At 70.7% G+C, this 56,694-nt stretch carries 44 protein-coding genes and 22 pseudogenes (1 of these 66 cut by a window edge); 29 read left to right on the plus strand and 37 right to left on the minus strand.

Annotated elements, in window-relative coordinates:
• The 8 genes from aqpZ to KAE78_RS11475 form a co-directional block, all read right to left on the minus strand.
• Positions 1-19, minus strand: the 5' end (the start) of a protein-coding gene (gene aqpZ / locus KAE78_RS11445; protein WP_223170922.1) for an aquaporin Z. Its footprint begins 743 nt before the window's first position; only the first 19 of its 762 coding nucleotides appear in the window; its start codon is at positions 17-19; the stop codon falls past the left edge of the window.
• A 183-nt stretch (positions 20-202) separates the two neighbouring features.
• Positions 203-1,699, minus strand: a complete 1,497-nt coding sequence (locus KAE78_RS11450; protein ID WP_223170923.1) for a catalase — start codon at positions 1,697-1,699, stop codon at positions 203-205.
• Positions 1,692-2,123, minus strand: a complete 432-nt coding sequence (locus tag KAE78_RS11455; protein ID WP_223170924.1) for a Fur family transcriptional regulator — start codon at positions 2,121-2,123, stop codon at positions 1,692-1,694. The genes KAE78_RS11450 and KAE78_RS11455 overlap by 8 nt, the downstream gene beginning before the upstream one ends.
• Positions 2,124-2,266: 143 nt before the next feature.
• The gene (locus KAE78_RS18820) at positions 2,267-2,722 is read right to left on the minus strand and encodes a hypothetical protein (protein WP_317451770.1); all 456 of its coding nucleotides are present in this window, start codon (positions 2,720-2,722) and stop codon (positions 2,267-2,269) included.
• A complete protein-coding gene (locus KAE78_RS11460; protein ID WP_317451771.1) occupies positions 2,662-3,639 on the minus strand; it encodes a DUF58 domain-containing protein in 978 nt (325 codons plus the stop codon). The genes KAE78_RS18820 and KAE78_RS11460 overlap by 61 nt, the downstream gene beginning before the upstream one ends.
• A complete protein-coding gene (locus KAE78_RS11465; RefSeq protein WP_223172475.1) occupies positions 3,640-4,563 on the minus strand; it encodes an AAA family ATPase in 924 nt (307 codons plus the stop codon).
• Between the two features lie 22 nt (positions 4,564-4,585).
• Entirely contained in the window at positions 4,586-5,701 is a 1,116-nt protein-coding gene (locus tag KAE78_RS11470; RefSeq protein WP_223170925.1) for a DUF4350 domain-containing protein, read from the minus strand.
• 94 nt (positions 5,702-5,795) lie between these two features.
• Positions 5,796-6,434, minus strand: a complete 639-nt coding sequence (locus KAE78_RS11475) for a DUF4129 domain-containing protein (protein WP_223170926.1) — start codon at positions 6,432-6,434, stop codon at positions 5,796-5,798.
• Between the two features lie 322 nt (positions 6,435-6,756).
• Between KAE78_RS11475 and KAE78_RS11480 the strand changes: the two genes are divergently transcribed.
• From KAE78_RS11480 to hpf, 8 genes and pseudogenes are all read left to right on the plus strand, one after another.
• Positions 6,757-7,854: a hypothetical protein gene (locus tag KAE78_RS11480; protein ID WP_223170927.1), complete on the plus strand. Its 1,098-nt coding sequence runs from the start codon at positions 6,757-6,759 to the stop codon at positions 7,852-7,854.
• A 76-nt stretch (positions 7,855-7,930) separates the two neighbouring features.
• A pseudogene (gene mtrA / locus KAE78_RS11485) lies at positions 7,931-8,610 on the plus strand (MtrAB system response regulator MtrA).
• A gap of 7 nt (positions 8,611-8,617) precedes the next feature.
• Positions 8,618-10,295, plus strand: a pseudogene (mtrB, locus tag KAE78_RS11490) (MtrAB system histidine kinase MtrB).
• Positions 10,292-10,933: a hypothetical protein gene (locus KAE78_RS11495; RefSeq protein WP_223170928.1), complete on the plus strand. Its 642-nt coding sequence runs from the start codon at positions 10,292-10,294 to the stop codon at positions 10,931-10,933. The pseudogene mtrB and the gene KAE78_RS11495 overlap by 4 nt, the downstream one beginning before the upstream one ends.
• A pseudogene (locus tag KAE78_RS19820) lies at positions 10,819-11,118 on the plus strand (hypothetical protein); the annotation flags it as partial. The gene KAE78_RS11495 and the pseudogene KAE78_RS19820, both read left to right, overlap by 115 nt.
• Positions 11,119-11,447: 329 nt before the next feature.
• A complete protein-coding gene (locus tag KAE78_RS11505; protein ID WP_262927863.1) occupies positions 11,448-12,086 on the plus strand; it encodes an LpqB family beta-propeller domain-containing protein in 639 nt (212 codons plus the stop codon).
• Positions 12,083-12,715, plus strand: a complete 633-nt coding sequence (locus KAE78_RS11510) for a ComF family protein (RefSeq protein WP_223170929.1) — start codon at positions 12,083-12,085, stop codon at positions 12,713-12,715. Before KAE78_RS11505 ends, KAE78_RS11510 begins: the two co-directional genes overlap by 4 nt.
• A 130-nt stretch (positions 12,716-12,845) precedes the next feature.
• Entirely contained in the window at positions 12,846-13,502 is a 657-nt protein-coding gene (gene hpf / locus KAE78_RS11515; RefSeq protein WP_223170930.1) for a ribosome hibernation-promoting factor, HPF/YfiA family, read from the plus strand.
• Here the strand turns inward: hpf and KAE78_RS11520 are convergent.
• Both KAE78_RS11520 and KAE78_RS11525 read right to left on the minus strand, forming a co-directional pair.
• Positions 13,445-14,866 (minus strand): hypothetical protein, encoded by a 1,422-nt coding sequence (locus KAE78_RS11520; RefSeq protein WP_317451772.1) that lies wholly within the window; start codon positions 14,864-14,866, stop codon positions 13,445-13,447. The two genes, hpf and KAE78_RS11520, sit on opposite strands and share 58 nt — an antisense overlap.
• An 80-nt stretch (positions 14,867-14,946) precedes the next feature.
• A pseudogene (locus KAE78_RS11525) lies at positions 14,947-15,547 on the minus strand (PadR family transcriptional regulator).
• A 207-nt stretch (positions 15,548-15,754) separates the two neighbouring features.
• On the opposite strand from KAE78_RS11525, the pseudogene secA reads away from it, so the two are divergent.
• Both secA and KAE78_RS11535 read left to right on the plus strand, forming a co-directional pair.
• Positions 15,755-18,570: pseudogene (gene secA, locus KAE78_RS11530) on the plus strand (preprotein translocase subunit SecA).
• Between the two features lie 55 nt (positions 18,571-18,625).
• Positions 18,626-19,857 (plus strand): annotated as a pseudogene (locus KAE78_RS11535) (pyridoxal phosphate-dependent aminotransferase).
• Positions 19,858-19,861: 4 nt separating this feature from the next.
• On the opposite strand, the gene KAE78_RS11540 reads toward KAE78_RS11535, so the two are convergent.
• Genes KAE78_RS11540 through KAE78_RS11550 form a run of 3 tightly spaced genes read right to left on the minus strand, consistent with a single transcriptional unit; the run spans position 19,862 to position 21,679 of the window.
• Positions 19,862-20,875 (minus strand): CpaE family protein, encoded by a 1,014-nt coding sequence (locus KAE78_RS11540; RefSeq protein WP_223170931.1) that lies wholly within the window; start codon positions 20,873-20,875, stop codon positions 19,862-19,864.
• Positions 20,850-21,062: a hypothetical protein gene (locus tag KAE78_RS11545; protein WP_223170932.1), complete on the minus strand. Its 213-nt coding sequence runs from the start codon at positions 21,060-21,062 to the stop codon at positions 20,850-20,852. Before KAE78_RS11545 ends, KAE78_RS11540 begins: the two co-directional genes overlap by 26 nt.
• Positions 21,059-21,679 carry an SAF domain-containing protein gene (locus tag KAE78_RS11550; protein WP_223170933.1) on the minus strand — a complete coding sequence of 207 codons (621 nt, stop codon included), beginning with the start codon at positions 21,677-21,679 and terminating at the stop codon, positions 21,059-21,061. The genes KAE78_RS11545 and KAE78_RS11550 overlap by 4 nt, the downstream gene beginning before the upstream one ends.
• Before the next feature lie 98 nt (positions 21,680-21,777).
• On the opposite strand from KAE78_RS11550, the gene KAE78_RS11555 reads away from it, so the two are divergent.
• On the plus strand, positions 21,778-22,056 hold the full coding sequence (locus KAE78_RS11555) for a helix-turn-helix domain-containing protein (protein WP_223170934.1): 279 nt from the start codon (positions 21,778-21,780) through the stop codon (positions 22,054-22,056).
• A gap of 9 nt (positions 22,057-22,065) precedes the next feature.
• On the opposite strand, the gene KAE78_RS11560 is transcribed toward KAE78_RS11555, so the two are convergent.
• Positions 22,066-22,398, minus strand: a complete 333-nt coding sequence (locus KAE78_RS11560; protein WP_223170935.1) for a hypothetical protein — start codon at positions 22,396-22,398, stop codon at positions 22,066-22,068.
• A 380-nt stretch (positions 22,399-22,778) separates the two neighbouring features.
• On the opposite strand from KAE78_RS11560, the gene KAE78_RS11565 reads away from it, so the two are divergent.
• Positions 22,779-23,165, plus strand: a complete 387-nt coding sequence (locus tag KAE78_RS11565) for an Rv3235 family protein (RefSeq protein ID WP_223172477.1) — start codon at positions 22,779-22,781, stop codon at positions 23,163-23,165.
• 25 nt (positions 23,166-23,190) lie between these two features.
• Positions 23,191-24,677 (plus strand): annotated as a pseudogene (locus KAE78_RS11570) (sensor histidine kinase).
• A gap of 63 nt (positions 24,678-24,740) precedes the next feature.
• Here KAE78_RS11570 and KAE78_RS11575 read toward each other — a convergent pair.
• From KAE78_RS11575 to aroA, 5 genes and pseudogenes are all read right to left on the minus strand, one after another.
• Complete coding sequence (locus tag KAE78_RS11575) at positions 24,741-24,989, minus strand: WhiB family transcriptional regulator (RefSeq protein WP_223170936.1); 249 nt, start codon at positions 24,987-24,989, stop codon at positions 24,741-24,743.
• A 200-nt stretch (positions 24,990-25,189) separates the two neighbouring features.
• Positions 25,190-25,438: a hypothetical protein gene (locus tag KAE78_RS11580; RefSeq protein WP_223170937.1), complete on the minus strand. Its 249-nt coding sequence runs from the start codon at positions 25,436-25,438 to the stop codon at positions 25,190-25,192.
• Positions 25,439-25,621: 183 nt separating this feature from the next.
• Positions 25,622-26,098: a thioredoxin-dependent thiol peroxidase gene (bcp, locus tag KAE78_RS11585; protein ID WP_223170938.1), complete on the minus strand. Its 477-nt coding sequence runs from the start codon at positions 26,096-26,098 to the stop codon at positions 25,622-25,624.
• 28 nt (positions 26,099-26,126) lie between these two features.
• The gene (gene rsgA, locus KAE78_RS11590; protein ID WP_223170939.1) at positions 26,127-27,179 is read right to left on the minus strand and encodes a ribosome small subunit-dependent GTPase A; all 1,053 of its coding nucleotides are present in this window, start codon (positions 27,177-27,179) and stop codon (positions 26,127-26,129) included.
• Positions 27,176-28,505, minus strand: a pseudogene (gene aroA, locus KAE78_RS11595) (3-phosphoshikimate 1-carboxyvinyltransferase). Before aroA ends, rsgA begins: the two are co-directional and overlap by 4 nt.
• Positions 28,506-28,556: 51 nt before the next feature.
• Here aroA and KAE78_RS11600 point away from each other — a divergent pair.
• The 4 genes from KAE78_RS11600 to KAE78_RS11615 are packed head-to-tail and all read left to right on the plus strand — an operon-like array spanning position 28,557 to position 30,789.
• Positions 28,557-29,222 carry a sigma-70 family RNA polymerase sigma factor gene (locus KAE78_RS11600; RefSeq protein ID WP_411155940.1) on the plus strand — a complete coding sequence of 222 codons (666 nt, stop codon included), beginning with the start codon at positions 28,557-28,559 and terminating at the stop codon, positions 29,220-29,222.
• A complete protein-coding gene (locus tag KAE78_RS11605; protein WP_223170940.1) occupies positions 29,219-29,464 on the plus strand; it encodes a zf-HC2 domain-containing protein in 246 nt (81 codons plus the stop codon). Before KAE78_RS11600 ends, KAE78_RS11605 begins: the two co-directional genes overlap by 4 nt.
• A 27-nt stretch (positions 29,465-29,491) precedes the next feature.
• Positions 29,492-30,151 carry a GNAT family N-acetyltransferase gene (locus KAE78_RS11610; protein ID WP_223170941.1) on the plus strand — a complete coding sequence of 220 codons (660 nt, stop codon included), beginning with the start codon at positions 29,492-29,494 and terminating at the stop codon, positions 30,149-30,151.
• Positions 30,148-30,789, plus strand: coding sequence for a sterol carrier protein domain-containing protein (locus KAE78_RS11615; protein ID WP_223170942.1), 642 nt, complete (start codon positions 30,148-30,150; stop codon positions 30,787-30,789). The genes KAE78_RS11610 and KAE78_RS11615 overlap by 4 nt, the downstream gene beginning before the upstream one ends.
• Here the strand turns inward: KAE78_RS11615 and KAE78_RS11620 are convergent, their stop codons facing one another.
• The 6 genes and pseudogenes from KAE78_RS11620 to KAE78_RS19840 all read right to left on the minus strand — a co-directional run bounded on the left by KAE78_RS11620 (position 30,790) and on the right by KAE78_RS19840 (position 35,431).
• Entirely contained in the window at positions 30,790-31,458 is a 669-nt protein-coding gene (locus tag KAE78_RS11620) for a diacylglycerol kinase family protein (RefSeq protein ID WP_411155941.1), read from the minus strand.
• Positions 31,443-31,697 (minus strand): diacylglycerol kinase family protein, encoded by a 255-nt coding sequence (locus KAE78_RS11625; protein WP_411155942.1) that lies wholly within the window; start codon positions 31,695-31,697, stop codon positions 31,443-31,445. Before KAE78_RS11625 ends, KAE78_RS11620 begins: the two co-directional genes overlap by 16 nt.
• 47 nt (positions 31,698-31,744) lie before the next feature.
• Complete coding sequence (locus KAE78_RS19825; RefSeq protein ID WP_411156025.1) at positions 31,745-32,200, minus strand: hypothetical protein; 456 nt, start codon at positions 32,198-32,200, stop codon at positions 31,745-31,747.
• Between the two features lie 51 nt (positions 32,201-32,251).
• A pseudogene (locus tag KAE78_RS19830) lies at positions 32,252-33,546 on the minus strand (thiamine pyrophosphate-dependent enzyme); the annotation flags it as partial.
• Positions 33,547-34,427: 881 nt separating this feature from the next.
• Positions 34,428-34,490: pseudogene (locus tag KAE78_RS19835) on the minus strand (hypothetical protein); the annotation flags it as partial.
• Positions 34,487-35,431, minus strand: coding sequence for a 2-oxo acid dehydrogenase subunit E2 (locus tag KAE78_RS19840; RefSeq protein WP_411155943.1), 945 nt, complete (start codon positions 35,429-35,431; stop codon positions 34,487-34,489). The gene KAE78_RS19840 and the pseudogene KAE78_RS19835, both read right to left, overlap by 4 nt.
• Before the next feature lie 171 nt (positions 35,432-35,602).
• On the opposite strand from KAE78_RS19840, the pseudogene KAE78_RS11635 reads away from it, so the two are divergent.
• From KAE78_RS11635 to KAE78_RS11645, 3 genes and pseudogenes are all read left to right on the plus strand, one after another.
• Positions 35,603-37,055 (plus strand): annotated as a pseudogene (locus KAE78_RS11635) (GuaB1 family IMP dehydrogenase-related protein).
• A 137-nt stretch (positions 37,056-37,192) separates the two neighbouring features.
• A pseudogene (locus KAE78_RS11640) lies at positions 37,193-38,508 on the plus strand (hemolysin family protein).
• A gap of 4 nt (positions 38,509-38,512) precedes the next feature.
• Entirely contained in the window at positions 38,513-39,589 is a 1,077-nt protein-coding gene (locus tag KAE78_RS11645) for a hemolysin family protein (RefSeq protein WP_223170943.1), read from the plus strand.
• Positions 39,590-39,747: 158 nt separating this feature from the next.
• Here the strand turns inward: KAE78_RS11645 and KAE78_RS17825 are convergent, their stop codons facing one another.
• Positions 39,748-40,413 carry a tRNA-dihydrouridine synthase gene (locus KAE78_RS17825; protein ID WP_262927648.1) on the minus strand — a complete coding sequence of 222 codons (666 nt, stop codon included), beginning with the start codon at positions 40,411-40,413 and terminating at the stop codon, positions 39,748-39,750.
• Positions 40,395-40,811, minus strand: coding sequence for a hypothetical protein (locus KAE78_RS17830; protein WP_262927649.1), 417 nt, complete (start codon positions 40,809-40,811; stop codon positions 40,395-40,397). The genes KAE78_RS17825 and KAE78_RS17830 overlap by 19 nt, the downstream gene beginning before the upstream one ends.
• Here KAE78_RS17830 and KAE78_RS17835 point away from each other — a divergent pair.
• From KAE78_RS17835 to KAE78_RS11670, 5 genes and pseudogenes are all read left to right on the plus strand, one after another.
• Positions 40,696-41,217 (plus strand): annotated as a pseudogene (locus KAE78_RS17835) (NAD(P)H-hydrate dehydratase); the annotation flags it as partial. The gene KAE78_RS17830 and the pseudogene KAE78_RS17835 overlap by 116 nt on opposite strands.
• Before the next feature lie 55 nt (positions 41,218-41,272).
• Positions 41,273-41,461: pseudogene (locus KAE78_RS17840) on the plus strand (hypothetical protein); the annotation flags it as partial.
• A gap of 244 nt (positions 41,462-41,705) precedes the next feature.
• On the plus strand, positions 41,706-42,929 hold the full coding sequence (locus tag KAE78_RS11660; RefSeq protein ID WP_223170944.1) for a hypothetical protein: 1,224 nt from the start codon (positions 41,706-41,708) through the stop codon (positions 42,927-42,929).
• Positions 42,930-42,955: 26 nt separating this feature from the next.
• Positions 42,956-43,250 (plus strand): annotated as a pseudogene (locus KAE78_RS11665) (MTH1187 family thiamine-binding protein); the annotation flags it as partial.
• A gap of 215 nt (positions 43,251-43,465) precedes the next feature.
• Entirely contained in the window at positions 43,466-44,092 is a 627-nt protein-coding gene (locus KAE78_RS11670) for an NUDIX domain-containing protein (RefSeq protein WP_223170945.1), read from the plus strand.
• On the opposite strand, the pseudogene KAE78_RS19845 reads toward KAE78_RS11670, so the two are convergent.
• From KAE78_RS19845 to KAE78_RS11695, 4 genes and pseudogenes are all read right to left on the minus strand, one after another.
• Positions 43,986-45,243: pseudogene (locus KAE78_RS19845) on the minus strand (homoserine O-acetyltransferase). The gene KAE78_RS11670 and the pseudogene KAE78_RS19845 overlap by 107 nt on opposite strands.
• Positions 45,244-45,285: 42 nt before the next feature.
• Positions 45,286-46,116 carry a DUF2332 domain-containing protein gene (locus KAE78_RS11690; protein WP_262927651.1) on the minus strand — a complete coding sequence of 277 codons (831 nt, stop codon included), beginning with the start codon at positions 46,114-46,116 and terminating at the stop codon, positions 45,286-45,288.
• Positions 46,068-46,301 (minus strand): DUF2332 family protein, encoded by a 234-nt coding sequence (locus KAE78_RS17845; RefSeq protein ID WP_262927652.1) that lies wholly within the window; start codon positions 46,299-46,301, stop codon positions 46,068-46,070. The genes KAE78_RS11690 and KAE78_RS17845 overlap by 49 nt, the downstream gene beginning before the upstream one ends.
• Positions 46,302-46,500: 199 nt before the next feature.
• Positions 46,501-47,821 (minus strand): annotated as a pseudogene (locus KAE78_RS11695) (bifunctional o-acetylhomoserine/o-acetylserine sulfhydrylase).
• Between the two features lie 182 nt (positions 47,822-48,003).
• On the opposite strand from KAE78_RS11695, the pseudogene KAE78_RS11700 reads away from it, so the two are divergent.
• From KAE78_RS11700 to KAE78_RS11710, 3 genes and pseudogenes are all read left to right on the plus strand, one after another.
• Positions 48,004-48,785: pseudogene (locus tag KAE78_RS11700) on the plus strand (SDR family oxidoreductase).
• Positions 48,786-48,788: 3 nt separating this feature from the next.
• Positions 48,789-49,500 (plus strand): annotated as a pseudogene (locus tag KAE78_RS11705) (uracil-DNA glycosylase).
• A gap of 4 nt (positions 49,501-49,504) precedes the next feature.
• Positions 49,505-50,110, plus strand: coding sequence for a GNAT family N-acetyltransferase (locus tag KAE78_RS11710; RefSeq protein WP_223170947.1), 606 nt, complete (start codon positions 49,505-49,507; stop codon positions 50,108-50,110).
• Between the two features lie 64 nt (positions 50,111-50,174).
• On the opposite strand, the gene KAE78_RS11715 is transcribed toward KAE78_RS11710, so the two are convergent.
• The 6 genes and pseudogenes from KAE78_RS11715 to KAE78_RS11740 form a co-directional block, all read right to left on the minus strand.
• On the minus strand, positions 50,175-50,969 hold the full coding sequence (locus KAE78_RS11715; protein WP_223172481.1) for an ABC transporter ATP-binding protein: 795 nt from the start codon (positions 50,967-50,969) through the stop codon (positions 50,175-50,177).
• Positions 50,966-51,753, minus strand: a pseudogene (locus KAE78_RS11720) (ABC transporter ATP-binding protein). The gene KAE78_RS11715 and the pseudogene KAE78_RS11720 overlap by 4 nt, the downstream one beginning before the upstream one ends.
• 16 nt (positions 51,754-51,769) lie before the next feature.
• Positions 51,770-52,623 (minus strand): annotated as a pseudogene (locus tag KAE78_RS11725) (ABC transporter permease); the annotation flags it as partial.
• A pseudogene (locus KAE78_RS11730) lies at positions 52,620-53,568 on the minus strand (ABC transporter permease). The pseudogenes KAE78_RS11725 and KAE78_RS11730, both read right to left, overlap by 4 nt.
• Entirely contained in the window at positions 53,565-55,079 is a 1,515-nt protein-coding gene (locus KAE78_RS11735; protein ID WP_223170948.1) for an ABC transporter substrate-binding protein, read from the minus strand. The pseudogene KAE78_RS11730 and the gene KAE78_RS11735 overlap by 4 nt, the downstream one beginning before the upstream one ends.
• A 68-nt stretch (positions 55,080-55,147) precedes the next feature.
• Complete coding sequence (locus KAE78_RS11740) at positions 55,148-56,053, minus strand: alpha/beta fold hydrolase (RefSeq protein ID WP_223170949.1); 906 nt, start codon at positions 56,051-56,053, stop codon at positions 55,148-55,150.
• Between the two features lie 167 nt (positions 56,054-56,220).
• On the opposite strand from KAE78_RS11740, the gene KAE78_RS11745 reads away from it, so the two are divergent.
• Positions 56,221-56,694, plus strand: a complete 474-nt coding sequence (locus KAE78_RS11745) for a carboxymuconolactone decarboxylase family protein (protein WP_223170950.1) — start codon at positions 56,221-56,223, stop codon at positions 56,692-56,694.

Genomic DNA, 56,694 nt, shown 5'->3' on the forward strand with positions numbered 1-56,694 from the left:
TGCCGTTCGATGGACTCATGTTCATTCCCTTCGTAGGTATCCGCAGCGCAGGCGGAATCACCACACATCATCCCGTTGCGCGCCGGTGGGGGGAAGAGGCGCGCCGGAGAAGATCTCGGGGCACACTCAGGCGCCCGCGGGAGAAGGGCACGAAGAAGGGGTCGGATGCGCTGCATCCGACCCCTTCCGGGAACTCAAGCGATCACTCGCCGACGCCCACCGGCTCCGCCTGGCCGACCGGCAGGCCCACGCGGGCGCGGATCGCCTCGACGAGGGACTGGTCGACCTGACCCCAGTACCAGAAGAAGCGCTCCTGGATCGCGGGGACGGTCAGGGCGTTGTACTGACCGGTGAGGGTCTCGATGAAGCGCTCGCGCTCCTCGTCGGAGAAGACCTCGCGGTACAGGGTGCCCGCCTGGCCGAAGTCGTCGTCCTCGGAGTGCAGCGTCTGGGCGGTGCGGATCAGCTCGCCGTCGGACTCCCAGCTCGCCTCGACGCCACGCGCCGGGTCTGCCTCGGGGCCGCCGGCGGCACCGTAGGAGTTCGGCGTGTAGACGCGGTGCTCGGGTCCGTTGAAGTGGTACTGCATGTTGCCCTCATGCATGTAGTTGTTCACCTCGGCGGCGTGCGGCTGGTTCACCGGCAGCTGGTTGAAGTTCGTGCCGATGCGGTGGCGGTGCGCGTCGTTGTAGGCGAACACGCGGGCCATCAGCATGCGGTCGGGCGAGATGCCGGTGCCGGGGACCTGGTTGCCCGGCGAGAAGGCGGCCTGCTCGATCTCGGCGAAGAAGTTGCGCGGGTTGCGGTTGAGGGTGAAGGTGCCGACCTTGATGCGCGGGTAGTCCGCCTTCGGCCAGACCTTGGTCATGTCGAAGGGGTTGAAGCGGTAGGTCTTGGCGTCCTCGTAGGGCATGACCTGCACGTAGACGTCCCACGAGGGGTGCTCGCCGCGCTCGATCGCCTCGTAGAGGTCGCGACGGTAGTAGTCGGCGTCCTCGCCGGCGATGCGCTCGGCCTCGTCGGCGAACATCGGCTCGACGCCCTGGTTCGACAGGAAGTGGTACTGCACCCAGAAGCGCTCGCCCGCGGCGTTGACCCACTGGTAGGTGTGCGAGCCGTAGCCGTTGACGTGGCGCCAGGAGCGCGAGAGGCCGCGGTCGCCCATGAGGTAGGTGACCTGGTGGGCCGACTCGGGCGAGAGGGTCCAGAAGTCCCACTGCATGTCGGCGTCGCGCAGGCCCGAGCCGCCCAGACGCTTCTGCGAGTGGATGAAGTCGGGGAACTTGATCGCATCGCGCAGGAAGAACACCGGGGTGTTGTTGCCGACGATGTCGAGGTTGCCCTCGGTCGTGTAGAAGCGCAGCGCGAAGCCGCGCACGTCGCGCCAGGTGTCGGGGGAGCCCTGCTCGCCGGCGACCGACGAGAAGCGCAGCAGCGTCTCGCTCTTGGCGCCGGGCTGGAACACGGCCGCGCGAGTGTACTGCGAGACGTCTTCGGTGACGACGAACTCGCCGAAGGCGCCGCCGCCCTTGGCGTGCGGGTTGCGCTCCGGCACGCGCTCGCGGTTGAACGAGGCGAGCTTCTCGACCAGGTACCGGTCGTGGAGGGCGGTGATGCCGTCGGCCCCGACGGTCAGCGAGTGCTCGTCGCTGGCGACCGGCGTACCGGTCTGAGTGGTGGTGGTGGGCTTGTCAGACATTCCCATTCCTTTCGCATTGCTGGCAGATGGCTCGGTAGGTGACGGAGGCTTCGATGACCCGCATGCCGTGATCGTGCGACGGATGCAGGCACGGGGCCGCTCCGACGGCGCAGGGCACGTCTTCGACGCGGCCGCAGGAGACGCACTGGACATGGTGGTGGTTGTCGTCGGCTTCGATCTCGTAGAGGGCGCGGCCGACGTCGGGCAGACTCACGCGGCGGACGATGCCGGCGGCGGTGAGGTCGTTGACGATCCCGTGGACGGTGGGGAGGGCGATGCCGGGGACGCGCTCGCGGAGGCCGGCGTGCAGCGCCTCAGCGGGGGCGTGCGGCTGCCGGGCGAGGGCGTCGAGCACGGCGACGCGCTGCGCCGTGACGCGCAGGCCCGCGCTGCGAAGGCGCTCCTCGTGCGTCACCATGCTCATGCATCGATCATCCCATAATCCTGAATGATTCGCAATAACGATGTGCTCGCTTTAGGTTGCGGCCTCTTTCGGCGGTCTCACTAGATGTGACCTCGCGCAGCATCCGCTCGCAACTTCTGAGACCGGCCGTTTCGGCAGTCTCACTAGTGGTGACTCGCGACGAGTGCAGGCCGCAACAACTGAGACCGCCGAGGAGTGGCGCCGCGGCTACAGCAGACCCGCCGCCTTGAGCTCCAGATAGCGGTCGGCGATGCGCGGGGCAGCAGCTCGGGATCGGCGGAGATCGCCTCGCCGCCGGCGCGGCGGATGGCGTCGGCGACGGTCTCGGCCTCGCGGAGGGTGCGCTCGGCGGCCGCGGCCAGGTAGATGTCCTCCCGGGAGCCGCGCTCGCGCGCCAGGCGCCCGATCGCGTCGTCGGTCACCGACCCCACGAGGAAGGTCGTGGCGCGGGTCGCCGCGGGGAAGGAACCGAGGAAGCTGCGCGCCGTCTCGGGCGAGTCCTGCGCGGTGAGCACCACCACGAGCGACGGCCGCGTCGTCACCGAGCGGATCGCGGTGAACGCCCCCAGCCAGTCGGTGTCGAGAAGTCGCGGGTGCACGGGGCCATGGCATCCGTCATCGCGGGCAGCAGACCCGCGCCGTCGACGCCCGTCACCCGCGCCCGCACCACCCGGTCGTACAGCAGCACATGCACGTGGTCGCCGGCCCGGTTCGCCAGTGCCGCGAGCAGCAGCGCGGCCTCGAAGGAGGCGTCGAGCCGGGTGCCGTCGCCGACTCGCGCCGCAGCTGTCCGCCCGGTGTCGATGAGGATGACCACCTGCCGGTCCCTCTCGGGTCGCCACGTGCGCAGCATCGTCGTGCCGGCGCGGGCCGTGGCCCGCCAATCGATCGAACGCACGTCGTCGCCGCGCACGTACTCGCGCAGCGAGTCGAACTCGGTGCCCTGCCCGCGCACCTGGATCGAGGTGTTGCCGTCGAGCTCGCGCAGCCGCGCGAGCCGTGAGGGCAGGTGCTTGCGCGAGGCGAACGCCGGCAGCACGCGGATCGCTCCGCGCACGTCATGGCGCGCCTGGCGCCCGGCCAGGCCCAGCGGACCGGTGGCCCGCAGCATCATGAACTCGCTCGAGAGCTCGCCGCGCCGCCGCGGCAGCAGCGGGATCTCGGCGCGTCGCCGCTCCCCGGGCGGGACCTCCAGCGCCACGCGCCCTCCGTGAGCGGCTCCCGCCGTCGGCTGCCAGGCGTCGCGCAGGCGCACCCGCAGCATCCGACCGCCGCGGTTGTGCACCGCCACGCTCACCGGTACCGCCTCGCCCAGGCGTGTGCGCGCCGGCAGCCGCCGGGAGACCGTGACGGAGCGGACGGATGCCGCCAGCACCACATCCAGCACGACCAGCAGGACGCACAGCACGAGCCATCCGCCCAGCACCGGCCACGCGGGCACGCCGAGCACACCGAGGGCGACCAGGGGGATGACCCCTGCGCCCACGACGAGTGCGAAACGGCCGGTGAAGAACACTTAGATCGGAACCCTCGTCTGCTGCACGACGGAGGTGAGCACGGCATCGGCCGACACGCCCTCCATCTCTGCGTCGGGGCGCAGCTGCAGGCGGTGCCGCCATACGGGCACGAGCATGGTCTGCACATGATCGGGGGTCACCGCGGTCGAGCCGTTGAGCCAGGCCCAGGCCTTCGCCGCGGCGAGCAGCGCGGTCGAGGCGCGCGGGCTCGCGCCCAGCTGCACCGAGGGAGCCTGCCGGCTCGCCCGTGCGAGGTCGACGACGTAGCCGAGGACGTCGTCGGTGACCTCGACCTTCGCCGCGGCATCCTGCGCCGCCCGGATCTCCTCAGCCGTCACGACCGGCTCGACTCCGGTGAGCCCGCGCGGCGAGAAGCCCTCGGCGTGCAGGCGCAGCACCGACACCTCGGCGTCGCGCTCGGGCATGCCCACCACGAGCTTCATGAGGAAGCGGTCCAGCTGCGCCTCGGGAAGCGAGTAGGTGCCCTCGTGCTCGATCGGGTTCTGCGTGGCCGCGACGAGGAAGGGATCGGGAAGCGGACGGCTGGTGCCGTCGGCGGACACCTGGCGCTCTTCCATGGCCTCCAGGAGGGCGGCCTGCGTCTTGGGGGGCGTGCGGTTGATCTCGTCGGCGAGCAGGATGTTCGTGAACACCGGGCCGTTGCGGAACTCGAACTCGCCCGTGCGCGCGTCGTAGACGAGCGAGCCGGTGACATCGCCCGGCATGAGGTCGGGCGTGAACTGCACGCGCTTGGTGGCCAGGCCCAGGGCCCGGGCGAAGGAGCGCACCACGAGGGTCTTCGCGACCCCGGGCACGCCTTCGAGCAGCACGTGCCCGCGCGCGAGGAGCGAGACGAGCAGGCCCGTCACGGTGCCGGCCTGCCCGATCACCGCCTTGTCGACCTCGAGGCGGACGCGGTGCATCGCCTCGCGGAGGGCGGCGTCGTCAGGAGCAGGGGTGTTCTCGGTGCTCACGGGGTGTTCCTTTCGGTGTGCACGGCGGCCTCGACGGCCCCTCGAGTTCGTCGAGCTGACGGGCGAAGCCGATCAGCTCGGGGTCGGTCTGCGGGAGCGGCCCCCGCAGCAGGTCGTGGAGGGAGGAACGGGGGATGCGCAGCCGGTCGGCGGCGGCGTCGGCGACGTCGGATGCCGGAACCCGCTCGCCGAGGCCGAGCCGCCGTGCGAGGCGGCCCAGCGTGCCGATGCGCAGTGCGTCTGCGGCATGCGCGGCATCCGCCGCCTTCGCCGTCAGCTGCGCCCGCCCGTGCATCGTCTCGGAGGCGCGCACGGTCACCGGCAGCGTCTCCGCCACGAGCGGACCGAAGCGGCGTCCGCGCCAGAGGGCCACCGCGAGCCCGGTCAGGAGCAGCAGCACGATCGCCGGCGTCACCCATTCCGGGGTGAGCGAGGCGAGCGTGTCGGGCTCGGTCCACTCCAGGTCGCTGTCGGCGATCGAGGGGACGTACCAGACGACCTCGCCCCGCTGCCCGAGGAGGGCGAGGGCAAGGGCGGCGTTGCCGTTCTCGGCGAGGTACTCGTTCGTGAACAGCGTCGAGGCATGCACGAGCGCGAGAGTGCGGTCGCCGCGCGTGTCGATCAGCACGGCCGCGTTGCCCTCGGTGTCGGTGAAGCACCCGGTCACGCCGTCGGCGGGGGCGAAGAACCGATCGGGCACGATCTCGCCGACCCGCGCGAACGCCGGCTGGTCGCAGGAGGCGGTCACGGCATCCGACGCTCCCCGGGCGTCCTCGCCCAGGTCGAGCACGCGCAGGATCCTCGCGCTGGCACTGACGATCACCGTGTTGTCGGATGCCGCCACGAGCTCCTCGACCGCCTCATCCGACAGCGCCGGCGGCTGGGCGAACGCGAGCGTCGTGTCGGGGCCGAGCGCGGCCATCGCCTCGACGCGCGACGCCGTGGCGGTGACCTCGACGCCCTGTGCGCGCAGGATCTCGGCGAGAGCCATGGTGCCGCTCGAGCCGCGGCCCTCGGGGTCGAAGGCGGCGTGCGGATCGGGGATCTGCGCCGCGATCCGGATGCCGAGGAGGGCGATGCCCAGCACGAGCAGCGCGATGGCGGCCCAGCCGAGGACATTGCGGCGACGCCCCGGGGCGGGGGAGCGGCCGTCGACGGACTCGCGTCCCGGGCGGGGGCGGTCATGTCGTCACCAGCTCGGGCGTGTGCGTGCGGATCCGCTCGTCGAGGTCGGCGACGAGCCGGTAGCGTTCTTCGGTTCCCGGGTGCGCGAGGTAGCGCACGTCATCGAAGAGGACGGCGGCCTCGGTGAGCGGTGCGGCCTCGTTCGTGAACACCGCGGCGGCCTCGCGCGCGATCGCCTGCGCGGTCGCGCCCGGGGCGGGGTCGATGAGGTCGCGTTCGAGCAGGCCGCGGGCGAGCGCCCGGTAGCGGAGGATCGTGGCCTCCGCCCAGTCGCCGCCGCGGGCGCTGCGCTCGGCGTCGGCCCGCAGCTGTGCGGCGGAGCGATCGTCGCGCGAACCCAGGAGATCGAGTGCGCCGCGGCGCACCGCCCGGGAGCGGCGCGGCACACCCCAGACGAGCAGCGCCGTCACGAGGGCTGCCACGATGATGAGCGCCACGACGACGACCGCCCACGGCCCCAGCTGTCCGCCGCCCTCGGGGGTGAAGAGATCGGCGAGGAACTGCGCGACGTCGCGCGCCCACAGGTCGAACGCCGTCGGCTTCGCATCGGCGTAGATGGGCCGGGAGAGCTCCTCCTCGGCCCAGCGTTGCGCCTCGTCGCCGTCGGGGACGAAGACCGTTCCCGACGCCGTCATCGCGCGTCGGACCCCGGTGCGGTCCAGGTGGGGGTCTCGGGCCCCGGCTCACCGGGAGGAGCCGGGGGCGCGGGGACGGTGGCGACGGGGGCACCGGAGCGGCGTACGGCGGTGCGGGCGGCGGAGGGGCCGTCGCGCCCGCGGGAGGCGGCGGGTACATTCCCCCAGCGGCATACGGCTGCGGAGGGGCGTAGTATCCGGGTGCCGGAGCGGCGGCGTAACCGGGTGCCGGGGCGTAGACGGGCGCCACCGGCGGCGTCTTCGAGACGGCCCGCGACGGGTCGACGGCGAAAGGGTCGCCGAGCTGTTCGGCGCTCGCGCCGTGATCGCGGCGCTCCAGATACGACAGGAGCGTCTGGTCGAGTCCCTCGTACCGCATCCGGCAGTCGATGTAGACGAGCACCGAACCGGTGCACTGGACCACGACGGTCACCGCCTGAAGGACGAGCACGAGGATCTGCGGGAGGATCAGGGCGAAGACCAGGCCGACGGTGGCACTCGCGTCGTTCGCACCGGTCGGCGACACCACCGCTCCCAGCATCCCCGAGAGGAACGCGCCGGGGATGCTGACGACCTGCGCGGCGGCGCCCATGATGACCGAGATCAGGGCGATGACGCCGAAGGCGACCCAGAAGCGGCCGCGGGTCAGCCGCCAGGAGCGCACGAGAGCCTGACCGAAGGTCGCGCGCTCCAGCACGAGCGTCGAGGGGACCAGAAGCAGCTTCGTGCCCAACCAGATCGCGAGCGGGATCGCCGCGAGCCCGGCCAGCACCGCCGCGAGAATCGCGAGTCCGACCAGGTTCGGATCGATCGCGATCAGACCTGCGGCCAGGCCGAAGCCGAGACCGAAGATGACTCCGATCAGCACGAAGCCGAAGAGGATCGAGAGTGCGGCGAAGCCGAACAGCCGCCAGATCGCCGGCCGCATCCGACGCCACAGCTGCCCGAGCGTGGCCTTCTCGCCGACCGCGGCGAAGCCGACGTCGGCGGCGACCACGCCCTGCACGAGCGCGATGAACGCGGTCGAGGCGAGCCCGACGAGGAAGGCGACGACGATGTTCCAGGCGACCGCGCCGGCCAGCAGCGGCTCGAAGTCCGGAGAGGAGGGCGACACCGTCTCCAGGCGGGAGAAGGTCGCGAACAGCGTGAACGCGATCGCCGCCGTCGCGGCGATCATCACGAGCAGCTGCACCACGACGGCGAAGCCGAAGAGGACCTTCGGGTTGTGCCGGAGCGCGGCGAAGGCGCGCCCGAGGATCGTCCCGAAGGTCATCGGGTGCAGGGGAACGATGCCCCGCTTGGGAGCAGGGGTCCAGGTCTGTCCGCTCACAGCTATCCCTCCGGTGATGCGCCTGACCATCGTGTCATACATCCGCCGACTCGCCATGGACGCGGACACAGGCGCGGATCAGACGTGTGAAGTACGCTGGGACGAGCCCGGACCGCGTTCGCGCGTGCCTGGGCCTGCAACATGGAGAGAGAGTCGGACGGGGACCATGACCTCACGCATCCTTGTGGTCGATGACGACACCGCGCTGGCGGAGATGATCGGCATCGTGCTGCGCACGGAAGGCTTCGAGCCGGTCTTCTGCGCGGACGGCGCACTCGCCGTCGACGAGTGGCGCGTGCAGCGCCCCGACCTCGTCCTCCTGGACCTCATGCTCCCGGGCATGGACGGCATCGAGATATGCACGCGCATCCGCGAGGAGTCGGGGGTGCCGATCATCATGCTCACCGCTCGCAGCGACACCGCCGACGTCGTGCGCGGCCTCGAGGTCGGTGCCGACGACTACATCATCAAGCCCTTCAACCCGAAGGAGCTCGTCGCCCGCATCCGGACCCGCCTGCGCCCGGCGCCGCAGTCCAGCGCCGGCGTCCTCCGGGTCGGCGACCTCGTCCTCGATGTCGACGCGCACGAGGTGCGCCGAGGAGACGACGTGATCCCGCTGACGCCGCTGGAGTTCCAGCTCCTGGCGGCGCTGGCCGCCAAGCCGCAGCAGGTCTTCTCGCGCGAGGCCCTCCTGGAGCAGGTGTGGGCTATCACTACAAGGCCGACACGCGCCTGGTGAACGTGCACGTCCAGCGTCTGCGCGCCAAGGTCGAGCTCGACCCCGACAACCCGAAGATCGTGATGACCGTCCGCGGTGTCGGCTACCGCGCCGGGAGCACGAGCTAGGAACCCCATGTCCAAGGCGAGCGTCGCGCCACCGCCGGTTTCGCTGTGGCGCGACTGGCGCGGATGGCCGGAGGCGATGCGTCGCGCCTGGCGGAGCTCGCTCGGCTTCCGCACGCTGTCGCTCACGCTGCTGCTGACCTCGTTGGCCATCCTCATCGCCCTCGTGGCCATGGCGCTGTTCATCCAGAACGACCTGTTCGACTCGCGCAAGGACCAGGTGCTCGAAGACGCTCAGCGCGCGGGCGCCGCGGCGCAGCGCACGCTCGAGGCGGCCGAGGTGCAGGGGGAGCGCGGTGCGCTCCGTTCGCTCATGAGCAGCGTGCACGGCCAGATCGGCCAGATCTCCACCTCTGATCGCATCGCGGTCTTCCGCATCGACTCCGAGCCGGACCCTCTGGCGCCGCAGGACCTGTACTCCGGAGGGCTCACCGTCGATCTGCTCAGCGACGGGCTGCGCTCGCGCGTGGCGGAGTTCCCCGAGACCCAGTGGTGGCAGTCGCTGGCGCTCCAGGACGCCACGGGGCCGAGATCCCGGGCATCGTCGTCGGACAGCAGCTCGATGTGCCCCATGTCGGGCCTATGCCCTCTACATCGCCTACGACCTCGCCGATCCCGAGCAGACGCTCATCTTCGTGCAGCGGACGCTGTGGCTGGCCGGCATCCTGCTCCTGGGGATCATCGGCGGCATCGCCTGGTTCGTCGTGCGCAGCGTCTCGGTGCCGATCGTCGAGGCGGCCGAGACGAGTGCACGGCTGGCGTCGGGCGACCTCGAGGTGCGACTGACCGTGCACGGCGAGGACGAACTGGCCGTGCTCGGCCGCTCGTTCAACGCGATGGCCGACAGCATCGAGCGGCAGATCAAGGAGCTGGGAGAGCTGTCCATGGTGCAGCAGAGGTTCGTGTCGGATGTCTCGCACGAGCTGCGCACGCCGCTGACGACGATCCGGCTGGCCGCCGACATGATCAACGATCAGCGCGACACCTTCGACCCCACGACGGCCCGCACCGCCGAGCTCCTGCACACCCAGGTCGAGCGTTTCGAGCAGCTGTTGAGCGATCTGCTGGAGATCAGCCGCTACGACGCCGGATCGGTGCAGCTCGAGCGGGAGCCGACGGGCCTCGCCCAGCTCGCCGAAGACGTCATCGAGCAGCTCCGCCCGCTCGCCGATGAGCGGGGCAGCGAGCTGCGGCTCGTCGCGCCGGGCGGGTACTCGCCCGTGGAGATGGACCCGCGCCGCGTGCGACGGATCCTCCGCAACCTCATCGGCAACGCGATCGAGCACGGCGAGGGCCGGCCCGTCGTGATCACCGTCGACAGCAACCAGCATGCCGTCGCTGCGGGCGTGCGCGACTACGGGCTTGGGCTCGCTCCCGAGGAGGCCGAGCGCGTCTTCGACCGGTTCTGGCGCGCCGATCCCTCCCGGCAGCGCACGATCGGCGGCACGGGGCTGGGGCTGTCGATCTCGCTCGGTGACGCGCACCTGCACGGAGGGACGCTCACCGTGTGGTCGGAGAAGGGCGCCGGCACGCACTTCGTGCTGACGCTGCCTCGGGGCGCCCAGCCGCTGGAGGGGAACTCGCCGGTCCCGCTGGAGCCCGAAGACGCCCGTGCCGAGCTCGGCAGCGCGACGCAGCCGATCCAGCTCACAGAGCTGTGGCGCGAGTTGGAAGGAGGAGGATCATGAGGCTCCGTCGTGCGCTCCGTGCTGCGGTCATCGGCGTCCTCGCGCTCGCCGTGACCGCCTGCGCCGGCCTTCCCACCAACGGATCGATCAACGCCGGCCTCGAAGTCGGCATCGACACCAGTCTCGATCTGACTTTCGTCCCCGACGGACCGACGCCCGGCGCCAGCCCCGAGGACATCGTCGACGGCTTTCTCGAGGCGGGGACGAGCCCCGCCGGGGAGTGGGCGATCGCCCGGCAGTTCCTGGCGCCGGAGCTCGCCGAGACCTGGCATCCGGAGGCGGCCGTGACGATCGACCGCTGGGTGACGCGCTCGGTCACGAGCGAGATCCAGCCCTCCGACGAGGAGGCCGCCGTGCAGGTGAGCCTGACCCCGGTCGCGAGCGTCGACGCGGCCGGTGCTTACACGGAATCGTCGGGGCGGTCCTCCGAAACGCCGTTCGAGCTCGCGCGCAATGACGAGGGGAGTGGCGCATCACCTCCGCGCTCGACGGGATCGTCCTCGACGAGGAGGACTTCCCCAAGGTGTTCCGGCGCTACTCCCTGCAGTTCTTCGATGTCGGCTGGCAGCACCTCGTTCCCGATCCACGCTGGTTCCCCCGGCGCGGGACGATCGCGACGACGATCACGCAAGCGGTGATCGCCGGCGCTCCCAGCGCGTGGCTCGCCGACTCCGTGCGCACGGCCTTCCCCGATGAGGTCTCCCTCGCGCTCGGAGCCGTGCCGGTCAGCGCCGAAGACCAGGTCGCGGATGTCGCTCTCACCGCTTCCGCGCTCTCCCTCGATCCGACGACGCTCGGACGTATGCGGCTCCAGCTCGAACGCAGCCTCGCGGCGGCGGGGGTGAGCGGGGTGCGCTTCACCGTCGACGGACGTGAGCTCGACGCGGAGCTGGCGGAGGTCGTCTCCAACCGCATCGACCCGAACACGATCGTGCTCACCGAGGACGCCTTCGGAGTGAGCGTCGGCGACGAGGTCAGGGTGCTCCCGGGCGTCAGCGCGGCGATCCTGGGGATCGACGCTCCCATCGCGGCGATCGATGTGAGCGGAGACAACCTCAGCGCCGCGGTGCTGGTCGATGGGGGAGCGGTCTACCGCGTCGCGGAGGGCGGTTCGAACCGCTGGATGCCCGCGACGGCCTCATCGCTCCGGCGCTGGACGCCCGCGGCTACACCTGGTCGGTTCCGCGCGATCAGCCGCAGGAGCTTCTCGCCTGGTCGCCCGACGGTGTCGAACACCCGGTGTCGGCGTCCTGGCCGGACGCCTCCGAGATCTCGCACCTTCGACTGTCGCCCGACGGCGTGCGCATCGCCGCGCTCGTGAATGTGGGCGCGCAGGAGTGGGTGACGCTGTCGGCGATCATCCGCGACGACGCGGGCGTGCCCATCGCCCTCGGGCCGATCGAAAGGGTGAGTCTTCTGCCCGGCGACGGGCGGGGCCTGGCGTGGCTCGGCGACGACGTCCTCGGCGTGCTGACCATGGACGGCGAGGTGCAGCAGCTCATAGAGCTCCAGGTCGGCGGCCCGGGCGTGCCCTCGATCGTTCCCCCGACACGGTGGCGATCGCTGGCGTCAACAACGTCTCCGGTACGAGGCTGCTCAGCAGCGAGGGTGTCGTGTCGACCAAGCGCGGCACGAGCTGGCAGGAGGCGATCTCGGGGGTCCTCGTCCTGGCGACGCAGTCGGGCAGGTAGACGACCTCTTCTGCACAGGCGTCGGATGCCGGCGAGTTGTTCAGGATCGTCCGGGCGGGCGGTTGCGGCATCCGCCTCCGTGCCAGGCTCGGGAGCGTGACTTCCGGACTGTTCGCCCGCACCGCCGACGAGGTCGCCGCCTTCCTCCTGGCGGCGACCTGCGCGGGCTGCGACCGGCCCGGAACGCTCCTGTGCGCGTCGTGCCGCGACGCCCTCGCGCCGCGACCCGTGCGACGGGAGAGCCCGTCGGGGCTCCCGCTCGTGGCGGCGCTGCCCTTCGAGGGCGTGCCCGCCCGCGTCATCCGGCGCCTCAAGGAGGAGGGCGAGACCTCGCTCGCCCGTCCGCTCGGGGTCGCGCTGCGCAGCGTGCTGCGCGACGTCGGAGCCGACGCCGCGCTCGTGCCGATCCCGACGAGCCGCGCCGCCTTCCGCCGTCGCGGCTACCGCGTGCCCGAACTCCTCCTCCGGCGCGCGGGGTACCGTCCCCGACGACTGCTCCTGCCGGCCCGCGCAGCCGGCGACCAGCGCGAGCTGGGCAGGGTGGAGCGCGCCCGGAACGTGCGCGGGAGCATGCGCGTGGCCGCCGCGACACGCCCGACCCGGGTCGTGATCGTCGATGACGTCACCACGAGCGGGGCCACCTTCGACGAGGCGGCGCGGGTGCTCGCGGCATCCGGGATCCACGTCGTGGCAGGCGTCGCGGCGGCGTCCACACCGATGCGGAGCTGAGGCACGACAGACTCATCGCAGACTCATTGCAGAAAGAGGATGACACGTGCCGTTTACCCGACTACGGTAGGGGTCACAAGGCGACCACGGGTCCGCCCTTGGCCGGGCGGACCGGAGCAAGGAGGCAAGGATGGATACGAGCATCGTCGGCGTTGGAGTGGGAATCACCGATCGCTTCCGAACCGTTGTCGAGGAGAAGACCGCCCGGATCGAAACGCTCGCCGCTCGCGCGCAGCGCCTTGACGTGAAGGTCACTCACCGGGCGTATCACAACGGCCGGGTGCCGGATGAGACCGTCGAGCTCACGCTCCTGGGCAAGGGCCCGGTCATCCGGGCGGAGGCGACCGATCCCGACAAGTTCGCCGCACTCGACCTCGCCCTGGACAAGATGACCGAACAGCTGCGTCGCGCCAAGCGCAAGCGGGTCGATGCGCGCACCGACGCCCGCGGCGCCCACTTCGAGAAGGGCAGCGGGGCGCTCACCGGAATCGATGTGCAGCCGGCATCCGTCGATGTCATCCACGCCGTCGCGACCGGGACGATCCCGGTCGTCGCGGAGGAGGAAGAGGAGTACTCGCCCGTCGTCATCCGCACCAAGGAGTTCGACGCCGAGTGGATGACCGTCGAGGAGGCCGTCGACCGCATGGAGCTGGTCGGCCACGACTTCTTCCTGTTCATCGATGCCCGCACCGACCACCCGAGCGTGGTGTACCGCCGCAAGGGCTGGGACTACGGCGTCATCTCGCTGACCGCGCAGGCGCCTCCCGCGGAGGCTCTCGCGTCCTGACCGGAGGGAAGTGACGGCCCGGTGCTGCGGCATCGGGCCGTTCGACCGCCGCGGCGCCGGTCAGTCGAAGATGCCGTCGAGGATCGATCCGATGACGATCCCGCCCAGGATGCCGGTGGCGAGGCCGTTGCCGCCGCCGCGTCGGCCGCCGCCCCAGTCTCCCCAGTCCTGCTGCGGGCGGGACGCGTCGATGTCGCGCTGGGCGAGATGCAGCGCCTCGGTGGCCAGCTGCGCGACGCGGCGTGCCATGTGCAGCGCCTGTTCGCGCGTATCCTCTGTGTCGGCAGTGGCGGCCAGCTCCGTGCGCACCCGCTCGGCCTCGGCCAGGCGCGTGCGGGCATCCGCCCCGATCCAGCCGCGGTGCCCGGCGATGAGCGACCTCGCGACGCCGAGCTGCCGGTCGGCGTCGTCGATCGCGTGCAGGACGTGCTCGCGCGGGGCGGCGGATTCTCGGCGCGATGGCGGGCCGCGGCGACCGCGCGCTCGAGCCTGTCGTTCGCCTCGCGCAGTGCACTCAGCTCGGCGAAGGGGTCGTTCCGGCGCGGCACCAGTCCGCCCAGGGCGCTCTCCAGGGCGGCCGTCGCCTCGATCACGGCGGGCGCCTGCGGGGCGCGGCGGGCATCGGCGATGTCGGCGCGGGAGTCGGCGATGATGTCGGTCAGCGTCGACTCGGCGCGCAGCGCGTTGATCTCGAAGTCCTCGACCGATTCCAGGAGGGCTCGGGCGCGGCGCACCGCCTCGGTCGCGGTCTCGAGGGCGAGGTTCGCCTCCGGGTTTCGGCCGGCGGAGCGGCGGCGCTCGGAGACGTCTGCGCCGTGCCGCGCGAAGGCGAGGAGCTGGGCGGCCTCGTCGGCGGATGCCGCGACCTGCGCCATCGCGGAGTCGGCATAGCGCGTGCTCAGCCGCTCGATGGTCTGGCGGGTGGGCGCGATGCGCTCCTCGAGGCTGTCGGCATCCGCTCTGACCTGAGCGATGATCTCGGGCGCGCGGCGGACCCGTGCGACGACCTCCTCGAGGGCGGAGGTCTTCTCGTCGAGCAGGGTCTGGGCCCATTCGCACAACTGCAGGATGCGGGAGTTCCAGCCGCGCTGCTCTTCGGGTGTGTCGGGGATCTCGTCATGGAGCAGCTGGTGCAGCCGGAACGCCTCGCCCATGTGTGTGCGCACCGACTCGAGGGCGTTCTTCAGATCCTCGGTCAGCTCCTCGCCGAGTTCGGCGAGGGCGAATCCGTACTCGTCCTGGGTGAGACGGATGCGTTCATCGGCGGCGACGAGCGCCGTCTTCGCGCTGCGGGCGAGGTCGGCATCCTGTGCCGCCTGCTGCGCGCGCTCCTTCTTGCGACTGCCCCAGAATCCGCTCACCATCCGATCCTAAGAGCTGTTGGCCGTGTGGTCGCCCTGCGGGATCATCGGACTCATCCGAGCCCAGGGTCGATCTCTTCGGCTCAGGAGAGTGAGGCTGTACTCCGGGCGGGCCGCCCGCGCTTGGGTCGCTCCTCCGACAGCTCCAGGGCCATCGTCTGCTTCGGATGCAGCGCGAGCCGCTGCTCGGAGTGATCGAGCCAGCGGACCTCCGCCTCGGCCGCGAAGATCATCGAGTCGGCCACGAGCGACCAGGCGAGGTCTTCCGGCCCTCGAGATCGGCACCGGAGTGTTTCGCCCGCTGCAGCTCCTGGAGCTGGGCGAGGGAGGCGCGGCGCTGCGCCTGGATGACGGCCGCCACATCCACGCCCGGCAGCGTCGCCGCCAGCGCCAGCTTGATCGCCAGTTCGTCGCGGGTGCCGCCGCTGCGGACGACGGGGAGGAGAGCCAGGTGCCGACCTCGGCGGTTCCGGCATCCGTGATGTGCCAGTACACGTGACCGTGCTCGTCGGCCTCTCCGCGCTCGACGAGGCCGTCGCGCTCGAGCCGCTCGAGGGTGTTGTAGATCTGGCCGACGTTCAGCGGCCAGGTCGATCCCGTGCGGCGGTCGAACTCGGCACGCAGCTGATAGCCGTAGCACGGCCCCTGGTCGAGGATGGCGAGCAGGCTCTGGCGTACGGACATGGCGTCCTCTCTTCGGGTTTCCGGGTATTGCAATTCTGAGTATATGCATACCGGGAAATGTTGGATGCCGCATCCGCGCACCGCGTGTCGCCACGCCCGTCCACATCCAGCCTCCGCGCAGGTCACAGACGGGTAACATGGCGAGGTATGCCCGTCGCGGACCGAGATGGCCCTTCGGCACAGACCCACAGGCAGGGAGAAACTCACGTGGCAAATCCTCTTGACAAGCTGCTGCGCGCCGGAGAAGGTCGCATCCTCCGCAAGCTGCAGCAGATCGCCAAGGCCGTCGGCGCGCTGGAAGAGGACTTCGAGAAGCTCACCGACGACGAGCTCCGGAACGAGACCGCCGAGCTGCGCACCCGCTACGAGGGCGGCGAGACCCTCGACAAGCTCCTGCCCGAGGCGTTCGCCGCCGTGCGCGAGGCCGCCAAGCGCACCCTCGGCATGCGCGCCTATGACGTGCAGATCATGGGTGGCGCCGCCCTCCACCTCGGCAACATCGCCGAGATGAAGACCGGTGAAGGAAAGACCCTTGTGGCGACCTTCCCCGCCTATCTCAACGCGATCGCCGGCAAGGGCGTGCACATCATCACGGTGAACGACTTCCTCGCGTCGTACCAGTCCGAGCTGATGGGCCGTGTCTTCCGCGCGCTCGGCATGACCACCGGGACGATCGTGTCGGGCCAGACCCCGGCCGTCCGCCGCGAGCAGTACGCCGCCGACATCACCTACGGCACCAACAACGAGTTCGGCTTCGACTACCTGCGCGACAACATGGCCTGGCGCAAGGACGATCTCGTCCAGCGCGAGCACTTCTTCGCCATCGTCGACGAGGTCGACTCGATCCTCATCGACGAGGCGCGCACGCCCCTGATCATCTCGGGCCCGTCGTCGGGCGAGGCCAACCGGTGGTTCACCGAGTTCGCCAAGATCGCCCGCACCCTCGAGGCCGGCATCGACTACGAGGTCGACGAGAAGAAGCGCACCGTGGGCGTGCTCGAGCCGGGCATCGAGAAGGTCGAGGACTACCTCGGCATCGACAACCTCTACGAGTCGGCCAACACGCCGCTGATCTCGTTCCTGAACAACTCGATCAAGGCGCTCGCGCTCTTCAAGCGCGACACCGACTACGTCGTGATGAACGACGAGGTCATGATCGTCGATGAGCACACCGGCCGCATCCTGGTCGGCCGCCGCTACAACGAGGGCATCCACCAGGCCATCGAGGCCAAGGAGGGCGTGCCGGTCAAGGCCGAGAACCAGACGCTGGCGACGGTCACGCTGCAGAACTACTTCCGCCTCTACGACAAGCTCGCCGGCATGACCGGTACCGCCGACACCGAGGCGGCCGAGTTCATGTCGACCTACAAGCTGGGCGTCGTGCCGATCCCGACGAACCGGCCCATGATCCGCAAGGACATGCCCGACCTCGTCTACAAGAACGAGCAGGCCAAGTTCGCGCAGGTCGTCGAGGACATCGCCGAGCGTCACGCGAAGGGCCAGCCGGTCCTGGTCGGCACGGTCAGCGTCGAGAAGAGCGAGTACCTCTCGCGGCTGCTGGCCAAGAAGGGCGTCAAGCACGAGGTCCTCAACGCGAAGAACCATGCGCGTGAGGCCGAGATCGTCGCCCGCGCCGGGCGCTTGGGCGGCGTGACCGTCGCCACGAACATGGCCGGCCGCGGTACCGACATCATGCTCGGCGGGAACGCCGAGTTCCTCGCGGTGCAGGAGCTCAAGGCTCAGGGACTCGACCCGGTCGAGACGCCGGAGGAGTACGAAGCGGCGTGGGACCAGGCCTACGAGCAGACCAAGGCCAAGGTCGCCGAGGAGGCCGAGAAGGTCGTCGCCGCCGGCGGCCTCTACGTGCTCGGCACCGAGCGGCACGAGTCGCGCCGCATCGACAACCAGCTGCGCGGTCGTTCGGGCCGTCAGGGCGACCCCGGCGAGAGCCGTTTCTACCTGTCGTTGACCGACGACCTCATGCGCCTGTTCCAGTCGGGCGCCGCCGAGGCGATCCTGGCGCGCACGAACTTCCCCGACGACGTGCCGATCGAGTCCTCGCTCGTGACCCGTGCGATCCGCAGCGCGCAGAGCCAGGTCGAGGCGCGCAACGCCGAGATGCGCAAGAACGTCCTCAAGTACGACGACGTCCTCAACCGCCAGCGCGAGGCGATCTACGCCGACCGCCGTCACATCCTCCAGGGCGATGACATCGCCGACCGCGTCGGGCACTTCATCGAAGACGCGATCACCGCCGTCATCGACGATCACACCTCCAGCGGCCACAACGAGAGCTGGGACTTCGACGCGCTCTGGACCGAGCTGAAGACGCTCTACCCGGTGGGCGTGACGATCGACGAGGTCGTCTCGGAGGCCGGTGGCCGCAAGGGCGGCATCACCGCCGAGGGACTCAAGCGCGAGCTGCTCTCGGACGCGACGATCGCCTACGAGAAGCGCGAGGAGAGCCTCGGCGAGGCGGCGATGCGCGAGCTCGAGCGCCGCGTCGTCCTGCAGGTGCTCGACCGCCGCTGGCGCGACCACCTCTACGAGATGGACTACCTCAAGGACGGCATCGGCCTGCGTGCGATGGCGCAGCGCGACCCGCTCGTGGAGTACCAGCGCGAGGGCTACGCGATGTTCCAGTTGATGATGGGCCAGATCAAGGAGGAGTCGGTCGGCTACCTCTACAACCTCGAGGTCGAGGTGCGTCGCGGCGAAGGGGCGCAGGCCGCCGAGGTCGAGGCGAAGGGTCTGGCCACCGGTGCCGGCGATCAGCGCCTGGAGTACTCGGCGCCCAATGACGCCGGCGAGGTCGAGGTCCGCAACGAGCGCGGTCAGGTGCAGCAGTCGGCGACCGATCGCCTGCGCCGAGCCGCAGCGACGGCCGCTGCCGCCGGTGCCCCGAAGCCCCGGCCGCGCCGGCTGCGCGAGGGGCGTTCGGCCAGCGGACGGATGCCGCGGCATCCGATTCGCAGCCGCCGCTCAACCGCGCCCAGCGGCGCGCCCAGGGCAAGAAGCACTGACCGCGATCTGCCCTCCACCCGCGCGCGGAGGGCAGATCCGGCGGAAGCAGTAGGCTTGGGCGATGACCGTCTCACGCCCCTCGACCAGTCGTCGAAGCTCAAGAACGTCCTCTACGAGATCCGCGGCAAAGCGCTGATCGAGGCGGCGCGGCTCGAGGCCGACGGGCACCAGGTGCTCAAGCTCAACACCGGCAACCCCGCGATCTTCGGGTTCGAGGCGCCGCACCAGATCGTGCACGACATGCTCACGGAGCTGCCCACCGCGCACGGTTACAGCGACAGCCGCGGCATCCTCTCCGCGCGCCGCGCGGTCGTCAGCCGCTATGAGGAGACCCCGGGTTTCCCCTCCTTCGACCCCGACGACGTCTACCTCGGCAACGGGGTCTCCGAGCTCATCACGATGACGATGCAGGCCCTGCTCGACGAGGGCGACGAAGTGCTGATCCCGCCCCCGACTATCCGCTGTGGACCGCGATGACGAGTCTCGCCGGCGGCACCCCTGTGCACTATCTGTGCGACGAGGACGCCGGCTGGGAGCCGGATCTGGAAGACATCCGCTCCAAGATCACCCCCGCGACCAAGGCGCTGGTGATCATCAACCCGAACAACCCCACCGGCGCCGTGTACTCGCGCGAGGTCCTCGAGGGCCTCGTGCAGATCGCGCGGGAGCACGCGCTGCTGCTGCTGTCGGATGAGATCTACGACCGTATCCTCTTCGACGACGCCGTCCACATCCCCACCGCGACGCTGGCGCCCGATCTGCTCTGCCTCACCTTCAACGGACTGTCCAAGACCTACCGAGTCGCCGGCTACCGCTCGGGCTGGCTGGTCATCACCGGGCCGCAGGACCACGCGAGGGGCTTCATCGAGGGCATCACGCTGCTCGCCTCGACGCGCCTGTGCCCGAACGTGCCGGCGCAGTACGCGGTGCAGGCGGCGCTCTCGGGCGTGCAGTCGATCGACGGGCTCATCGCCCCGAGCGGGCGACTGCACCTGCAGCGCGACGCCGCCTGGGAGGGGCTGGAGGCCATCCCGGGCGTCTCCTGCGTCAAGCCCGCCGGTGCCCTCTACGCCTTCCCGCGGCTCGATCCGAACGTGCACGAGATCCACGACGACGCCAAGCTCGTCTACGACCTGCTCGTGGCCGAGCGCATCCTGCTCGTGCAGGGCACCGGCTTCAACTGGCCCACGCCCGACCACCTGCGACTGGTCACGCTCCCCGAGCCTCGCATCATCAGCGAAGCGGTCGAGAGGCTCGGCAACTTCCTCGCGAGCTACCGACAGTAGCCGCTCAGCGGCGCGCGAACAGGCGCCGCCGCGGGGCGGGCTCGGGGTCGTCGGATGCCGCGCCCGCCGGCAGGGCGGCGGCGAGCGAGCGCATGGCCGCGACGACCGGTGCCCGCGGGGTTACGTCGATCATCGGGCGGGAGTGCAGCAGCGCGGCGTCGGCGGCACGCCGATCGTCGGGGAGGAACTGCACGTCGCGGATGCCGGCGAACCGTTCGAGCGTGCGCCGGATCTGTCCGCGCGCATCGATCCCCATCGGGCCGGAGCGCACCCGGTTGACGACCACCGTGATCGGGGTCGCGCCCACCAGCGCCCGCAGCTCGGCGTGACCGTGCAGGAACCGGGCGATGCCCAGCGGCTCCGCCGAGGCGACGGCGACGATCGCATCCGCTTCGCGCAGCGCGGTGAGGGTCGCGGCGTTACGGCGGGGAGCCTCCAGATCGAAGCTCACCTCCTCGTCGCTCTCCAGCGGCGCGGCCACGTCGACGATCGTGTCGTCGGCCCAGCCCCGGCACACCTCCAGCGCGGTGCGCAGTCGGTGAGCCGAAAGCTCCGGCCAGCGCGAGGGGCGGTTGAGGCCGCCGAGCACGTCGATGCCGCCCTCCTCGAGCAGGATCGGCGTCGCGAGACGGGCGAGCTCGTCGGCATCGAGTCCGCCCAGCTCCGCACGCCGACAGGCGGCGGCGATGCCGGGGGAGTCGTCGCCCTGAGCGAGCAGGAGCGCGAGCGAGGGAGCGTGCGTGTCGGCGTCGACGAGAGCGACATGACGTGTTCCGCGGGCGAGTTCGGCGGCGAGCTGGATCGCGACGGTCGATCGGCCCGGTGCGCCGTGCGGCCCCAGACCGCGATGACGCGCGAGGGGAGAGGGGCGGCATCGGTCGGCGCACGCTGCGACAGCGCAGCGAGGATCTCTTCGGCGCTCGCGGTCAGCGGCAGCGGCGCGGGCAGTCCGAGGCGGGTCGGGAAGCGCGCATCGTCTCCGCCGACCGTGATCACGCGCACGCGCGCCCGATCGCATGCCGCCACGAGCGCGGGGTCAGCGCCGCACGGGATGCCGGCAGGAGCAGGGCATCTGCCTCCTCCAGCCGTCGTTCGTCGACGTCGTCGGGAGCGCAGACGGCGAGGACGCGAGCACCTTCGTCGCCGAGGTCGGCGGCGATCGCCGAAGCGGCGGGTTCGCCAAGCGCGACGATGACGGCGTTCATGAGCCGGTGCCCACCGGCACGACCGACAGGGCCGAGCCGTCGGTGATCGCAGCGAGGACGTCGGCGACGTCGGAGCGGTCGATGACGACCTCCAGCGTCGTGCCGCCCTGGCTCACCATGCCGCCGGCCTCGATGACGGCGGCGACGGTGACATCGGGGACGAGGATGCGGGGGTCTTCGAAGCCGCGCGTCCCGTCGCGGGGCGGCGCGAACCAGAGTTCGACGACCGTGCCCACCGTGATCGTCTCGGAGACACCCGCGGCGCTGTCGATGACGACCGTCGTCGTGCGGGCGGAGTCGGCCGGGGCGGTCGCCGAGTGCGGTACGAGCTCGCCGGCGGTGATCGTGCGCGTCGCGATGAGGCCCGGTCCGAGCTCGCCGGGGGTCAGGTAGTCGTCGCCGAGTGCGCCGAGGCCCACATCGACCGCGCGGAAGTCCGCCGAGGTCAGCACCTCGCCGACGACGATCGTCCGAGTGCTCTGCAGGACGGGTGCCGTCTCGCGGGCGCCGGTGACGATCAGCCAGACGGCCGCCACCGACGCGATCACGAGCCCGACGCCGATGAGGAACCGCACGTCGCTCCAGAAGGCTCGCACGGGGCGAGGGGAGGTGTTCATGCCCCCATCGTCACAGAATCGGCAGGAATCCCCGGAAAGTTATCCACACGTCCTCGCCTCGGGTCGCGGATCGGCGCGGGGAGGGCCAGAATGGTGGCATGCCCGAACCCGACGGATCCCTCGCGCGCTTCCTTGCGCCTGCTCAGGTCGCCGAGCTCCTGAGCATCGAGGTCGACGAGGTCATCGCCCTCGTCATGGAGGGCCGGCTGCACGGATCCCAGCTCGGATCGCCGGCGCGCTGGCGCGTCGAGACGGCGAGTCTGGAGGAGTACCTCGCCGAGCAGGCCGAAGAGGCGCGGCGCATGGCCCTGTGGCATCAGTCCCACGCGGCGAGCTTTCCCGAGGTGTGGGGCAACACGCCGCTCTCCCACGGCTGAGAGACCCGCTCAGGGGCCGTAGCCGGCATTGTCGACGACGAGCGAGCTGATCGCCGCGATCGGGATGATCCGGAACCCGCGCACGGCGTCGGCCCGCCGCGGTTCGTCGCGCTCGTGGAGGGCGAGGTCGAGGTGGTCGGCACCGGCGCGGTCGATCGTGCCGTGCACGGCGTCTCCGCGGGCGGTCGTGATCGTCACCGGCATCCTTCGCCTGGCCAGATCGCGCAGCACGAAGCCGAGCGTCATCCGCCCGCGCAGGGTCGCGACCGGGGGAGACGCCTCCAGGCTCTCGAGCATCGCGCCGTGATCGACGGAGACGCCCAGGATGGCCGTGAGCGGCACGATCGTGAGCGCCCGCCGTTCCCGGTGCTCGGCGGCGAGCCAGTCGGCCCCACATCGCGCACGACGACGCGGCTGCGCTCCCCGTCGATCAGATCGAGGAGGAGCGGATGCCGGCCGGCGCTGAGGAATCGCAGGCGCGTGCCCAGTTCGATGCGTGAGATGCGCAGCCGCTCGGACTCCGCGTCCAGCGCCGCCCGCTCGGCCTCCCATTCGGAGGCGAGCTGGCCCTCGAGGTCTTCGAACAGGCGATCCCAATGCACGACTCGAGCGTAGGCGACGAGAATCCCATGTACGTGTTATCCACATACTTGGCCGGAACGGCCCTCACGCGGTCGCGTCCCATGGTGTACTTCCAGGAGATTCCCGGAGGAGAGCCGATGATGATTCTTCATGAGTACTTCGCACCGCAGCCGACATCGACGCAGGACCTGCCCGATCCCGTGCCGCTGATCGAAGGGCTCACGCGCGGCGTGCTCGAAGTGCTCTCGGGTGTGCGCGAGGTCGACCAGCTCGTCCGCTGGCTCGCCGAAGACGCCTATCGCAAGCTGGTCACACGTGCGAACCTGTCCGCGCGGGCCCGCAGCGCTCGCGCGGTCGCGCCGGCGCGACCGGTGTTCGAGATCCTCTCGCTGCGGCACTCCTCGCCGGCCGACGGGGTCGTGGAAGCGGTCGTGATCGTCGCAGGGCCCGCACGGTCCCGTGCCGTCGCCATGCGGCTGGAGGGCATCGACCGCCGCTGGCGGGCGACCTCCCTCGCCGTGCTCTGAGAGGCATACGCCCTAGGCTAGGAGGGTGTCGACCCTCAGCGATCTTGTACATGCCCAGGGCCTGCTCGGCGATGAAGACATCGAGTGGCTCCATCGCCTGACCGGTGACGGGCAGCTTCTGGCCGACCTCGCCTCCGCCGACATCGTCGTCTGGGTCGCGACGGCCGAGGGCTCCTTCATCGCCGTCGCGCACACCCGGCCCAGCGGTGCCGCGACGCTGTTCTACCGCGACATCGTCGGCGAGGTCGTCCGGCCGCAGTGGCGCACCCAGGTGCAGGGCGCGTTCGAGTCCGGTCAGATCGTCGACTCCTCCTCGCCGGACTGGTTCGAGGAGACGCCCACGCGCGTGCGTGCCGTGCCCATCGTGCGCGGCCTGCCCAAGCCGGGGGAGCAGCCGCGGATCATCGGCGTGCTCACCCGCCATACCAACCTCGGCGAGGCGCGCACCCCTCGCGGCAGCAGATCACCTTCGACGAGTGCGCAAGCGACCTGTTCCGCATGGTCGCGACCGGAGAGTTCCCCGACCTCGACGCCCCGACGGCTCCGCGGCGCGGAGCTCCGCGTGCATCCGATGGACTCATCCGTCTGGACGTCGACGGCATCGCGACCTTCGCGAGCCCCAACGCCCTCTCGGCGTTCAACCGCATGGGTTTCGATGACGAGCTCGAGGGCGAATCTCTCGCCGAGGTGACCACCCGCATCCTGCCCGCCTCCATGCAGGTCGACGAGTCGCTGCCGGTCGTGGTCGCCGGACGGGCTCCGTGGCGCACCGACATCGAGGCGCGAGGGGTGACGGTGTCGCTGCGCAGCGTCCCTCTGAAGGATCACGGCACGCGCATCGGCGCGATCCTGCTGAGCCGCGACGTCTCGGAGCTGCGCCACCAGGAGCAGGAGCTCATCACCAAGGACGCCACGATCCGCGAGATCCACCACCGGGTGAAGAACAACCTGCAGACGGTGGCGTCACTGCTGCGCATCCAGGCGCGCCGCACCCATTCCGAGGAGGCGCGCGAGGCGCTCACCCAGGCGATGCGCCGGGTCGCCTCGATCGCGGTCGTGCACGACACGCTCTCGGAGGGGCTGACCCAGCAGGTCGACTTCGACGAGGTCTTCGCGCGGGTGCTCAAACTCGTCGCCGAAGTCGCCGCCGCGCCCAACACACGGGCACGCACCAAGTCGACGGGTCATTTCGGGGTGCTGCCGAGCGCCTACGCGACGCCGCTCGCGCTCGCGCTGACCGAACTCGTGACCAACGCCGTCGAGCACGGCTTGGCCGGGCAGGAGGGCGAGGTCACGATCGATGCGACCCGCAGCGAGTCCCACCTCAAGGTCAGCGTGCGCGACACCGGGCACGGGCTGCCGGAGGGCAGGGTCGGTCAAGGGCTGGGCACGCAGATCGTGCGCACCCTCATCCAGGGTGAGCTGGGCGGGACGATCGACTGGCAGGCGACGAGCGGTCAGGGCACCGAGGTGTCGATCAGTATCCCGCTGCGCTGGCTGGCGCGGGGATAGTGGGATTCGACGAGGACTGCGGCGCCGCGGTCCTCGCTCACCCTTGACCCGCGTCGCGTCGACTCAGCTGGCGCGGCGGGCGCGTGCGGCACGGCGCTTGAGCGCGCGGCGCTCGTCCTCGGAGAGGCCGCCCCAGACGCCGGAGTCCTGGTTGCTCTCGAGGGCGTACTGCAGGCAGACCTCGGTCACGGTGCAGCGCGCACAGACAGCCTTGGCCTTCTCGATCTGATCGATCGCCGGGCCTGTGTTGCCGACCGGGAAGAACAGCTCGGGGTCGACGGTCAGGCAGGCCGCTTTGTCGCGCCAATCCATGAAATAGCTCCTCAGTGGGGGTGTAGGCGATCTTCCGTTTTGCAGAAGATCAGGTGCGGGCAACAATGATCGGGTCGGTTACCCTGGATGGTGAATGAGCAGAACGCTCGACCCACGCCGCTGTGGGAGCACATGACTGATTTTCATTCTTCCGTAACATGTGCGTAATATCAAGGATTTCAGTCGTTCTTATCCGATTCTCAGGAGATTCCGTGCGCGCACCTCGCCTGGCCCTCGCCGCGGCCGCCGTCCTGGCCATCGAGGCTCTCGCTCTCCTGATCGTCGTCGTCATCGAGCTCGTCCACCTGGGCGCCGGCGCCGCCACATCGCAGCCCACCGCGCTCGCGCTCATCGTCCTCACGGTGGTGGGCGCGGCGGCGCTCGCGGTGTTCGCGGTCGGCGTCGCGCGCGGCAACTCCTCGGCGCGTTCGGGCGGCGTCGTGCTGCATGTGCTCGCGATCATCCTCGCGATCAGCGCGCTGACGACAGAGGCGGCCGCCACCACGTTCGCGGCCGCGGTGGGGATTCCCGGGGTCCTCGGCTTCGTCCTGCTCATCGCGAGCGCACGCCGGGAGGGCTACATCGCCCCGAGGAGTCGGATGCCGCATCCGACCCCGTCGACGGAGCCTGACTCAGGCGGCGAGTCCGAGGGTCTTGCGGAGCCTGGCCACGTGCCCGGTGGCCTTGACGTTGTAGAGCGCGTGCTCGATGCGCCCCTCCTCGTCGATGACGAAGGTCGACCGGATGACGCCCTGGATCTTCTTGCCGTAGTTCATCTTCTCGCCCCACGCGCCGTAGGCCTCGTGCACGGCGTGGTCGGGGTCGCTGAGGAGCGTGAAGGTGAGCCCGTCGCGGTCGCGGAACTTCCGCAGCTTCGCCGGCTCGTCGCGCGAGACGCCGAGCACCGTGTAGCCGGCGCCCTGGAGCGAGGCGATGCTGTCGCGGAAGTCGCAGGCCTGGGTCGTGCAGCCGGGGGTCATCGCCGCGGGGTAGAAGTACAGGATGACCTTCTGTCCGCGCAGGTCGTCCAGGCGCACGGGGGCCGCGTCCTGGTCCACAAGAGTGAAGTCGGGGGCAGCGGTTCCGGGTTCCAGGCGCGTCTCAGTCACCCCTCCAGCCTATCGGCCGCGGCTCCGGTCAGGGCGCCGTGCCGAAGGTCTCCAGGAGCCGCTGGAGCGAGTCCAGACGAGACAGCAGCGCCGGGCTCAGCTCGCCGGCCGCGGCCGCCTCGTTGAGGCGGCAGTCCTCGGCATCCGGCAGATGCGTGCAGCCCCGCGGACACTCCGCGGCGATCTCGGCCAGCTCGGTGAACGCGGTCAGGATGTTGTCGGGGTCGACGTGACCGAGGCCGAAGGAGCGGACGCCGGGCGTATCGATGACCCAGCCGGTGCCGCCTGCGCCCACGTAGCGCAGCGAGACGGTCGATGACGAGGTGTGGCGCCCGCGCCCCGTGACCTGGTTGACGTGGCCGGTCGCCCGCTGCGCGCTGGGCACGAGCGCGTTGACGAGCGTGGACTTGCCGACGCCGGAGTGCCCGACGAACACGGTGCTGTGACCGACGAGGGCTGCGCCGATCTCGTCGACCGGCATCTCGTCCTCTGCACTGCGGAAGACGGTGAGGTCGAGTCCGTCGAAGTGCGAGAGGAACTCGTCGGGGTCGGCGAGGTCGGTCTTGGTCACGACCAGGAGAGGTCGGATGCCGGCGTCCAGCGCCGCGACGAGGTAGCGGTCGACGAGGCGCGGGCGGGGCTCGGGATCGGCGGCGGCGACGACCACGAGCATCTGATCGGCGTTGGCGACGATGATGCGCTCGACCTGGTCGGTGTCGTCGGCGCTGCGGCGCAGGAGCGAGCGACGATCCTGGATGCCGACGATGCGGGCGAGCGTGCCCTCGGCACCGCTCGTGTCGCCCACGACGCGCACGGCGTCGCCCGTGACGATCGCGGTGCGGCGCAGCTCGCGGGCACGGGTCGTCGTGATCGTGCGTTCGTCCGGGCCGTCCTCGTCGAGCATGACCGTGTAGCGGCCGCGGTCGACGCCCAGGACGCGACCGATCTCCGCATCCTCATGCGCGGGGCGGCGCTTGGTGCGGGGGCGGTTGGCCTTGGGGTTGGGCCGCGTCCTGATCCGGCTCTCGTCGAAGTCCTCGTACTCGTCGTCGAGGTCGTCCGTCTCGGGCAGCCAGCTCACGCGGTGGCGTCTCCGCCCGCGAGCATCCGCTCCCAGAGCTCGGCGAACTCCGGGAGCGTCTTGGCTGTCGCGCCGATATCGTCGATGAGCACCCCCGGCACCCGCAGGCCGATGAGCGCGCCCGTGGTGGCCATCCGATGGTCGTGCTGGACCTCCCACACCCCACCGCTCAGTGAGCGGGGGAGGACCCGCAGGCCGTCGGGGAGCTCCTGGACCTCGCCGCCGAGGCGCGTGAGGTTGTCGATGAGCGCCGCGATCCGATCGGTCTCGTGCCCGCGGATGTGCCCGATGCCGTGGATCGCCATCGGCCCGTCGGCGAAGGCGGCCAGGCCCACGATCGTGGGGGCCAGCTCGCCGGCCGCGGACAGATCGAGGTCGACGGCCCGGATGCGCTCGCCGGCGCGCACCGTGAGCACCCCGCGCGACGGGAGACATGCGCGCCCAGGGCGTGGAGGATCTCGGGGAGAAGGGCGCCCGGCTGGGTGGAATGCGGCGGCCAGCCCGTGATCGAGACCTCGCCGCCGGTCACCATCGCCGCCGCGAGGAAGGGTGCGGCGTTGGACAGGTCGGGTTCGATCGCGATGTCCTTCGCGCGGGGCACACCGCTCTCCACGAGCCACTCGCCGACCGCAGGCCGTTCGATGTGGATGCCGCGGCGGCTGAGCGACTCGATGGTCATGTCGATGTGGGGCAGGCTCGGCAGCCGCTCGCCCGTGTGCACGAGGTGCAGACCGACGTCGAAGCGGGGAGCGGCCAGCAGGAGCCCCGAGACGAACTGGCTCGATGCGGAGGCGTCGATCTCGACACGACCGCCGCGGATGCGGCCGTGGCCGCGCACCGTGAACGGCAGCGACCACGTGCCCTCGTCGTCGACGTCGACGCCCAGGTCGCGGAGGGCCGTGATCGTCGCGCCCATCGGGCGGTGCAGGGCCGTCTCGTGCGCGGTGATCACGACGTCGGCGGAGGCGAGACCGGCCAGCGGCGCGACGAAGCGCATGACGGTGCCCGCCTGGCCGCAGTCGATCGTCGTGCCGCCCGTGAGCGGCGCCGGGGTCACGAGCAGGTCGGGGCCGAAGCTGCTCTCGCCCTCCACCTCCTCGATGCCCACGCCCAGCAGTCGCAGCGCCTCGACCATGCGCCGTGAGTCGTCGGAGTGCAGGGGCGCGATCAGACGGCCGGGACCGTCGGCGATCGCCGCGATCATCAGCTCGCGGTTGGTGAGCGACTTCGAGCCCGGGATGGTCAGGGTCGCGTGCAGGGGGCGGGCGCCGTGGGCGCGGTGTACGCGTCTTCGGCGAGGGCGGGGGAATACCGATCCTTCGTCATCGGTTCCTACCTTAGTGAACCCCGCTGAACGCCGGATCGAGATGGAACGGGATGGTCGTCACACTGGAGCGCGATAATCGCGTGCTCACCCGCCTAGACTGGCCGGTGATGGACGAGCCCGCACCCGACGCCGCCCCGATCAGCGCGCAGCGCGCCTTCGAGGAGCAGGCGATCCCCTACATGGACCAGCTCTACGCCGCGGCCATGCGTATGACGCGCAACCCCGCCGACGCCGCCGACCTCGTGCAGGAGACCTTCGTGAAGGCCTTCGCCGCCTGGTCGAGCTTCACGCAGGGCACGAACCTGAAGGCGTGGCTGTACCGCATCCTGACGAACACCTACATCAACATCTACCGGAAGAAGCAGCGCGAGCCCTTCCAGGGAACGATCGACGAGCTCGAGGACTGGCAGATGGGCGGGGCCGAGTCCACGACCGCCTCGCACAGCCGCTCGGCGGAGGCCGAGGCGATCGACCGGATGCCGGCATCCGTCGTCAAGGACGCCCTCCAGGAGCTTCCCGAGGACTTCCGCCTGGCCGTCTACTTCGCCGACGTCGAAGGCTTCGCCTATCAGGAGATCGCCGACATCATGAAGACACCCATCGGCACCGTGATGAGCCGCCTGCATCGTGGCAGGCGGATGCTTCGCGAGAGGCTGACGGACTACGCCGCCGAGCGAGGGATCGTCGCGGCGAAGGACACGAGGAGCAGGAAATGAGCGATTGCGGTTGCGACAAGGCGCGGCAGGATCTGGAGGAGTATCTCCGCAACGAGGTGTGCAAGACCGAGCACGCCGAGATCCGCGAGCATCTGGAGAACTGCCCGTCGTGCCGTGATGAGGCGCTGGTCGCCAAGACCCTGACGGAGGTCGTCGCCCGGGCCTGCAAGGAGACCGCGCCCGAGACGCTGCGCGATCAGGTGCTCGCCCGTCTGCGCGCCGCGCAGTCGCACGCGCACTGAACGCCGCCGGGCCTCTACGCTGGAACGATGAGCCTGCCTGACGCCCGCACCGTGCCCGTCGACGAGACCTCTGCCGAGCGCCTGCGGGCGACGGGTCTGCGCTATCGCACGATCGATGTCGAGAACGCGACCGAGGCCGATGCCTTCCTGCAGGCCGGCGCCCGCGGCTTCCTCGAGGAGCGCCCCGCGGAGGCGGCGCTCGCCCGCGGACGCACGGGCCTCGCCGAGCGCCGCAACACCGGCGTGTTCGAGGAGGGCACCGCAGCCGATGCCTGGCCCATCGCCACGGTCAACTCCTGGGTGACGCCGCTCACCGTTCCCGGTGGCGAGGTGCCCATGTGGGCGATCAGCGATGTGACCGTCGCCGCCTCGCACCGCAGACGGGGCATCGCCCGGGCGCTGCTGGAGGGCGAGCTGCGTGCCGCAGCCGCCATCGGGGTCCCCGTCGCAGGACTCACGGTGTCCGAGGCGACGATCTACGGACGATACGGCTTCGGATCCGCCGTCCCCGTCCTGCGCGTCACCGTCGACACGAGGCGTGCCGGCTGGGCGGGCCCCCTCCCTCGGGGCGCTTCGAATACACCGATCGCACGCGCCTGGCAGCCGACCTCGGAGCCCTGCACGAGGTCGCCCGGCAGCAGCGGGCCGGCCAGATCGCCGGCTGGGCGGGGCGCTGGGAGCGCGTGAGCGGCCTCGCATCGGACGACAAGCGCGGCGCGGCGGTGCGCGGCATCCGCTACTCCGACGCCGAGGGGCGCCTGCGCGGGGCCATGGCGATCGATCTCGTCGAGAACGGCGACGGCTTCCGCTTCACGCTCAAGATCCGCCACCTCGCCGCTGTCACCGCCGAGGCGCTCGCCGCCCTGTGGCACTTCGCGCTGAGCCACGACCTCGTCGACACCGTCACCGCCGACCTGCGCCCCGTGGACGACCCGCTCCCGTGGCTCGTCGCGGACCAGCGCGCCGTCGAGCAGACCGTGCACGACCACGGCTGGCTGCGCATCCTCGACGTGCCCGCGTTCTTCGCGGCCCGCACCTGTCGGGCGCCGCTGGATGTGACGCTGCGGGTCACCGACCCGCTGGGCTTCGCCGAGGGCACGTGGCGCCTCCGGGCCGCGGCGGGCGAGCATGCCGAGGCGACGACGACGGATGCGGCATCCGACCTCACGCTCGGGGTCGATGCGCTCAGCGCCCTCAGTGTGGGCGGGGTCAGTGCGGTGCGCCTGCACGCCGCCGGGCGCATCCAGGGGCCCGCGGATGCGGCTGCCGCCCTCGACGACGCGCTGCGTCCCGAGCGGGCGCCGACCCTCGGCCTCTGGTACTGACTACCCGCGGGACGCCGGCACGCGAAGCGCCAGTGCGCCCGGATCCGCGGTCACGGTCAGCGGCAGCGGGCCGAGTGCGTCTCCGTCGGCGTAGCCGGTGAGCCCGGGCGCGTCCAGGCGCACCTCCCGCACCCGCCGCAGGGAGACCTCGGGCCGGCTGCCGTGGGTGCCCGCGAAGGCCTTCGCCAGCACCTGCACGAGCCTCGCGCGCCCGGCCGGGCGGACGATCGTGAGATCGAGCAGCCCGTCGTGCGGGTCGGCTCCGGCGCAGATCGGGATGCCGCCGCCGTAGCGCGCGGTGTTGCCGACAGCAGCGAGCATGAGCGGGCCGTCGACCTCACCCTCGTCGCCGTGCTCGTCGACCCAGGAGACCGTGAAGGGGATCGGGGCGAGCAGGGCGAACTCGACCGCGATGGCGATGTTGTAGCGGGCGCGGCCCCGAGGCCACGTCATGCGGTTCGCCCGGTCGTTGACCTTCGAGTCGAAGCCGCTCGCGAGCACCGTCGCGAAATGACCGACCCTCCCGTCGTCGTGCGTGACGCGTGCGAGATCCGTGGTGATCGTGCGGCCGTCGAAGACCGCATCGGCCGCTTCCACCAGATCGGACGGGATGCCGTGGCTCGCCGCGAAGTCGTTCCCCGTGCCCGCCGGGATCACCGCCAGCGGCACCCCGAGCCGGCCAGGGCGCCCACCGCGAGATGCACGGTGCCGTCGCCGCCCACGACGACGACCGCATCCGGGCGGTCGTCGCGCATGCTCTCCAGCGCCCGTGCGGCATCCGACCGGATCGTCCCCGAATGCACGTCGATCTCGCTCGCACGTGCACGCAGGCGGGCGATCGCGCGCTCGGCGGACCGGATCGCCGTCCCGCCGCGCGCGGTCGGGTTCGCGATGACGCTCAGCCTCACGTGAGAACTCCCGATGCCGTGCGCACGCCGTCGTGCGCGGCCACTGCTCAGCCCAGAGTCAACGCGGTGCGCAGCAGCTCGGCCTGCTCGATCGCGTGGACCTTCGACGAACCCGTCGCCGGGGACGCCGCGGCGGCACGCGCCACGGCGCGGAACTCGCGATCGCCGGGGACATCGGCGAAGGCGAGGGCCAGGAACGGCCAGGCGCCCTGGTTCTCCGGCTCGTCCTGCACCCAGACCAGCTCCGCGTTCGGATAGGAGTCGGTGATGGCCTTGAGTTCGTCGATCGGCGTCGGATAGAGCTGCTCCAGCCGCACCAGCGCGATCTCCGGGTTCGGGTTCTTGTCCAGCTCGCTGCGCAGATCCCAGTGGATCTTGCCGGAGTGCACCAGCACGCGCTTGACGGCGGCGCGATCCAGCGACCGGTCGTCGTCGATCACGGGCTCGAAACGCCCCTGCGTGAAGTCCTCGACGCTGCTGGTCGCCCCGCGCAGGCGCAGCATTGCCTTCGGGGTGAACACGACCAGCGGTCGACGCGGACGCGCGTACGCCTGACGGCGCAGGAGGTGGAAGTGCGACGCCGGGGTGGAGGGGCGCGCCACCGTCATGTTGTCCTGCGCGCACAGCTGCAGGAAACGCTCGATGCGCGCGGAGGAGTGGTCGGGACCCTGACCCTCGTAGCCGTGGGGAGCAGGAGGGTGACCGCGGAGTGCTGGCCCCACTTCTGCTCGGCGGAGGAGATGTACTCGTCGATGACCGACTGGGCGCCGTTGGCGAAGTCGCCGAACTGCGCCTCCCACAGTACGAGGGCGTTGGTGGCCTCGACGGAGTAGCCGTACTCGAAGGCCATCGCCGCGTACTCGCTCAGCAGCGAGTCGTACACCCAGAAGCGGCCCTGGTTCTCGGAGAGGTTGGCCAGCGGCAGCCACTCCTGGCCGTTCGCACGGTCGTGGAGCACCGCGTGACGCTGCACGAAGGTGCCGCGACGGGAGTCCTGGCCGGCCAGGCGCACCGGCGTTCCCTCGACGAGGAGGGAGCCGAACGCGAGGAGCTCGCCGAAGCCCCAGTCGATGTTGCCGTTGCGGCTCATATCGAGGCGCTTGTCCAGCAGCTGCTGGATCTTCGAGTGCACCGTGAAGCCCTCGGGCTTGTTCACGAAGGCGTCGCCGATGAGCTCGATGACCTGCTGCGACACGGCCGTCGTCTCCGGCGTACCCTCGAGCTCGACGGCCGGGGTGCTCTCCGGAGCGATCGGCGTCGCGCCGGTCTCCGCGGCGTGGGTCTCGGCGAAGGCGACCTCGAGGCGGTCCTGGAAATCGCGCTTGGCCTCCTCGTACTCCTCTTCGGTGATGTCACCGCGGCCGACGAGCGACTCGGTGTAGAGGCGCCGGACGGAGCGCTTGGCCTGGATGAGGTCGGTCATCAGCGGCTGGGTCATCGAGGGGTCGTCGCCCTCGTTGTGCCCGCGGCGGCGGTAGCAGACCAGGTCGACCACAACGTCGCGGTGGAACCGCTCGCGGTACTCGAAGGCGAGCTGGGCGACGTGCACGACCGACTCGGGGTCGTCGCCGTTGACGTGGAAGATGGGCGCCTGGATCGTCTTGGCGACATCCGTCGCATACACCGAGCTGCGGGCGTCCTGCGGGACGGTGGTGAAGCCGACCTGATTGTTGACGACGACGTGGATCGTGCCGCCGGTGCGGTAGCCGCGCAGCTGCGACATCTGCAGCGTCTCGACCACGACGCCCTGGCCCGCGAAGGCCGCGTCGCCGTGGACGAGGATCGGCAGCCAGGAGAACGTGCCGATCGGCTTGACATCCTGCTTGGCGCGCACGATGCCCTCGAGCACGCCGTCGACGGTCTCGAGGTGCGAGGGTTGGCCGCGAGGTAGACGGGCACCTCGTTGCCCGAGTCGGACACGAACGTGCCCTCGGTGCCGAGGTGGTACTTCACGTCTCCCGAACCGCGCTGGTTGCCGGGGGCCGTGGAGCCCTCGAACTCGCGGAACACCTGACCGTAGGTCTTGCCGGCGATGTTGGTGAGCACGTTCAGCCGCCCGCGGTGGGCCATGCCGATCGCGGCACCGTCGAGCCCGGCATCCGCCGCTCCGCGCAGGATCTCGTCCAGCAGCGGGATCAGCGACTCGCCGCCCTCGAGAGAGAAGCGCTTCTGGCCGACGAACTTCGTCTGCAGGAAGGTCTCGAAGGCTTCGGCCTCGTTGAGCTTGCGCAGGATCCGCAGCTGCTCGTCGTGACCGGGCTTCTGGTACTTGACCTCCATCTTCTCCTGGAACCAGCGGCGCTGCTCAGGATCCTGGATGTGCATGTACTCGATGCCGAGCGTGCGGCAGTAGGAGTCGCGCAGCACGCCCAGGACGTCGCGCAGCTTCATGATGCGGCGTCCGCCGAAGCCGTTCGTGACGAACTCGCGATCGAGGTCCCAGAAGGTCAGACCGTGGCTCTCGATTTCCAGGTCGGGGTGCGAGCGCTGCACGTACTCGAGCGGGTCGATGTCGGCCATGAGGTGGCCGCGGACGCGGTAGGAGTTGATGAGCTCCTGCACGCGGGCCGTCTTGTCCACGCGCTCGGCGAGGTCGACGGCGATGTCGGCGTTCCACCGGATCGGCGCGTAGGGGATGCGCAGCGACGCGAAGATGTCGTCGTAGAAGCCGCGCTGGCCGATGAGCAGCTCGTGCACGTGCTTGAGGAACTCGCCCGAGCCGGCGCCCTGGATCACACGGTGGTCGTAGGTGCTTGTGAGGGTGATCGTCTTGCCGATGCCGAGCTCGGTCAGCGTCCTGCCGCTGGAGCCCTGGAACTCGGCGGGTAGTCGAGCGCGCCGGCGCCGACGATGCAGCCCTGGCCCTGCATGAGCCGCGGCACGGAGTGCACGGTGCCGATGCCGCCCGGGTTGGTGAGCGAGATCGTCGTGCCCTGGAAGTCGGCGGCGGTGAGCTTGTTGCCGCGCGCGCGGGTGACGAGCTCCTCGTACTCGGAGAGGTACTCGGTGAAGGTGAGCTTGTCGGCGCGCTTGATGCTCGGCACGAGGAGCGCGCGGGTGCCGTCGGGCTTGGGCAGGTCGATCGCGATGCCGAGGTTGATGTGCGCGGGTGCCACGACCGAGGGCTTGCCGTCGACCTCGGCATAGTACACGTTCTGGCTCGGGAAGCCCTTGAGCGCCTGGATCATCGCCCAGCCGATCAGGTGCGTGAAGCTGATCTTGCCGCCGCGGGTGCGGGACATGTGGTTGTTGATGACGATGCGGTTGTCGATCATCAGCTTCGCCGGGATCGTCCGCACGCTCGTCGCAGTCGGGACCGTCAGCGACTGATCCATGTTCGCCGCGAGGGTCTTGGGCAGCCCGCGCAGCGGGGTGACCTTGTCTTCGGCCGGCTCGTCGGTCTCGGCCTCCGCCTCCGACTTCTTGGTGGACGGGGCCTGCGCGGGGATCGGCGCCGTCGCGGCCGGCTTCGCCGTCGTCTTCGCGATCGGCTGCGACCCGATCACCGGCACCGGCGCGGTCATCGGATGCGCGGCGGCTCCGTTGGTCGGAGCCGCAGAGGCGGCCGCCGGAGCGGATGCCGGGGAAGCGCCGCCGGGAGTGTAGTTCTCCAGGATCGGCCACCACTCCTTGTCGACGGAGTTTCGGTCTTCCTTGAACTGCTCGTAGAGTTCATCGACGAGCCAGGAATTCGCTCCGAAGCCCTCGTCGCTGACAGTCCCATCGCCGGTCACCGGACTCGACACCTTGGTTCGCCTCTTTCATCGCCGAAGATCATGCTGCAAGGGGCCCGGAGGGGATATCCGAGTACGCATGCTTTCGGGTATCAAGCCTAACGCCATTCGCGGGCGCGAAAGGTGCAATCTCCGTGATGAAAAGCTCGCTCTTTGGGTACTTTTGAGGTTATGGAGTTCATCGGCGAGGCACCGGCATCCGATCTCACCTACTCGGATGTCTTCCTCGTCCCGCGCAGATCCGCGATCAGCAGCCGGCTCGAGGTCGATCTCGCGCCGCAGGACGGCACGCCGGCGACCGTGCCGCTCGTGTCTGCGAACATGAACTCCGTCACCGGGGCGCGGCTGGCTGCCACCCTCGCCCGGCGGGCGGACTGGGCGTGCTGCCCCAGGACATGCCCCTGCAGGACCTCGACGCCGCGATCCGCTGGGTCAAGGCGCAGCCGGTGCGATGGGACACGCCGCTCGTGCTCGCGCCGCAGGCCACGGTCTCCGATGCGCTGCGCCTGCTTCCCGCGCTGCCGGGGCACGGCATCGTCGTGTCGGAGTCCGGATCGGATGTCGGCATCGAGACGATCCGCGGCATCCTGCCGGCCGAGCGCCTCGCCACCGCATTGCCCGACGCGCAGCTCGGGGATCTCGTGCGTCACAGCTCGCCGTTCCTGGACGCGGAGGACATCGGCTCCGGCCGTGAGGCCTTCGACGTGATCGACGCCGCCGACGCCGAGATCGTGTGCGTGGTCGACCACGGGCACCTCGTGGGCACCCTCAGTGCGCGCAGCGCGCTGCGCTCGAGCCTCTACCGGCCGGCGGTCGACTCCTCGGGGCGTCTCGCGGTGGCCGCCGCGGTCGGCATCAACGGCGACGTCGCCGCGAAGGCCAGGGCGCTCGCCGCCGCCGGTGTCGACGTGCTCGTCGTCGACACGGCGCACGGCCACCAGGACGGCATGCTGCGCGCCCTGCGGACCGTCGCCGAGCTGGGCCTGGGGATCCCCATCGCCGCGGGCAACATCGTCACCGCCGACGGCGTGCACGATCTCGTCGCCGCCGGCGCCGGGATCCTCAAGGTCGGCGTCGGGCCCGGCGCGATGTGCACGACCCGCATGATGACCGCCGTCGGGCGTCCGCAGTTCTCGGCGGTCCTCGAGACCGCCGAGGCCGCTCGGCAGTACGGCGCGCACGTGTGGGCCGACGGCGGGTGCGCTACCCGCGCGATGTGGCGCTCGCGCTTGCCGCAGGTGCGGCATCCGTCATGGTCGGCTCCTGGTTCGCCGGCACGATCGAGGCACCGGGAGAACTGCGCACCGATGCCGACGGCCGCCTCTACAAGGAGTCCTGGGGCATGGCCTCGACCAAGGCCGTGCAGGCGCGCTTCGACCGCCTCGACACCTACGAGCGAGCGCGCAAGGAGCTGTTCGCCGAGGGGATCTCCTCGTCGAAGATCTATCTCGACCCGCTGCGCCCGGGCATCGAGGACCTCCTCGACATGATCACCTCCGGGGTGCGGTCGTCGTTCACCTACGCCGGGGCGTCGTCGGTGCCCGAGTTCCACGACCGTGCCCGCGTCGGTCTGCAGTCCGCCGCCGGCTACGAAGAGGGCAAAGCACTTCCCGTGAGCTGGTAGGCGTTCGGAATCACCGGGTACCTCGAGATGCGCGCACCCCGCCGGAATCGGTAGAATCGTCGGCACAATGGACGACCCTCCTTCTTGTAGTACCTGGCCCCACCGCTCACCCCGCCGCATTCAGGAGGGGTCGCGTGATGGACTACATCATGCTGGGCGTGGGGCTCCTGCTCATCATCGGCACCGGACTGTTCGTGGCCAGCGAGTTCGCGCTGGTCAACCTCGACCGGGCCGAACTGGAAGCGCGGCGGGCGCGCGGCGAGACGCGACTGTCGATGACGATCAACGCGTTGAAGATCACCTCGACGCACCTCTCCAGCGCGCAGCTGGGCATCACGCTGACGACGCTGCTGACCGGCTACACGATGGAGCCGGCGCTCTCGAACCTGCTGCGCCCGGTCCTGACCGGTTGGGGCGTGCCCGAGGCGGCCGTCTCGCCCATCGCCGTCGTCGTGGCGATGTCGACGGCGACGATCCTGTCGATGATCATCGGCGAGCTGGTGCCGAAGAACTTCGCCCTGGCGCTGCCACGGCAGACGGCGAAGGTCGTCATCCCGTTCCAGGCGGCGTTCACCGCCGTGTTCAAGCCGGCGATCCTCCTGCTCAACGGCAGCGCGAACGGCGTGCTGCGCTCCATGGGCGTGGAGCCGAAGGAGGAGCTGTCGGGCGCGCGCACCGCCGAGGAGCTCTCCTCGCTCGTACGGCGCTCGGCCAGCGCCGGGATGCTCGAGGCCGACACGGCGACGCTCCTGGACCGCACCCTGCGGTTCACGAGGCTCACCGCCGCCGACGTGATGACCGCGCGCCCGAGCATGCATGCGATCGCCGTCGGCGACAGCGCCGACGAGGTCATTCAGCTCGCCCGCCGCACCGGGCACAGCCGCTTCCCGGTGTTCGACGAGACGCTCGACGACATCACCGGGGTCGTGCACCTCAAGGCGGCCGTCTCGGTGCCGCGGGAGCGGCGGGCGGATGTCCCGGTCGGCGCCCTGTCGACCGAACCCTTGCGCGTGCCCGAGACCGCGCATCTGGACACGCTGCTGGGCGAACTGCGCACCCGCGGCTATCAACTGGCGGTCGTCGTCGACGAGTACGGCGGCACCGCGGGCTGGTCACGCTCGAGGATCTCGTGGAGGAGATCGTCGGCGAGGTGGCCGATGAGCACGACCGTTCGCGGGCGGGTGTGGTCCGCACCCGCGACTCGGTGACCTTCCCGGGCGAGCTGCGCCCCGACGAGCTGCACGACCGCACGGGCATCGACGTGCCCGAAGGCGATGTCTACGACACGGTGGGCGGCTATGTCATGAGCGTGCTCGAGCGCGTCCCGAGCGTGGGCGACCGCGTCACGCTCGACAGCGGAGAGCTGGAAGTGGTCCGCATGGACGGCCGCCGCATCGACCGGGTCAGGTACCGTCCGACGCCCGTCGACGTGGCCCCGGCGATGAGGAGGTGACCCGATGAGCGATTGGGCAGGCCTGGTCTGGCTGGTGGTGCTGCTGGCCGCGAACGCCTTCTTCGTCGGCGCGGAGTTCGCCGTCATCTCGGCCCGGCGTTCGCAGATCGAGCCGCGCGCCGAGCGGGGTTCGCGGGCGGCGAAGACCGCGCTGTACGCGATGGAGCACGCCACTCTCATGCTCGCGACGAGCCAGCTGGGCATCACGATCTGCTCGCTGCTGATCCTGAACGTCTCGGAGCCGGCGATCCATCATCTCCTGGCGGTGCCGATGCACGCCCTCGGATGGTCGGACACGGTCGTCAGCGTGACCTCGTTCACGATCGCCCTCGTGATCGTCTCCTTCCTGCACGTGGTCTTCGGCGAGATGGTGCCGAAGAACCTGGCGTTCTCGCTGCCCGACCGGGCGGTGCTCCTCCTCGCGAGGCCGCTGGTGTGGGTGTCGAAGGTGTTCATGCCGATCATCTGGGTCCTCAACGGCATCTCCAACGGCGTGCTGAGGATGTTCGGCGTGCAGCCGAAGAACGAGGCGGCATCCGCCTTCACGATCGACGAGGTCGCCACGATCGTCAGCCAGTCGCGCCTCGAGGGCGTGCTCGACGACCGGACCGGGGCGGTGGCCGCGGCGGTCGAGTTCACCGACAAGAAGGCGCGTGATGTCGCCGTGCCCCTGGACGAGCTCGTGACTCTGCCGCAGGACACCACGCCCCACGAGATCGAGCGCGCCGTGGCGAAGCACGGCTTCTCGCGCTATGTGATCGTCGACGGTGCGGGTGCGCCGATCGGGTACGTGCACCTGAAGGACATCCTGCGCGCCGCGGAGGGGTCGGATGCCGAGACCGCCGTCGAGGAGCCCCTCGCCGCCAAGCGCATCCACCACATGGTGCCGGTGCAGGAGGACACGGATCTCGAGGACGCGCTCACCCTGATGCGTCGCGCCGGTCGCCATCTGGCCCGCGTGCGCGACACGGAGGGCGAGACGACGGCGGTGCTCTTCCTGGAGGACGTGCTGGAGGAGCTGGTCGGTGAGGTGCAGGACGCGACGCGTCGCGGCTACGGCCGCACCAATTCGGGGCGCTGAGCCTTCGGCCGTTGAGCGAGGATTCGCGAAGCGAACCCGAGACGAAACGCGGGTGCTTGACCGGCACGCTTGCTGCGTTTCGTCTCGCGGAGACCTGCGCTGAGCGAGCGAAGCGAGTCGAAGTGTCGCTCAACGATCAGATGGCAGCGGTGACGGGGTCACCGCCAGCGGGCGCGCAGGTACTGCGGAGGCCAGTAGTCGATCTCGGCGCCCAGCTCGTGGGCGGCGCGCAGCCCGAAGTGCGGGTCGCGCAGCCACTCGCGACCGGCGAAGATCGCGTCGGCGGCGCCGTCTCTGAGCACCTGCTCGGCCTGCTCCGCGGCGGTGATGAGGCCGACGGCGCTGGCGGGCACGCGGCCGCCGCGGCGGATCGCGGCGGCGAGGGGCACCTGGTAGCCGGGGCCGACGGTGATCCGCTGGTGGGCGACGAGTCCGCCGCTGGAGACGTCGATGAGGTCGGCGCCGCGCGCCGTGGCCCAGTCGGCGACGGTGGCGGCCTCCTCCGCGGTGAATCCGCCCTCGGCGTGGTCGGTGGCCGAGATCCGCACCAACAGCGGTGCGTCGCCTGAGACGGCGCGCACCTCCTCGATGATGCGCAGCAGCAGCCGGGCGCGGTTCTCCAGCGTGCCGCCGTACTCGTCGTCGCGCAGATTCGACAGCGGCGAGAGGAACTGGTGCAGCAGGTAGCCGTGGGCGCCGTGGAGCTCCAGCACGTCGAAGCCGGCGTCGATCGCACGGAGGGCGGCGTCGCGGAAGGCCGCGACCACGCCGTCGATGCCCGCGGCGTCGAGGGCGACCGGTTCGCTCAGTCCGTCGAAGGCCACGGCCGAGGGGCGACGGTCGTCCAGCCGCCGTCCTCTGCGGGCACCGAGCCCCGCCCATCCGCGAAGGGCCACCAGGTCGAGGCCTTGCGTCCGGCGTGGGCGAGCTGGACGCCCGCGAGGGCTCCGCGGTCATGGATCGCTCGGACGATCGGCGCCCAGGCGTCGCGCTGCGCGTCGTTCCAGAGGCCCGTGTCGCGCGGGAGATGCGTCCTCCGGCACGACCGAGGTGGCCTCGGCGACGACGAGACCGGCACCGCCGGAGGCGAACTGGGCGAGGTGGGTATGGTGCCATTCCTGCGGTACGCCGTCGACGGCGCTGTACATGCACATGGGGAGACCCACAGCCGGTTGCGGAAGGTCGTCTCGCGGAGGGTGAGCGGAGAGAAGAGCAGAGTCACGTCTTCGACGGTACTGCGTCTCGGGGGTGCCAGGGCGCGCGGTGGGGCATCGGCAGTAGCGTGGAGGCATGAGCGAGGTGCGCGAGTGGGGCGAGGCGACACGGCCCGCCTGCTGCGTGCGCCGACCGCGCGCGATGACAAGTACTCGCGCGGTGTCGTGGGTCTGCGCACCGGATCGCCGGAGTATCCGGGTGCGGCCGTGCTCGGCGTCGAGGCGGCGTGGCGCGCCGGCGCCGGTTTCGTCCGCTACTCGGGTCCGCCCGAGGTCGGCGCACTGGTCCTCGCCCGGCGCCCCGAGACGGTGGTCGGGTCGGCGACGAGCGGCCGGGTGGGCGCCTGGGTCATCGGATCCGGAACGGATGCCGCCACCCGTTCGGTCGCCGAGGAGCGCCTTCTGCGCGACCTGCTCGCCGGCACGGTCCCGGTGGTCGCCGACGCCGGTGCTCTCGACCTCGTTCCGGATGCTGCGGCATCCGTCATCGCGACCCGCACGCGGGCGAGTTCGCCCGGCTCCGAATCGCCCTGGGCTCAGCGCGCCGAGCGAGGACCGGGTGGCAGAGGCACGCGAGACGGCGGCGGCGCTCGGGCAGACGGTGCTGTGGAAAGGTGCGGAGACGCTCGTCGCGGCATCCGACGGCACCGTGTTCGTCGTCGCGGCGCAGACGCACTGGCTCGCCACCGCCGGCACGGGCGACGTCCTCGCCGGGTCCTGGGCGCGCTCCTCGCAGCCAATCCGCAGGCGACGCTCGCCGAAGCGGGGGCCGCGGCAGCCTGGCTGCACGGACGAGCGGCCGCGCGGGCTTCGGGGGCCGCGGCGGGGCATCCCGGGCATCCGATCGTCGCGATGGACGTCGCCGAGGAACTGCCGCACGCGATCGCGGAGGTGCTGTCGCGGTGACCTTCACCCGCACCCGTCTGGCCGTGCTCTGGGCCGTCTTCCTCGCCGCGCATGTGCTCGTGGCGTGGCTCGGCGGCGTGCTGCCCAACCAGCCCATGGGCGATGTCTACCTCGTCTATGAGCCCTGGGCCCATGCGGCGCTCACCGGCGGCACTGTCGTCGGGATCACCGAGGCCTGGGTGTACCCGCAGCTCGCCCTTGTGCCGATGATGCTCGCGCAGCTGCTCGCCTGGGCGATCGCTCCGCTCGCCGGGGCGAACGCCTACGTGGTCGCCTGGGCGCTGCTGGTGACCCTGCTCGACGTCATCGCCTTCGCCGTGCTGACCGGCCGTCGCCCGACCCAGCCGCGCCGGGTCGCCGCCTGGTTCTGGTGCGGCGCGCTCCTCGCACTCGGGCCGATCGCGATCTACCGGATCGACGCGATCACCGTCCCCTCGCGCTCATCGCGGGTCTGTGGATCACGAAGCGCCCCGCCGTCGCGGCGGTGCTGCTGGCGGTGGGGCGTGGATCAAGATCTGGCCGGGGCTCTGCTTGCGGCATCCGTTCTCGCGGCGAAGCCGCGCCTGCGCCTGCTCGCCGCGGGGGCGATCACCGTCGCGGCGATCCCGGTGGTGCTGTTCCTTCTCGGGGCGGATGCCGCGCTCTTCGGCTTCCTCACCGCACAGACCGATCGGGGTCTGCAGATCGAGGCGGTCGCCGCGACGCCGTTCCTGTGGCTCGCACTCGCCGGGCGTGCAGGGATCGACTACAGCTTCGAGATCCTCACCTTCCAGATCACCGCTCCCGGGGCGGCGCTCGTGGCGGCGCTCACCCTCCCCGCGCTCATGCTCGGCGTCGGCGTGCTGCTTCTGCTCGGCGGCGTCGCGGCGGCACGCGGCGCCTCGTACCGGACGCTGTTCCCGCCACTGGCCCTCGCGCTCGTGCTGGCGCTCATCGTTCTCAACAAAGTCGGCTCACCGCAGTTCCTGACCTGGCTCTTCGTGCCCGTCATGCTGTGGATCGTGCTCGACCGCGCCCGCGCCGTCGTCCCGGCGATCCTCACCCTCGTGCTGTGCGCGCTGACCTTCGCCGTCTACCCTGTGCTCTATGGCGGGCTGCTCGCGGCCGAAGCCCTTCCCATCGTCGTCCTGAGCGTGCGCAACGGACTTCTGCTCGTGCTGCTCGCCCTGTCCGTCACCCGACTCGTCCGGGTGCTGCGCCATCCGCGCGCCCGTCACTGAACCACCCGCACACAGGAGGAAACACCATGCTCATCGCCTTCTCCGTCGCCCCCAGCGGCACCGGTCGCGCCGACGGCTCCGTCCATGACGCGGTCGCGGCCGCCGTGCGCATCGTCCGGGAATCGGGCCTGCCGCATCGCACCTCCAGCATGTTCACCGAGATCGAGGGGAGTGGGACGAGGTCTTCGACGTCGTGCGGCGCGCCACCGAAGCCGTCCTGCCGTTCGGTTCCCGCGTCTCGCTCGTGCTGAAGGCCGACATCCGCCGGGGTTCACGGGCGAGATCGACGGCAAACTCGATCGCCTGGAGAAGGCGCTGGAGGGTGAGCTCGCCCGCATCCGCCACCGATCTCCCCGTCGCGGCGACCGTCGTGCTCATGCGCGACGGGGCGAGCGGCGCGGAGGTGCTCATGCTGCGCCGCCCCGACCGGGGCTCTTTCGCGGGCGCGTGGGTGTTCCGGGCGGCAAGACCGACGACGCCGACCACGAAGGGCCGGATCGGATGCCGCAGAGCCCGCCATCGCCCGCGTCGCCGCGGTGCGCGAGACCCGGGAGGAGGTGGGCCTCGTCCTCGACGGCGCGCGCCTGCTCACCGTCTCGTGCTGGGTGCCGCCGGCGCACACGGCGCTGCGCATCCGCACCTGGTTCTTCGCCGCGGAGGCACCGGAAGGCGAGATCGTGCCGCAGCCCGACGAGGTCGAGGAGTACCAGTGGCTGCGCCCGGTCGACGCCCTCGAGCGGCACGGGCAGGGGCGGTTGCGGCTGTATCCGCCGACGTGGGTGACGCTGCACGGGCTGTCGGACCAGTCGGATGCGGCGGCGGCGCTCGCCGAGATCAGGCTCGCCGGCATCCGACGCTTCGAGACGCGGTTCCACCCGCGGCGCCGTCGACGCTGCTCTGGCAGGAGGACGGGGAGTACGGCGCGGTCGCCTCCGCGGAGGCACGTCATCGCCTCGAGATCGGCGCACTGCCGTGGGTGTACACGCGCTCGTCGCACCGCGGTCGCTGAACGGGCGGCGCCGGGACGGGGTTCGTCTTACGACGAACCGCGCGTGGTCACGTCGACTCGCTGTGCGCGCTCAGCACGGCGCTCGTCGCGGGGCCGCCGGGAGCCGCGTCCAGCAGGCGCCGCAGGTGCCCGCCCACAGCCTCCGTCTCGATGAGGAAGCCGTCGTGGCCGAAGTCGCTCGTGAGCACGACGGCCTCATCGCCGTCGAGGGTGTTCTCGATGCCGCGGGCGATGCGATGCTGGCCGTCGACGGGGAAGAGCCGGTCGGTGTCGATCCCCAGCACGAGGCTCGTCGCCGTCACACGTCGCAGCGCCTCCTCGACGCTGCCGCGGTCGCGCCCGATGTCGTGCGAGTTCATGGCCTCGACGAGCGTGAGGTAGCTGTTCGCGTCGAAGCGGCGGGTGAACTTGTTGCCGTGGAAGTCGAGGTAGCTCTCCACCGCGAACCTGCCGCCGTGGCCGAGCGGCGAGCGGTCGGACTGCCACGAACGCTGGAAGCGCTGGTTCAGCTCGATCGGGCTGCGGTAGTTGAGCAGCGCGATGCGCCGGGCGAGGGCGAGGCCGCGGTGCGGGCCCTCGCCGTCGTCGGCGTCGTAGTACTCGCCGCCGGCGAAGCGCGGGTCGATGCGGATGGTCTCCAGCTGCACGGTGTTCAACGCCACCTGGTCGGCCGTCGTCACCGGCGGGAGGAGAGCACGGCCAGGCGCGCGACGCGCTCGGGTGGGTGATCGACCACTCCAGCGCGTGCATCCCGCCCATGGAGCCGCCGATCACGGCGGCCCAGGTGTCGATGCCGAGAGCATCGGCCAGACGCGCCTGCGCGGCGACCTGGTCGCGCACCGTCAGATAGGGGAAGCGCGAGGCCCACTCGTAGCCGTCGGGGGCGATGCTGGCCGGACCCGTCGAGCCCTGGCATCCGCCCAGCATGTTGGGGGCGACCACGAACCAGCGATCGGTGTCGATCGGGGCACCGGGCCCCACGACGTCGCCCCACCAGCCGTCGGTGGGATGCCCGGGGCCGGCCTGTCCGCGCACATGGCTGTCGCCGGTGAGGGCATGGGCGATGAGCACCGCGTTGTCGCGCGCCTCGTTGAGCGTGCCCCAGGTCTCGTAGGCGAGACGGATGGCGGGCAGCTCCTCACCGCGCTCGGTGCGGAACGCCCCCGAGATCGCGAACCGGCGTGCGCCGGCGGGGTCGCCGTCGCGCCAGGCGCCGGTCGCCGGAGGGCGCGCACGCAGCAGACGCACATCGGCTTCCGTCACGGGCGCTGAGGGCACCGTGTCCTCGGAGGTCTGCCAGTCCATGCTCCCTATTCTCGCCCGGCGCGGCAGCGCCGAGTGCGAACGTTACGACACGAAGGGGAGCGTCTCGTAGACGGCGCCGTGCTGGCCGGCCAGGGCCACCGGGCGGCCGTCGACGGACTGCACGAAACGGCCCCCGGTGTGCAGGTCGGCCGGCAGCTGCGCATCGACCGCGGAGAAGTTCCCCCGTCCCTCGTTCGACAGCCACACGACCCTTCGCCCCAGGGTGCGCGAGAGCCCGGCCGCCGCCGCGGCGAAGCGCTCGCGATCCTCGCGCTCGAGGTAGAGCAGGACGGCGGTGTGCAGCAGCACGAGCGTCGCATCCGCCGGCGATTCCGCCGCGACGTCCACGAGGATCTCGCGCAGATCGCCCTGCGTGATCTCCGGAGGTTCGGATGCCGCGACCTCCGCCGCCGCGCGCAGGCGTGCCACCCGCGGGTCATGGTCGGGTCCCGGCCAGATGAGCGTGACGAGCCACTCGAGGGCCTCCGCATCGCGGACGTCGATCGGATTGAGATCGATGCCGTGCCGCCAGACGACCTCGGGGAGACGGGCGGGGAGTGAGGAGTCCTCGTCGAGACGGCAGGCGAGATCGACCGGGGAGCGGCCGTCGTCGGGATCGAGCCGATGCGCGCCCGAGGGCGCGGTGTAGTCGTAGCCGTAGCGGTCGGGGAAGAGGCAGAGGCCGGCCGAGGTGCCGACCTCCAGAAGCGCGACGGGGCCCTCGATGCGCGAGAGCTGAGGCAGGAGCGTCGCACACCGGCTGGGTTCGTTCGTCTGGGTGGCGCGCACGGAGGCGGTCTCGACGACCGCGTCCCAGTTCTCGATCAGCCACGGTCGGAAGATCTCGAAGGGGCGAGGGGAGCGGCGACCCACCGGGCCGAGGCGAAGAGGAGGTTCGCCTGCTGCATTCGGGTGGGCAGGGCGGCGATGCGACCGACGAGCTCGGGGTCCTGGGCGATCCCGGCCGCCCACTCCTGGTACAGCGGCGAGGCGCCCTGCGCCCAGTTGCGGGCGAAGTCGTCGTAGTAGGCGGCGGTTCTCGCGGCATCCGGGGTCATAGAGGCATCGTATGTCGCTGCCGGCCCCACGGGGAACAGGCGAAAGCGCGAGAACAGGACGATGCGCTGATATCGGCCTGTTCTCGCGTCTTCGCCTGTCTCGGCGTCGTCTGACGCAGGGGCGAACGGCGAAACGCGGTGACCGTCCCGAAGGAGGTCACCGCGTTTCGGCCCGGGCTTCGCCCGTACGCAGTGCGGATCAGGCGCGCGCGGCCTCCGCGACGCGGCGAGCGGCGGCCAGCGCCTGCTCGACGTCGGCCTTGAGGTCGTCGATGTTCTCCAGGCCCACCGAGAGACGCACCAGACCGGGCGTGACGCCGGCCGAGAGCTGCTGCTCGGGGGTGAGCTGGGCGTGCGTGGTCGACGCCGGGTGGATCACGAGCGAGCGCACGTCGCCGATGTTGGCGAGGTGGCTGAAGAGGGTGAGGCTGTTGACGAACTCGCGCCCGGCCTCGACACCGCCCTTGAGCTCGAACGACAGCACGGCGCCGACGCCCTTGGGCGCATACTCGTTGGCCTTCGCGTACCACGGCGAGGTGGGCAGGCCCGAGTAGTTGACCGAGGCGACATCGGCCTGGTTGTCGAGCCACTCGGCGATCTCCTGCGCGTTCTGCACGTGACGTTCGATGCGCAGCGACAGGGTCTCCACGCCCTGGATGAGGTTCCAGGCGCTCTGCGGAGAGATCGCCGAGCCGAGGTCGCGCAGCAGCTGCACGCGGGCCTTGATGATGTAGGCGAGGGCGTCGCCGACGGCCGCCGTGTAGCTGGCGCCGTGGTACGAGGGTCGGGTTCGGTCAGGCTCGGGAACTTCTCCACGTTCTCCGACCAGGCGAAGGTGCCACCGTCGATGACGACGCCGCCGATCGTGGTGCCGTGGCCGCCGAGGAACTTCGTGAGCGAGTGCACGACGATATCGGCCCCGTGCTCGAAGGGACGGATGAGGTACGGCGTCGCGATCGTGTTGTCGACGATGAGCGGAACTCCGCTGGCGTGGGCGACATCGGCGACGGAGCGGATGTCGAGCACGTTGATCTTCGGGTTGCCGATCGTCTCGGCGAAGAACAGCTTCGTGTTCGGGCGGACCGCGGCGCGCCACTCCTCGGGGTCGTCCTGGTTCTCGACGAAGGTGACCTCGATGCCGAGCTTGGCGAGGGTGTACTTGAAGAGGTTGTACGTGCCGCCGTAGATCGAGCTCGACGAGACGAAGTGGTCGCCGGCCTGGGCGATGTTGAGGATCGCGAAGGTCGAGGCCGCCTGACCGCTGGCGAGGACGAGGGCGCCGGTGCCCCCTCGAGCGCCGCGAGGCGCTGCTCGAGAACATCCTGCGTCGGGTTCTGGATGCGGGTGTAGATGTTGCCGAACTCGGCCAGCGCGAAGAGGTTCGCGGCGTGGTCGGCGCTGTCGAAGACGTAGGAGGTCGTCTGGTAGATCGGCGTGGCGCGGGCCTTGGTGACCGGGTCGGGAGCGGCGCCCGAGTGGATCTGCTTGGTCTCGAAACGCCAGGTCTCGGGTGCGGACATTGTTCCCCTTGGAACGATCGGATGCAGTCGTCACGGCGAATGCCGTTGGAGCGAGACTACGGCGACGTGGCGCCTGTCAAGAAGCCGCGGGTCATGTGACGTAACAATGGTACGGGCGGCGGTTGGCACCCTTCCCGTGTGCCGGGTGGCCGTCGTTGCGCTGTCGTCGTACGGTGGAAACCATGGCCAACAGAACTGCAGTGGTGACCGGAGCCAGCTCCGGAATCGGAGCGGCGACCGTCCGGGCGCTGCGGGCGAGCGGATGGGACGTCGTCGGTGTGGCCCGGCGGCGGACCGCCTCGAGGCGCTCGCCGCCGAGACCGGCGCACGCGCCGTGGCGTGCGACCTGACCGACCCGGCCGCGGCATCCGCCCTGGTCCAGGAGCTCGAGAGCCACGGTCCGATCCACGCCCTAGTGCACGTGGCCGGCGGCGCCCGCGGCACCGACAGCGTCGAGCGCGGGAGCACCGAGGATTGGCAGTGGATGTTCGACATCAACGTCCTCGCCACACAGCGCCTCGTCGCGGCCTTCCTCCCGGCGCTGCGCCGGGCGATCGCCGACGGCGGCCACGCCGACACGCTCTTCGTGACCTCCACCGCGGCCGAGGTGCCGTATCCGGGCGGCAGCGGCTACAACGCGGCCAAGGCCGGGGAGCGGATGCTGGTGCGCGTGCTGCGTCAGGAGCTCAACGGCGAGCCGATCCGCGTCGTGGAGGTGGCGCCCGGGATGGTCTACACCGAGGAGTTCACCCTCAACCGGCTCGGCGGAGACCAGACGGCCGCCGAGGCCGTGTACGCGGGCGTCGAGGAGCCGCTCGTGGCCGGCGACGTCGCCGACGTCATCGCCTACGCGCTCAACGCCCCCGGGCACGTCAATCTCGACCTCATCACCATGCGGCCGGTCGCGCAGTCCGCGCAGCACCTGCTCGCGCGCGGGCGCCTTCGTCCGCACAGCGACGACTGAGCGATGCCGCGCACGCTCTCGCAGCTCGCCGACGACGGCCTGATCGACCCGGGCTGGGCCCAGGCCCTCGCCCCGGTCGCGGACGTGATCGCCGGACTCGGCGACCGGCTGCGCGCGGAGCAGGCGGCGGGACGAGGCTACCTTCCCGCGGGTCCGAACGTCCTGCGCGCCTTCGCCCAGCCGCTCGACGAGGTGCGCGTGCTCATCGTCGGCCAGGATCCCTATCCGACGCCCGGGCACCCATCGGGCTCTCCTTCGCGGTCGATCGCGATGTGCGGCCGCTGCCGCGGAGTCTGGGCAACATCTACCGTGAGCTGCAGACCGACCTCGGCATCGCCCCGGCACCGCACGGCGATCTCACGGCCTGGACCCGTCAGGGCGTGCTGCTGCTGAACCGCGTCCTCACAGTCGCCCCCGGGGCCGCCGCCTCCCATCGGGGCTGGGGCTGGGAGCAGGTGACCGAGTGCGCGATCCGCGCCCTCGTCGCCCGCGACGCGCCGCTGGTGGCGATCCTGTGGGGAGGGATGCCGCGAACCTCCGCCCTCTGCTCGGCGCCACGCCGGCGGTGACCTCGCCGCATCCGTCGCCGCTGTCGGCGAGCCGGGGATTCTTCGGCTCGAAGCCCTTCTCGCGAGCGAACGCGCTGCTGCGGGAGCAGGGGGCCGCCGAGGTCGACTGGCGCGTCGATGCGCCGGCCGAAGCACCTCTACACTGATCACATGCAATTCGAGCCCGGCGACCGTCGTCGCAGGCTCCCGCGCCACCTTCGGCCCGCGCCGCCCGAGCCCGAGGGCTTCGCGTACTCGATCAGACCCGCCCGCGAGCGCGATCTGCCGCACGTCCGCGCGATCTACAACCACTACGTGACCAACTCGGTGGTCACCTTCGACGAGAAGCCGTCGACGCTGCGGTCCTGGCGCAGCAAATACACGATGCTGGCGAAACTCACGCTGCCGTTCCTCGTCGCCGAGTCGCCGAACGGCCAGATCCTCGGTTACGCGCTCGTGCAGCCCTGGCAGACCAAGTCGGCCTACCGTTACACGGTCGAGAACTCGATCTACCTCGGTCCGGGCGCCGCCGGCAAAGGGCTGGGCGCCGCGCTGCTGGGGGCTCTCATCGAGGCCTGCGAGGAGGTCGGGCTGCGCGAGATCGTCGCGGTCATCAGCGACACCGGCGCCGAGGCCTCGGTGCGCCTGCACGAGAGGTTCGGCTTCACGGAGGTGGGGCGCATGGGGCGCGTGGGCTTCAAGTTCGGGCGCGACCTGGGCACGATCTATCTGCAGAAGTCCCTCAAGCCGAAGAAGAAGCGTCGCGCGACTCCCTGACGCGTCCGGTCCCGCAGATTCACCCTTTCACCTCGGAGCAAGATGAATCTGGGGACCGAACGGGTCACGGGGAGGTGCGCGGGATCACCGGGATCGCCGCCAGCAGTGCCTTCGTGTAGTCCTCGCGGGGGCGCAGCAGCACGTCCGTCGTGGTTCCGTGCTCGACGATGCGACCGTCCTTCATGACCGCGACCGTGTCGCACAGGTGCTGGACGATGCCGATGTCGTGCGACACGACGAGAAGGGTGAGTTCCTCGCTCGCGCGCAGCTCCGCCAGCAGTTCGAGGATCTGCGCGCGGACGGTGACGTCGAGCGCCGACACAGGCTCGTCGCCGACGAGGATGCGCGGGCGGTGCACGATCGCGCGGGCCAGGGCGATGCGCTGGCGCTGCCCGCCCGAGAACTGGTGCGGATAGCGATCGGCCATCTCCGGATCGAGCCGCACCTGCGCGAGCACCTCGCGCACGCGCGCGCGCCGATCACCCGGGATTCCCAGCGCCCACAGCGGCTCGCCGACGATCTGGCCCGCCGTCATCCGCGGGTCCAGCGACGCATAGGGGTCCTGGAAGACGAGGCCGGTCTGACGACGCAGCCAGTGCAGCGAGCGTGCGGATGCCGTGGCGTCCACCTCTCGGCCGTCCACCGTCACCGTGCCCTCGGTGGGGGTGTCGAGCCCCAGGAGGAGCCGGACGAGCGTGGACTTGCCCGATCCGGACTCGCCGATGATGCCCAGGCTCTCTCCCGCGGCGACGTCGAGATCGGTCGGATGCAGCGCCGGGCGCCGTTGCGCGCGCTCGAACAGCGTCCGCCGCGGGACCGGATGGCTGCGCGCGAGTCCGCGCGCTCGGATGAGGCTCATGCGTCGCCCTCCGGTCGCCAGAGCGTGGCCGTCGCATCCCGCAGCAGCGCCCGGGTGATGGGGTGGGCGGGGGCGCTCAGCAGGGTGGAGACGGGGGCGGACTCGATCACCCGGCCGCCCTCGAGCACGACGCCGTGGTCGGCCACCTGCGCGAGTACGGCGAGATCGTGCGTGATGAACACGAGCGACATGTCCTCGTCCTCCACGAGTGAGAGCAGGAGCTTCAGGATCCCCGCCTGGATGGTGACGTCCAGCGCCGTCGTCGGCTCGTCGGCGATGAGCAGGCGCGGACGGCAGGCGAGGGCCATGGCGATCGCGGAGCGCTGGCGCTGACCGCCCGAGAGCTGATGCGGATAGCGCTCCACGATCGTCTGCGGATCGGGGAGGTTCACCCGTGCGGCCTCGGCGATCGCGCGCTCGCGGGCGGCGCGGCGGCCGAGGCCCTCGTGGATGCGCACCGACTCGGCGATCTGCCGGCCGATCGTGCGGATGGGGTTGAGCGCCGTGCGCGGCTCCTGGAAGACGATGCCGATCTCGTCGCCGCGGAGCTCGGCGAGCTCGCGGTCGGGCAGGCCGATGAGCTCGCGTCCGTTCCACCGGATGCTGCCGCCGGCCTGCGCGCCCTCGGGAGGAGGCCCATGATCGCCAGGGCCGTCAGCGACTTGCCCGAGCCGGACTCCCCGATGATCCCCACGCGCGCGCCGGCGGGCACCTCGAAGGAGACGCCGTCGAGGAGGCGGCGGCCGTCGATGTCGACGGTGAGTCCGTCCACGACCAGGCTCATGCGACCACCCCGGGACGGGGGCGGCGGCATCCGCTCCCCGGCGTCGCAGCGTGGGATCCGTCGCCTCGCGCAGTCCGTCGCCCAGCAGGTTCAGTGCGAGCACCGTGAGGGTGATCGCCAGGCCCGGCCAGATGACCGAGAGCGGGTGCAGGGTGATGTAGTTCTGCAGGTCGGCGAGGAGGATGCCCCAAGAGGGCTCGACGACCGAAGCGCCGAAGCCGAGGTAGCTCAACCCCGCCTCGGCGAGCACGGCGATCGCCATCGACCACGACAACTGGATGATGAAGACGGGGGCGACGTTCGGCAGCAGGTGGCGCACGAGGTTCTGCGTGCGGGTCAGGCCCGCGGCTCGGCCCGCCACCACGAAGTCGCTCTGCTGCACGCGGCGCAGCTCCGGCCGCGTGACGCGGGCGATGTTGACGCCGAAGCCGATCCCGACCGACCAGATCACCACCCACAGCGACCCGCCCCACACCGCCGAGATCATCATGGCGATCATCAGGACGGGGAAGGCGATGAGGATGTCCACGAGCACCGCGACGCTCTCGCGCATCCACCGCATCGTCAGCGCTCCGAGCGCCGCGAGGACGATGCCGACGACGGTGGCGACCAGGCCGGCGCCGACGCAGACGAAGACGACCGTCCGGGATCCCGCCATCACCAGGCTCAGGATGTCGCGCCCCGTGCTGTCGGTGCCGAACAGGTGGGGAGGCCCGGTGGCGCCCACCGGTTCGCGACATCCGACATCTGCGGGTCGAAGGGCGTCCAGAAGAGGGAGACCGCGGCGGTGAGCATCACGAACGCGACGACGATGAGACCGAAGCGGCCGGTGCCGGTGCGCCAGAGGCGAGGGAGCCAGCTGTTCTTCATGCCGCCTCCCGCTGCCGAGGGTCGATGAGGTGGTGGACGAGGTCGATCACGAAGCCGACGACGAGCACGAACCCGGTCAGCACGAGCAACTCGCTCTGCACCTTCACGAGGTCGCGCGTGCCGACGTCCGTCACGAGCATGCGCCCGATCCCCGGCAGCGTGAACAGTTGCTCGATGATCACCGAGCCGACGAGGATGCCGGCGACCTGGAGTCCGAGCACCGTGACGATCGACAGGCCGACCGCCGGGATGCCGTGCTGCACGAGGGCGCGATTGCGGGTGAGCCCCTTCGCGGCGGCGGTGCGCACGAAGTCCTCGCCCGCCGCCTGCAGGGTGGCGCTGCGCACGAACCGCAGGAGCATGGCGCCCTCGACGATGCCGATCGTGAGCGCCGGCAGGATCAGGGCGCGGAAGGCCCGCCAGGGCTCGTCCCACCCGGTGCGGGGAAAGCCCTGCGCGGGCAGCCATCCCAGCCAGACCGCGAAGACGACCACGAGCATCATCCCGGCCCAGATGACCGGGACCGCCGCGAGCGCCTGCGCGGTCACGCTCATCGCCGTTCCCTCCCAGCGGCCCCGCAGCATGGCCGACAGGATCCCGAAGGGCACCGCGATCAGGAGGGCGATCACGAGCGACATGATCCCGAGGGGACCGTCACCTGCGCCTTCGCCGCGAGCTCCTGACCGACCGAGGCGCCGGTGATGAGGGAGGAGCCCAGATCGCCGCGTAGCACGCCGCCCATCCAGCCGAGGTACTGCGCCACCAGCGGCTGGTTCAGCCCCATCGCCTCGCGGATCGCCTCGACCTGGGCGGGGCTCGCCTGCGTGCCGGCGATGAGCTGGGCGACGTCGCCGGGGAAGACCCGGAGGGTGAGGAAGATGATCACGCTCGACACGAGGAGCCCTGCGATCAGCAGGGCCCCCGGGTCAGCGCGTATCGGATCATCCGGCGAGGACGGTCACATCACGCAGGTCGAGGCGCGCATTGGTCAGCGCGTCGGGAAAGTCGATCACGCCGGGACGCACGGCGTTGACCGAGGTGACGGTGAACAGCCAGTCCGCGGCGTGATCCTCCGACACGATCCGTGCGGCCCTGGCCAGAAGCGCGGCCGCGGCGTCCAGGTCGGACTGGCGCAGCGCCTCGGCGTAGAGGTCCTGGACCTCGGGGTTGTCGTAGAGGAAGTAGTAGTTCGGGTTGGCGAAGTTCACGAAGTCGCGCGCCTCGGTGTGCTCCACGAAGCTCAGGTCGTAGTCCTTGTTCGTGTAGACGTCCTCCAGCCAGGTCGCGAACTCCACCACGTTCACGTCGAGGGTCACGCCGACCTTGGCGAGGTCGGACACGAGCAGACGCGGGATCGTCGTGGAGTAGTGGTTCGCGATCGTGAGGGTCAGCTCGAGGTTCTCCTGACCGGCATCGGCGAGCAGCTGGGCGGCGCGGTCGGGATCGTGGGGTGCGACCTCCGAGAGGTCCTCATACCCCGGGTCGAGCTCGGGAATCGGCCCGAAGAGGGTCTGTCCGGCGCCGAGCGCCTCCACGATCGCGTCGTGGTCGATCGCCAGGCGCAGCGCCTCGCGCACGCGCTCGTCGGTCAGAGGCGCGCGCGCGTTGTTGAAGGCGAGGGTCCCGGTGCTGGTCGTGCCGGCCTGGACGATCTCGAAGTCGCCCGAGTCGCCGAGCTGCGGCGCGAGGTTCGGGTCGACGCGCACGAGCACGTCGACGCTGCCGTCCAGAGCGGAGTTGATGCGCGCGGTGGCATCGGTGATGTAGTCGAAGACCACCTCGGCGACGCCGGCGGGCCCGTCCCAGTAGTCCTCGTAGCGCTGGAAGGTGATGGAGCTGCCCTGGCTCCAGCGGCTGAGCGTGAACGGGCCGGTGCCGTTCTCGGCGGTCTTCAGATCCGTGCGGTCGCCCTCCTGGAAGACGAGGCCCGCGCGACCGGTGAGTGCGAACAGGAAGTTCACGTTGGGCTCGCTCAGGGTGATGACGACGGTCTGCTCGTCGGGCGCTTCGATCGACTCGACGCCGGCGAAGTCGGAATGGCTGTGCAGGCCCTCGTCGGAGCGCACCTCCTCGAAGGAGGCGACGACGTCGGAGGCCTCCAACTCGTCGCCGTCGTGGAAGGTGACGCCCTCGCGCAGTGTGAAAGTGTAGGTGAGCGCGTCCTCGGAGATCTCGTAGGAGGAGGCGAGACGCTCCACGATCTCGTTGCCGCTCCGGGTGACGAGGCCTTCGTAGATGTTGTCGATGAGGATCTGCTCGAGCGCCGAGCCGTCGGTGCGCCGAATGTCGAGGTTGGTCGGCTCGAGGACGAGGCCCACCGTGAGGGTCGCGTTGCTGTCGACCTCGCCCGAGGGCGGCTCGCCGGGCTCGGCCTGGTCGCCGGTGCAGGCGGTCAACGCGAGGGCGGTCGAGGCGAGGGCGGCGATCAGAGCGAGGCGTCTGCTCGGGCGTTGCATAGGTGGTCCTCTCGGGTATGCGGGGGCGCGGCGGGGTGCTGTGGCCGCTTCGGGTGAGCGGGGTACGGTCAGTCTCCGCCGCCCGCGTGCGAGCGGATCAGCTCGGCGAGGGCGGCAGGGGCGTTCTCCTGGACGTTGTGCCCGGAGGCGACGATGGTGACGGTCGCGTCGGGCAGGCGCTCCGCGAACGCCCGGGCGTTCGCCTCGCTGACGTAGCCCGCATCGGCGCGGATGAGCGTCAGCGGGGCGCGGAGGGCGGCGAGGTCTGCCCACGCCGCGTCGTCGCGCAGCGGTGCGACGGGGGCCGGGGATGCGGTGAGCGTCTGGGCGGCGAGGTGCGCGAAGTGGTGCTTCCACTGCACGCGCCCGTCGGGGGTCACGCGGGAGTTGTGGAACACGCCGCGCTCCGTGTCGGCGCGGGCGCCGCCGAAGCCGAACGCCATCGCCCGGTCGACCATCTCGTCGCGGGAGGCGAACTCCGTGACGGCGTAGAACTCGCGCAGGGCGGAGGGGCCCGCGCTGAGGTCGATCCCGGGCGCGATGTCGACGAGCAGGAGGGCTCGTACGAGCTCCGGATGCGCGGCGGCGACGGCGGCCGAGACCAGCCCTCCCAGGGAGTGCCCGACGAGCACCTGCGGGCGGTTCGTCCATGCGCGGAGCGCGACGGCGACGTCGGGTGCGAGCGTATGCGGGGAGTAGTCGGCATCCGATCGCCAGGACGAGTCGCCGTGTCCTGGCAGGTCGAGTGCGAGAGCCGGGAGTCCGAGCAGCAGTGCGGTGTTGTCCCAGGTGTGGGCGTTCAGGCCCGCGCCGTGCACGAGGGTCACGACCGGATCGTCGGTGCCCCAGCGCAGGGCGCTGATCTCGCGTCCGTCTTCGAGGGTGAGTGTGAGTCGCTCGGCGGGGAGTTCGGCGGTGCCCAGTGCGGCTGCCTGCCCGGCGAGGAAGGAGAACTCGCTCGTGTCGTTCGTCACGTGCTCATTGTGGCCCTGCGGGGAGCGTCGTGAGAAACTAGGGAGCATAATGTCAAGAAATGGTGGGTATATGTGCAAGTAATGGTTATCAAATCTGCAACCGGCTTGTTGATATGCCTTTCCGCGGAAAGCGCGACGAGCGCTCCGGATCGGCTTAGGCTGGTGCCATGACCTCCCCGCGCGTCCATCTCTCCCGCACTGAGCCGTCAGCATACAAGGCGCTCGAAGCCTTCTCGAAGGAAGTGGGCAGGATCTGCGCGGCGGCGGGCATCGACGACCGCCTCAAGGAACTCGTGCTCATCCACTGCTCGCAGCTGAACGGCTGCGCCTACTGCACCCGCATCCACGTCGATCGTGCTGTCGCCGCCGGGGTCGATGCAGACACGCTCACCCAGCTCCCCTCCTGGCGGGAGTCGCAGGTCTTCTCCGATCGGGAGCGGGCCGGGCTCGAGCTCGCCGAGGCCTTCACGTTCATCCACGAGGACGGCATCCCCGACGAAGTGTACGACCGGGTCGGGTCGATCTTCACCGAGAAGGAGTACGCCGCCATCAGCTGGGCCTGCGTGTCGATCAATGCGTTCAACCGCATCGTGATCGCCGGGCGCTACCCGGTTCCGCCCCGGACGAAGGCGGCGGAGTGA

The organism is Microbacterium sp. NIBRBAC000506063 (assembly GCF_017968845.1).
GTDB lineage: Bacteria > Actinomycetota > Actinomycetes > Actinomycetales > Microbacteriaceae > Microbacterium.

Coding starts and splice junctions, on each gene's coding strand:
- KAE78_RS11540 (WP_223170931.1), bottom strand. CDS start 20,875: ATGCGATCGGGCGCGCGTGCGCGTGATCACGGTCGGCGGAGACGATGC.
- KAE78_RS11495 (WP_223170928.1), top strand. CDS start 10,292: ATGAGGCTCCGTCGTGCGCTCCGTGCTGCGGTCATCGGCGTCCTCGCG.
- KAE78_RS11645 (WP_223170943.1), top strand. CDS start 38,513: ATGAGCGATTGGGCAGGCCTGGTCTGGCTGGTGGTGCTGCTGGCCGCG.
- KAE78_RS11735 (WP_223170948.1), bottom strand. CDS start 55,079: ATGCAACGCCCGAGCAGACGCCTCGCTCTGATCGCCGCCCTCGCCTCG.
- KAE78_RS11710 (WP_223170947.1), top strand. CDS start 49,505: ATGCAATTCGAGCCCGGCGACCGTCGTCGCAGGCTCCCGCGCCACCTT.
- KAE78_RS11600 (WP_411155940.1), top strand. CDS start 28,557: ATGGTCGTCACACTGGAGCGCGATAATCGCGTGCTCACCCGCCTAGAC.
- KAE78_RS11580 (WP_223170937.1), bottom strand. CDS start 25,438: ATGCAGCACGACGCCGCCCGAACGCGCCGAGGAGTTGCCGCGCGCGAC.
- KAE78_RS19825 (WP_411156025.1), bottom strand. CDS start 32,200: ATGCTGCGCCTGCGCGGGGCGACCAGCAGCGTCGAGGACTTCACGCAG.
- KAE78_RS11555 (WP_223170934.1), top strand. CDS start 21,778: ATGCCCGAACCCGACGGATCCCTCGCGCGCTTCCTTGCGCCTGCTCAG.
- KAE78_RS11610 (WP_223170941.1), top strand. CDS start 29,492: ATGAGCCTGCCTGACGCCCGCACCGTGCCCGTCGACGAGACCTCTGCC.
- KAE78_RS11575 (WP_223170936.1), bottom strand. CDS start 24,989: ATGGATTGGCGCGACAAAGCGGCCTGCCTGACCGTCGACCCCGAGCTG.
- KAE78_RS11450 (WP_223170923.1), bottom strand. CDS start 1,699: ATGTCTGACAAGCCCACCACCACCACTCAGACCGGTACGCCGGTCGCC.
- KAE78_RS11455 (WP_223170924.1), bottom strand. CDS start 2,123: ATGAGCATGGTGACGCACGAGGAGCGCCTTCGCAGCGCGGGCCTGCGC.
- KAE78_RS11545 (WP_223170932.1), bottom strand. CDS start 21,062: ATGAACGCCGTCATCGTCGCGCTTGGCGAACCCGCCGCTTCGGCGATC.
- KAE78_RS11520 (WP_317451772.1), bottom strand. CDS start 14,866: ATGGTGAGCGGATTCTGGGGCAGTCGCAAGAAGGAGCGCGCGCAGCAG.
- KAE78_RS11565 (WP_223172477.1), top strand. CDS start 22,779: ATGATTCTTCATGAGTACTTCGCACCGCAGCCGACATCGACGCAGGAC.
- KAE78_RS11715 (WP_223172481.1), bottom strand. CDS start 50,969: ATGAGCCTCATCCGAGCGCGCGGACTCGCGCGCAGCCATCCGGTCCCG.
- KAE78_RS17845 (WP_262927652.1), bottom strand. CDS start 46,301: ATGACCCCGGATGCCGCGAGAACCGCCGCCTACTACGACGACTTCGCC.
- KAE78_RS11605 (WP_223170940.1), top strand. CDS start 29,219: ATGAGCGATTGCGGTTGCGACAAGGCGCGGCAGGATCTGGAGGAGTAT.
- KAE78_RS11475 (WP_223170926.1), bottom strand. CDS start 6,434: ATGACGGCGTCGGGAACGGTCTTCGTCCCCGACGGCGACGAGGCGCAA.
- hpf (WP_223170930.1), top strand. CDS start 12,846: ATGGATACGAGCATCGTCGGCGTTGGAGTGGGAATCACCGATCGCTTC.
- KAE78_RS11745 (WP_223170950.1), top strand. CDS start 56,221: ATGACCTCCCCGCGCGTCCATCTCTCCCGCACTGAGCCGTCAGCATAC.
- KAE78_RS11550 (WP_223170933.1), bottom strand. CDS start 21,679: ATGAACACCTCCCCTCGCCCCGTGCGAGCCTTCTGGAGCGACGTGCGG.
- KAE78_RS11465 (WP_223172475.1), bottom strand. CDS start 4,563: ATGCACCGCGTCCGCCTCGAGGTCGACAAGGCGGTGATCGGGCAGGCC.